Source organism: Pseudomonas canadensis, from assembly GCF_000503215.1.
GTDB classification, from domain to species: domain Bacteria; phylum Pseudomonadota; class Gammaproteobacteria; order Pseudomonadales; family Pseudomonadaceae; genus Aquipseudomonas; species Aquipseudomonas canadensis.
This window is the reverse complement of sequence record NZ_AYTD01000017.1, coordinates 456,951-513,772: the sequence shown is the minus strand read 5'-3', so window position 1 is coordinate 513,772 and position 56,822 is coordinate 456,951. Positions and strand designations below refer to the sequence as shown.

The 56,822-nt window shown below is 62.0% G+C and carries 51 protein-coding genes and 1 pseudogene (2 of these 52 cut by a window edge); 22 read left to right on the top strand and 30 right to left on the bottom strand.

The annotated features are described in order from the left end of the window. From tssH to tssA, 8 genes are all read right to left on the bottom strand, one after another. Positions 1-2,152: the 5' portion of a type VI secretion system ATPase TssH gene (gene tssH, locus U367_RS0121145; RefSeq protein ID WP_028618499.1), read on the bottom strand. The gene continues 506 nt to the left of window position 1, outside the view; 2,152 of the gene's 2,658 nt are visible here — the first part of the coding sequence; it begins with the start codon at positions 2,150-2,152; its stop codon lies beyond the left edge, outside the window. Further along, positions 2,145-3,188 (bottom strand): type VI secretion system baseplate subunit TssG, encoded by a 1,044-nt coding sequence (gene tssG, locus U367_RS0121140; RefSeq protein ID WP_028618498.1) that lies wholly within the window; start codon positions 3,186-3,188, stop codon positions 2,145-2,147. The genes tssH and tssG overlap by 8 nt, the downstream gene beginning before the upstream one ends. After that, positions 3,152-5,011 carry a type VI secretion system baseplate subunit TssF gene (gene tssF, locus U367_RS0121135; RefSeq protein ID WP_028618497.1) on the bottom strand — a complete coding sequence of 620 codons (1,860 nt, stop codon included), beginning with the start codon at positions 5,009-5,011 and terminating at the stop codon, positions 3,152-3,154. The genes tssG and tssF overlap by 37 nt, the downstream gene beginning before the upstream one ends. After that, on the bottom strand, positions 5,008-5,523 hold the full coding sequence (gene tssE, locus U367_RS0121130; RefSeq protein ID WP_005792513.1) for a type VI secretion system baseplate subunit TssE: 516 nt from the start codon (positions 5,521-5,523) through the stop codon (positions 5,008-5,010). Before tssE ends, tssF begins: the two co-directional genes overlap by 4 nt. Before the next feature lie 78 nt (positions 5,524-5,601). Continuing rightward, positions 5,602-6,090 (bottom strand): Hcp family type VI secretion system effector, encoded by a 489-nt coding sequence (locus U367_RS0121125; RefSeq protein ID WP_005792512.1) that lies wholly within the window; start codon positions 6,088-6,090, stop codon positions 5,602-5,604. Positions 6,091-6,260: 170 nt separating this feature from the next. Further along, positions 6,261-7,760, bottom strand: a complete 1,500-nt coding sequence (gene tssC, locus U367_RS0121120; RefSeq protein ID WP_028618496.1) for a type VI secretion system contractile sheath large subunit — start codon at positions 7,758-7,760, stop codon at positions 6,261-6,263. Positions 7,761-7,762: 2 nt separating this feature from the next. After that, complete coding sequence (gene tssB / locus U367_RS0121115) at positions 7,763-8,269, bottom strand: type VI secretion system contractile sheath small subunit (protein ID WP_010207547.1); 507 nt, start codon at positions 8,267-8,269, stop codon at positions 7,763-7,765. A 54-nt stretch (positions 8,270-8,323) separates the two neighbouring features. After that, entirely contained in the window at positions 8,324-9,343 is a 1,020-nt protein-coding gene (gene tssA, locus U367_RS0121110) for a type VI secretion system protein TssA (protein WP_028618495.1), read from the bottom strand. A gap of 394 nt (positions 9,344-9,737) precedes the next feature. Between tssA and tagH the strand changes: the two genes are divergently transcribed. The 13 genes from tagH to U367_RS0121045 all read left to right on the top strand — a co-directional run bounded on the left by tagH (position 9,738) and on the right by U367_RS0121045 (position 27,170). Then, on the top strand, positions 9,738-11,033 hold the full coding sequence (gene tagH / locus U367_RS0121105; protein ID WP_028618494.1) for a type VI secretion system-associated FHA domain protein TagH: 1,296 nt from the start codon (positions 9,738-9,740) through the stop codon (positions 11,031-11,033). Positions 11,034-11,090: 57 nt separating this feature from the next. Continuing rightward, a complete protein-coding gene (gene tssJ, locus U367_RS0121100; RefSeq protein WP_028618493.1) occupies positions 11,091-11,600 on the top strand; it encodes a type VI secretion system lipoprotein TssJ in 510 nt (169 codons plus the stop codon). An 18-nt stretch (positions 11,601-11,618) separates the two neighbouring features. Further along, entirely contained in the window at positions 11,619-12,953 is a 1,335-nt protein-coding gene (tssK, locus tag U367_RS0121095; protein WP_028618492.1) for a type VI secretion system baseplate subunit TssK, read from the top strand. 6 nt (positions 12,954-12,959) lie between these two features. After that, complete coding sequence (locus U367_RS0121090) at positions 12,960-14,249, top strand: DotU family type VI secretion system protein (RefSeq protein ID WP_028618491.1); 1,290 nt, start codon at positions 12,960-12,962, stop codon at positions 14,247-14,249. Continuing rightward, positions 14,246-17,746, top strand: coding sequence for a type VI secretion system membrane subunit TssM (tssM, locus tag U367_RS0121085; protein WP_028618490.1), 3,501 nt, complete (start codon positions 14,246-14,248; stop codon positions 17,744-17,746). Before U367_RS0121090 ends, tssM begins: the two co-directional genes overlap by 4 nt. Next, positions 17,743-18,396 (top strand): type VI secretion system-associated protein TagF, encoded by a 654-nt coding sequence (tagF, locus tag U367_RS0121080; RefSeq protein WP_028618489.1) that lies wholly within the window; start codon positions 17,743-17,745, stop codon positions 18,394-18,396. Before tssM ends, tagF begins: the two co-directional genes overlap by 4 nt. Then, complete coding sequence (locus U367_RS0121075) at positions 18,397-19,116, top strand: PP2C family protein-serine/threonine phosphatase (protein ID WP_028618488.1); 720 nt, start codon at positions 18,397-18,399, stop codon at positions 19,114-19,116. It abuts the gene before it with no gap. Beyond that, positions 19,113-22,070 (top strand): serine/threonine-protein kinase, encoded by a 2,958-nt coding sequence (locus tag U367_RS0121070; protein WP_028618487.1) that lies wholly within the window; start codon positions 19,113-19,115, stop codon positions 22,068-22,070. Before U367_RS0121075 ends, U367_RS0121070 begins: the two co-directional genes overlap by 4 nt. Then, positions 22,070-22,774, top strand: coding sequence for an ABC transporter ATP-binding protein (locus tag U367_RS0121065; RefSeq protein ID WP_028618486.1), 705 nt, complete (start codon positions 22,070-22,072; stop codon positions 22,772-22,774). Before U367_RS0121070 ends, U367_RS0121065 begins: the two co-directional genes overlap by 1 nt. Next, positions 22,774-23,958, top strand: a complete 1,185-nt coding sequence (locus U367_RS0121060) for an ABC transporter permease family protein (RefSeq protein WP_028618485.1) — start codon at positions 22,774-22,776, stop codon at positions 23,956-23,958. The genes U367_RS0121065 and U367_RS0121060 overlap by 1 nt, the downstream gene beginning before the upstream one ends. Further along, positions 23,951-25,660 carry a formylglycine-generating enzyme family protein gene (locus U367_RS0121055; protein WP_028618484.1) on the top strand — a complete coding sequence of 570 codons (1,710 nt, stop codon included), beginning with the start codon at positions 23,951-23,953 and terminating at the stop codon, positions 25,658-25,660. Before U367_RS0121060 ends, U367_RS0121055 begins: the two co-directional genes overlap by 8 nt. An 84-nt stretch (positions 25,661-25,744) precedes the next feature. Continuing rightward, positions 25,745-26,668 (top strand): type VI secretion system-associated lipoprotein TagQ, encoded by a 924-nt coding sequence (gene tagQ, locus U367_RS0121050; protein WP_028618483.1) that lies wholly within the window; start codon positions 25,745-25,747, stop codon positions 26,666-26,668. A gap of 124 nt (positions 26,669-26,792) precedes the next feature. Continuing rightward, positions 26,793-27,170: a hypothetical protein gene (locus U367_RS0121045; RefSeq protein WP_028618482.1), complete on the top strand. Its 378-nt coding sequence runs from the start codon at positions 26,793-26,795 to the stop codon at positions 27,168-27,170. Positions 27,171-27,250: 80 nt separating this feature from the next. Here the strand turns inward: U367_RS0121045 and U367_RS0121040 are convergent, their stop codons facing one another. From U367_RS0121040 to exbB, 6 genes are all read right to left on the bottom strand, one after another. Further along, positions 27,251-28,651, bottom strand: a complete 1,401-nt coding sequence (locus U367_RS0121040) for an aminoacyl-tRNA deacylase and HDOD domain-containing protein (protein WP_028618481.1) — start codon at positions 28,649-28,651, stop codon at positions 27,251-27,253. A 210-nt stretch (positions 28,652-28,861) separates the two neighbouring features. Further along, entirely contained in the window at positions 28,862-30,937 is a 2,076-nt protein-coding gene (gene recG / locus U367_RS0121035; protein ID WP_025999713.1) for an ATP-dependent DNA helicase RecG, read from the bottom strand. Between the two features lie 8 nt (positions 30,938-30,945). After that, positions 30,946-31,866 (bottom strand): hydrogen peroxide-inducible genes activator, encoded by a 921-nt coding sequence (locus U367_RS0121030; RefSeq protein WP_016975936.1) that lies wholly within the window; start codon positions 31,864-31,866, stop codon positions 30,946-30,948. Between the two features lie 143 nt (positions 31,867-32,009). Then, positions 32,010-32,759, bottom strand: a complete 750-nt coding sequence (locus tag U367_RS0121025; protein ID WP_016975935.1) for a TonB family protein — start codon at positions 32,757-32,759, stop codon at positions 32,010-32,012. Beyond that, positions 32,756-33,181 carry a TonB system transport protein ExbD gene (gene exbD, locus U367_RS0121020; RefSeq protein WP_003195519.1) on the bottom strand — a complete coding sequence of 142 codons (426 nt, stop codon included), beginning with the start codon at positions 33,179-33,181 and terminating at the stop codon, positions 32,756-32,758. Before exbD ends, U367_RS0121025 begins: the two co-directional genes overlap by 4 nt. A gap of 6 nt (positions 33,182-33,187) precedes the next feature. Next, complete coding sequence (gene exbB / locus U367_RS0121015) at positions 33,188-34,168, bottom strand: tonB-system energizer ExbB (RefSeq protein WP_028618480.1); 981 nt, start codon at positions 34,166-34,168, stop codon at positions 33,188-33,190. Between the two features lie 187 nt (positions 34,169-34,355). On the opposite strand from exbB, the gene U367_RS0121010 reads away from it, so the two are divergent. Next, the gene (locus tag U367_RS0121010; protein WP_028618479.1) at positions 34,356-35,207 is read left to right on the top strand and encodes an SDR family oxidoreductase; all 852 of its coding nucleotides are present in this window, start codon (positions 34,356-34,358) and stop codon (positions 35,205-35,207) included. 123 nt (positions 35,208-35,330) lie between these two features. On the opposite strand, the gene U367_RS0121005 is transcribed toward U367_RS0121010, so the two are convergent. The 6 genes from U367_RS0121005 to U367_RS0120980 all read right to left on the bottom strand — a co-directional run bounded on the left by U367_RS0121005 (position 35,331) and on the right by U367_RS0120980 (position 40,625). Beyond that, a complete protein-coding gene (locus U367_RS0121005) occupies positions 35,331-36,074 on the bottom strand; it encodes a hypothetical protein (RefSeq protein ID WP_028618478.1) in 744 nt (247 codons plus the stop codon). A 56-nt stretch (positions 36,075-36,130) separates the two neighbouring features. Then, positions 36,131-36,511, bottom strand: coding sequence for a RidA family protein (locus tag U367_RS0121000; protein ID WP_003176922.1), 381 nt, complete (start codon positions 36,509-36,511; stop codon positions 36,131-36,133). A 22-nt stretch (positions 36,512-36,533) separates the two neighbouring features. After that, positions 36,534-38,639, bottom strand: coding sequence for a bifunctional GTP diphosphokinase/guanosine-3',5'-bis pyrophosphate 3'-pyrophosphohydrolase (spoT, locus tag U367_RS0120995; RefSeq protein ID WP_016975931.1), 2,106 nt, complete (start codon positions 38,637-38,639; stop codon positions 36,534-36,536). A gap of 60 nt (positions 38,640-38,699) precedes the next feature. Beyond that, positions 38,700-38,963 carry a DNA-directed RNA polymerase subunit omega gene (gene rpoZ, locus U367_RS0120990; RefSeq protein WP_003176920.1) on the bottom strand — a complete coding sequence of 88 codons (264 nt, stop codon included), beginning with the start codon at positions 38,961-38,963 and terminating at the stop codon, positions 38,700-38,702. A gap of 167 nt (positions 38,964-39,130) precedes the next feature. Further along, positions 39,131-39,751: a guanylate kinase gene (gmk, locus tag U367_RS0120985; protein ID WP_016975930.1), complete on the bottom strand. Its 621-nt coding sequence runs from the start codon at positions 39,749-39,751 to the stop codon at positions 39,131-39,133. Between the two features lie 10 nt (positions 39,752-39,761). Continuing rightward, positions 39,762-40,625 carry a YicC/YloC family endoribonuclease gene (locus U367_RS0120980; protein WP_028618477.1) on the bottom strand — a complete coding sequence of 288 codons (864 nt, stop codon included), beginning with the start codon at positions 40,623-40,625 and terminating at the stop codon, positions 39,762-39,764. Between the two features lie 185 nt (positions 40,626-40,810). On the opposite strand from U367_RS0120980, the gene rph reads away from it, so the two are divergent. Together rph and U367_RS0120970 are read left to right on the top strand one after the other, a co-directional pair. Then, positions 40,811-41,533: a ribonuclease PH gene (rph, locus tag U367_RS0120975; RefSeq protein WP_016975928.1), complete on the top strand. Its 723-nt coding sequence runs from the start codon at positions 40,811-40,813 to the stop codon at positions 41,531-41,533. A 22-nt stretch (positions 41,534-41,555) separates the two neighbouring features. After that, a complete protein-coding gene (locus U367_RS0120970) occupies positions 41,556-41,927 on the top strand; it encodes a DUF4870 domain-containing protein (protein WP_025856354.1) in 372 nt (123 codons plus the stop codon). Positions 41,928-41,985: 58 nt separating this feature from the next. On the opposite strand, the gene U367_RS0120965 is transcribed toward U367_RS0120970, so the two are convergent. Further along, complete coding sequence (locus tag U367_RS0120965; protein ID WP_003195493.1) at positions 41,986-42,765, bottom strand: exodeoxyribonuclease III; 780 nt, start codon at positions 42,763-42,765, stop codon at positions 41,986-41,988. Positions 42,766-42,847: 82 nt separating this feature from the next. Here U367_RS0120965 and pyrE point away from each other — a divergent pair, with 82 nt between their 5' ends. Further along, the gene (pyrE, locus tag U367_RS0120960; protein ID WP_028618476.1) at positions 42,848-43,492 is read left to right on the top strand and encodes an orotate phosphoribosyltransferase; all 645 of its coding nucleotides are present in this window, start codon (positions 42,848-42,850) and stop codon (positions 43,490-43,492) included. Positions 43,493-43,588: 96 nt separating this feature from the next. Here the strand turns inward: pyrE and U367_RS1000000132600 are convergent, their stop codons facing one another. The 6 genes and pseudogenes from U367_RS1000000132600 to coaBC all read right to left on the bottom strand — a co-directional run bounded on the left by U367_RS1000000132600 (position 43,589) and on the right by coaBC (position 48,810). Then, positions 43,589-43,789, bottom strand: a complete 201-nt coding sequence (locus tag U367_RS1000000132600) for a hypothetical protein (RefSeq protein WP_317135399.1) — start codon at positions 43,787-43,789, stop codon at positions 43,589-43,591. 348 nt (positions 43,790-44,137) lie between these two features. Then, positions 44,138-44,350, bottom strand: a complete 213-nt coding sequence (locus U367_RS0120945; protein ID WP_028618475.1) for a hypothetical protein — start codon at positions 44,348-44,350, stop codon at positions 44,138-44,140. A 203-nt stretch (positions 44,351-44,553) separates the two neighbouring features. Beyond that, a complete protein-coding gene (gene argB, locus U367_RS0120940; protein WP_017735763.1) occupies positions 44,554-45,459 on the bottom strand; it encodes an acetylglutamate kinase in 906 nt (301 codons plus the stop codon). Between the two features lie 19 nt (positions 45,460-45,478). Then, a pseudogene (locus tag U367_RS0120935) lies at positions 45,479-46,900 on the bottom strand (phosphomannomutase/phosphoglucomutase); the annotation flags it as partial. A gap of 240 nt (positions 46,901-47,140) precedes the next feature. After that, positions 47,141-47,596: a dUTP diphosphatase gene (gene dut, locus U367_RS0120930; protein WP_028618474.1), complete on the bottom strand. Its 456-nt coding sequence runs from the start codon at positions 47,594-47,596 to the stop codon at positions 47,141-47,143. Between the two features lie 5 nt (positions 47,597-47,601). Beyond that, complete coding sequence (gene coaBC, locus U367_RS0120925; protein ID WP_028618473.1) at positions 47,602-48,810, bottom strand: bifunctional phosphopantothenoylcysteine decarboxylase/phosphopantothenate--cysteine ligase CoaBC; 1,209 nt, start codon at positions 48,808-48,810, stop codon at positions 47,602-47,604. Between the two features lie 157 nt (positions 48,811-48,967). Between coaBC and radC the strand changes: the two genes are divergently transcribed. Next, positions 48,968-49,642 carry a RadC family protein gene (gene radC / locus U367_RS0120920; protein ID WP_028618472.1) on the top strand — a complete coding sequence of 225 codons (675 nt, stop codon included), beginning with the start codon at positions 48,968-48,970 and terminating at the stop codon, positions 49,640-49,642. Positions 49,643-49,725: 83 nt separating this feature from the next. On the opposite strand, the gene U367_RS0120915 is transcribed toward radC, so the two are convergent. Further along, a complete protein-coding gene (locus U367_RS0120915; RefSeq protein WP_028618471.1) occupies positions 49,726-51,315 on the bottom strand; it encodes an ABC transporter substrate-binding protein in 1,590 nt (529 codons plus the stop codon). 458 nt (positions 51,316-51,773) lie between these two features. Here U367_RS0120915 and rpmB point away from each other — a divergent pair, with 458 nt between their 5' ends. Beyond that, the gene (gene rpmB, locus U367_RS0120910) at positions 51,774-52,007 is read left to right on the top strand and encodes a 50S ribosomal protein L28 (protein WP_010207494.1); all 234 of its coding nucleotides are present in this window, start codon (positions 51,774-51,776) and stop codon (positions 52,005-52,007) included. 11 nt (positions 52,008-52,018) lie between these two features. Further along, a complete protein-coding gene (rpmG, locus tag U367_RS0120905) occupies positions 52,019-52,174 on the top strand; it encodes a 50S ribosomal protein L33 (RefSeq protein WP_003176906.1) in 156 nt (51 codons plus the stop codon). Positions 52,175-52,245: 71 nt separating this feature from the next. Here rpmG and U367_RS0120900 read toward each other — a convergent pair whose 3' ends face one another. Continuing rightward, on the bottom strand, positions 52,246-52,608 hold the full coding sequence (locus tag U367_RS0120900; RefSeq protein WP_028618470.1) for a cupin domain-containing protein: 363 nt from the start codon (positions 52,606-52,608) through the stop codon (positions 52,246-52,248). 229 nt (positions 52,609-52,837) lie between these two features. On the opposite strand from U367_RS0120900, the gene U367_RS0120895 reads away from it, so the two are divergent. Next, positions 52,838-54,331, top strand: coding sequence for an aldehyde dehydrogenase (locus tag U367_RS0120895; RefSeq protein WP_028618469.1), 1,494 nt, complete (start codon positions 52,838-52,840; stop codon positions 54,329-54,331). A 160-nt stretch (positions 54,332-54,491) separates the two neighbouring features. Beyond that, positions 54,492-55,637, top strand: a complete 1,146-nt coding sequence (locus tag U367_RS0120890; RefSeq protein WP_028618468.1) for an MFS transporter — start codon at positions 54,492-54,494, stop codon at positions 55,635-55,637. An 18-nt stretch (positions 55,638-55,655) separates the two neighbouring features. On the opposite strand, the gene U367_RS0120885 is transcribed toward U367_RS0120890, so the two are convergent. Then, on the bottom strand, positions 55,656-56,822 hold the 3' portion of the coding sequence (locus U367_RS0120885) for a phospholipase D family protein (protein ID WP_028618467.1). 402 nt of this gene lie beyond the right edge of the window; 1,167 of the gene's 1,569 nt are visible here — the last part of the coding sequence; its start codon lies off the right edge, out of view — the gene reads right to left on this strand; the stop codon is at positions 55,656-55,658.

Genomic DNA, 56,822 nt, shown 5'->3' with positions numbered 1-56,822 from the left:
CGCCCTTGTCGAACACCTGGAAGAAGATCTCATGCACGTCCGGGTGGGCTTTTTCCACCTCGTCCAGCAGCACCACACTGTAGGGTTTGCGTCGTACGGCTTCGGTCAGCACGCCGCCTTCGCCGTAGCCGATATAACCCGGTGGCGCGCCCTTGAGGGTCGACACCGTGTGGGCTTCCTGGAATTCGCTCATGTTGATGGTGATGACGTTTTGCTCACCGCCGTACATGGCTTCGGCCAGGGCCAGGGCAGTTTCGGTCTTGCCCACGCCGGAGGTGCCGGCCAGCATGAACACGCCAATCGGCTTGCTCGGGTTGTCGAGGCCGGCGCGGGAGGTCTGGATGCGCTTGGCGATCATCTGCAGGGCATGGTCCTGGCCGATGATGCGTTTTTTCAGGTGCTGGTCGAGGTTGAGCACCGTCTCCAATTCATTGCGCGCCATGCGGCCCACCGGGATGCCGGTCCAGTCGGCGACCACCGAGGCCACGGCCTGGTAATCCACGGTGGGCAGGATCAGCGGGGTTTCGCCTTGCAGGGCGGTGAGGCGCTGTTGCAGGTCGACCAGTTGGGCGCGCAGCTCATCGTTGCCACTGTCCACCACGCCCGCCTTTTCACGCAGCGTTGCACGGGTGGCTAGCAACTCGTCCACCAAGGTTTTCTCTTCAGCCCAGCGGCTTTCCAAGGTCGCCAGACGCTCACGCTCAGCGCTCAACAGCGCCTCGGTGTTGGTTTGGCGCGCACCAATCGCAATGCCGATGGCATGCTCACGGGCGATGATTTGCAACTCGGTTTCCAGCGCCTCGATGCGACGACGACTGTCGTCCACCTCCGCCGGCACCGCGTGCAGGCTGATGGCGACGCGAGCGCAGGCGGTGTCCAGCAGGCTCACGGACTTGTCCGGCAGCTGGCGCGCCGGGATGTAGCGGTGGGACAGTTTCACCGAGGCTTCCAGCGCTTCGTCGAGAATCTGCACCTGGTGATGCTTTTCCATGGTCGACGCCACGCCACGCATCATCAGCAGCGCTTTGTCTTCCGACGGCTCGGCGACTTGCACCACCTGGAAGCGACGGGTCAGGGCCGGGTCTTTCTCAATGTGCTTCTTGTACTCGGCCCAGGTGGTGGCGGCCACGGTACGCAAGGTGCCGCGGGCCAAGGCCGGCTTGAGCAGGTTGGCTGCGTCACCGGTGCCGGCGGCGCCGCCGGCACCCACCAGTGTGTGGGCTTCGTCGATAAACAGAATGATCGGCTTGGGCGAGGCCTGCACGTCTTCGATAACCTGACGCAGGCGCTGTTCGAACTCGCCTTTCATGCTCGCGCCAGCTTGCAGCAGGCCCACGTCGAGGCTGCGCAGTTCCACGTCTTTCAAGGCTGGCGGCACGTCGCCGGCGACGATACGCAGGGCGAAACCTTCGACCACGGCGGTCTTGCCCACCCCGGCTTCGCCAGTGAGGATTGGGTTGTTTTGGCGCCGACGCATGAGGATGTCGACCAGTTGGCGGATCTCTTCGTCACGGCCAACAATCGGGTCGAGCTTGCCGCTGCGGGCCTGTTCGGTCAGGTCGACCGTGAAGCGCTTGAGGGCTTCCTGCTTGCCCATCGCGCTCGGTGCCATGGCACCGCTGGCTTCACCGGGCACGGCACCGGCATTGAAACCATCACTGGCGCTCAGCGCGTTCTCCGGCGAATCACCGACGTACTCGTCGAAACGCTCGCTCAGGGCCTCGGCCTTGATCTTGTCGAACTCGGCAGACAAGCCCAACAGCGCATGGCGCAGGCTTGGCGTCTTCAGGATACCGAGCACCAGGTAGCCGGTACGCACCTGGCTTTCACCAAACATCAGGCTGCCGTAGACCCAACCGCGTTCCACGGCTTCTTCCACATGGGAGGAAAGGTCGGTGATCGACGTCGAGCCACGCGGCAAACGGTCCAGCGCTTCGGTCAGGTCCCGGGCCAGGCGCGCCGGCTCCACGTTGAACTGACGGATGATGCGGTGCAGGTCCGAGTCCTGCAATTGCAGCAACTGGTGGAACCAGTGGGCCAGTTCCACATACGGGTTGCCCCGCAGTTTGCAGAACACGGTGGCGGCTTCGATGGCCTTGTAGGCCACGCTGTTGAGTTTGCCGAACAGTGCGGCGCGACTGATTTCACCCATGCTCTGGATTCCTTGAGGTGGTGGCGTGATCGGCGTAATGCCGGGCCAGGATTAGGTCGTTGGCGTCATGCTCGGGCTTGCCGAGCCAGGTGTTGAAGCCCAGGCGGAACTGACCATTGAGTTGCAGCGCCGGCACTTCGGGTTGTTGCAAAACCAGGTTGAGGTCCCAGTCCAGTTCATGGCCCAGGTACTCGGCCACCCACGCCACCAACTCGTTGAACGGCTGGTGGCCAGGCAGCATGCCCATGTAGTCATCCAGCGTGAGCGGCCCCAGGCGGATGCGGAATTTGTGTTGGCGGTCCCACACGAAACTGCCCAGGCAAAAGTCCACGCCCAGGCGGTTGGCGCTCACGCTGACGCGGCTGCGCTCGGGCAGCTCCAGCCATTGGCCGACGTACTCTTCAATCTCCACCGGCAGGCCGAAGTACTCGCTGAGAATGGCTTTCAGGCCGTCTGGATAGCGGGTTTGCGCCGACAGGTGGCCGCTGTAATGCAGCTTCGCGGTGTCCGGGATGAGCCCCTGATTCAGCAGGCTTGGCATGCCCCGTCCACTCAGGGCGGCGAGGCGCGCGGACCAGTAATCATCGTCAGGACGGTCGTGGCTGACTGTCGGCCGCGCCTCGGCCCAGGCCCGGTAAAACAGGCTGAGCAGGCGATGGTGGAACACATCGAGGAACTGTTTGCTGGTGCTGTCGGCGTTGTTGCGCTGACGCTCGCGCACGTACTCGGTGATGTGCAGCGGCAGCGGGCCATTGGGGCCGCCAAGGCCGAAGAAGAATTGCTCCAGCCGCGCCGGCTTGCCGTCGCCACCGGGGTCGACCGACGCCAGCGTGGCCGGGGCGAAGGTGCAATCCGCCTGCTGACCCAGGCGCAACGGGTCATCCGCCAGGCGCAGGGAATGGCCCAGCCGCGGCAGGTCTGGCGATTCGCACTCGATACGGCGCAGTGCCTGGAAGAAATCGTATTCCCAGGGCTCCTGATGCATCGCATCCAGGGTACTCACAGGGTCGGACGACGTCCGGGCTTGGCTTTCCATCGCATGATCTCGCCGCGTTCGGTGGTACGGATCACCGTCTCGGTAAAACTGTTGATCGACACGTAGCGTGCCAGGAAGCGTTCCAGCACCGCACCGAGCAGGAACACGCCGGTGCCGCGAAACGCGTTTTCATCGAATTCCAAGGTGATTTCCAGGCCACGGCCAAACACGATCGGGCCGGGCATCGGCAAACGTCGGGTCACGGCTTTGCTGCTGACCTCGCGCAGGCCTTCGATCTGCAACTGCAGGGCGGCGTCGTTGCTGTCGCCGTACAGGCGCAGCAGTTCGCGCAAGGCCGCGGCGCCTTGGCCCTGTTCGCTCAGGGACAGGTAGTTGAGCGACAACTGGCTGATCAAGCGCCAGGCCTTGGCGTCATGGGCATGGCTGGCGCGTGGGCGGCTCGGGCCTGCCACACAACGCACGGACAGCACCGGGGCGCTGTCGGCCAGGGTGAAGTCGGTCTTGCCGTTGCCGATGCTCATGAACAGGGGCAAGTCGCGGTTAGTGCACAGCGCAGTCACGCCGAGTTGGCGCAAGTCATGGCCGTAGGGCGATTGGCGACTGTCCACCAGGCTGACAAAGGTCTCACTGCCCACATAGGTGGAGCGTGGGCCGTTGCGGCGCTGGTCGCTGGATAAGACGCGGGGCTCCCGGCGTACGGTGTAATACGCCTGGTCGCGGCCGTAGCGTGATGGATCACGCACGGCATAGAACGGCAAAAAAGGCTGCTCCGGCCCGGTACCGTGACCGGTGATGCCGCTCAACGAGTGAATCTCGAAGTCCATCGGCCGCGTGCGGTCGGCGATCACATGGTGTTCGTTGACCCGATCGGACAAGTGGATACGGTCTACGCGCTTCGGGAACAGGTTGATCGCCGGGGTGCAGAACGGCAGGAACTGCGCCGCGCCAACGCTGCCTTCCAGGCTCGGTTCGTGGCGATCGAACAGCACAATCAGTTCCAGCTCCTGGCCGTCGCAGCGTTTGACTGCGCGACTCAGCTCGGCGAACTCGACGAACAGGTAGCGGTGGGGCAGGGCGAAGTATTCCTGCAACAGGCGATAGCCCTGGAACGCGCGTGCGACCACCGGCATGGCGGCGTCGGCATCGTCAAAACCACGGGAGCGCAGTGCATCCTGCGGCAGGCGCTCGACCCAATCGCCACCCGGCTTGCGTGCAAACACCGCGCAGGCATTGCCCAGCAGTTGTTCGTAGAGGCGGAATGGTTGCTCGTCGGCACCGCTGAGGTAGAGCGGCAGGTTATCCAGGTCAAGGCTGTTGAACGGCAATTCGGCGCCGGTGCGCAGGGTCAGGCGCAGGCCGGCCTTGGCTTTAGGCTCACTGGCGGCCAGGCGACCCAACACGGCGGCAGGGTTGCCGAAGTATTCGGCATTGCTCACCTGCAACGGCCACAGCATCACCGGGTGCGCGGTGCGGTACTCGCAGCAGGTCTGGGTTTCGCGGCCCAGCGCAGCGCGCAATACGGTGTCGCGAGGCAGCGGGAAACCACTGGCCAGCGAACCTTCATCCGGGTCGGTCTGCAATTGCACCACGGTCATCGACGGCGTGGGTGCCAGGTAATGCGGGTAGGCGATTTCCAGCAGGTTGTGGGTGAAGGTCGGGTACTCGGCGTCGAGCTTGAGCTGCACGCGGGCCGTGAGGTAGGCAAAGCCTTCGAGCAAACGTTCGACGTACGGGTCGGCGCAGTCCATACCGGACAGGGTCAGCCGACTGGCGATCTTCGGATATTCCTTGGCGAACTCGGCGGCGCTTTCGCGCACGTGGTGCAGTTCCTGGTTGTACAGCTCCAGCAGGCGCGGGTTCATGGGCGCCTCCGCTGGTCAGCGTTGACCACGCGTACATGGCCGGATTCCAGGTCCAGGTCGGTTTGCAGCAGCAGGCGCAACGGCACGGGCTGTGCCCACAGGTCGCCTTCGATCTCGAAACTCAGCGCGTTATGGTTCATCTCGCCATGGCCGACGCGGGCTTTTACGCGCAGGGTGTGGCGCAGAATGCGTGGCTCAAAGGTAGCGATGGCCTGGTAGATCAACGCTTCCAAGGCCTTGATATCCACGCTTGAAACACTGTTGCCCGCCAGCGCCGGCAGGCCGTAGTTGACCACCGAAGTACCGGCCGGGGTGTGCAGCGTGGCATCGGCATCGAGCAACGACGTGGTGTTGAGCAGCCACGCCAGGTCGCGCAGCACCGAGGCTTTCAATTGGGTCAGGGACAGCACGCGTTTGTCGGCGCTTTCCTTGGGGTTGGTTGGATCGTCGTCAGTCAACCGGTCCAACAGGGACGGTTGCAGACGGTCGCGGGAAGCGATTTCAGTGACCACCAAAGCGGCTCCACGGACGGGTTGTGAGAGGGACAAGTGGGTTGTGGCCGTGGCGCGAAGCCACGGCCTCAAGGGCTATCAGCGCTTGGTGTTGGAACGGATGTTCCAGCCAAACTTGATCGCGCCGCCATCTTTGGTGCCGTCGGCTTTCTGTGGCTGGTAATCGACCATCACTTGGGCGAAGTTCAGGGTGACGTTCTCGGTCAGGCGGTCATCGGTGCCCGAACCGCCGGTGCTCAGGGAAGTGACCAGCACTTCTTCCAGGTTGATCACCATGTACTCGACCTGGCTTTCGCCACCGGCCTTGCGCACGGTCAGCTTGACCTTGTCGATGTGCTTGCCGCTGGCACAGTGCATCATCAGGTTCGGCGAGGCCTTGTCGACGTATTTGGTTAGCGACAGGTCCTGGATATTCACCTTGCCCGCGCCGCCGCCGCCACCTACGTGCATGTTGCCGGACTGGGCCATGCCCCAGCTCCAGTTCAGCACGTCGATTTCGTCCTTGTGGGCCTTGTCCATGGACTCGCCCTTGATGTCGCCGATCTTGATGAAAATATCAACAGCCATGTTTTCTCCCTGTGTGGACTCAGCCACGATATTTGTTTAAGCCCAATGGGCAATGCTGTTCTGTGGGAGCTGGCTTGCCCGCGATTGCTTCGCCGCGGTCTGACTGGCAGACCGCGTCGCGTGCATCGTGGGCAAGCCCGGCTCCCACAGAAGAGCCGGCTCATTCGTGGTTATGCGCTTTTCGCCGAAGGCAGCTTCGATACCAGGCGCAGCGACACGGTCAGCCCTTCGAGCTGGTAGTGCGGGCGCAGGTAGAACTTGGAGTTGTAGTAACCCGGGTTGCCTTCCACTTCTTCCACGATCACTTCGGCGGCAGCCAATGGGTGCTGGGCCTTGGTGGTTTCGGTGGAGTGCGCAGGGTCACCGTCCACGTAGTTGAGGATCCAGTCCTGCAACCAGCGCTGCATTTCGTCCTTCTCTTTGAAGGAACCGATCTTGTCGCGCACGATGCACTTCAAGTAGTGGGCGAAACGGCAGGTGGCGAACAGGTACGGCAGGCGTGCGGCCAGGTTGGCGTTGGCGGTGGCGTCCGGGTCATCGTATTCGGCCGGTTTCTGCAACGACTGGGCGCCAATGAACGCGGCGAAGTCGGTGTTTTTCTTGTGCAGCAGCGGCATGAAACCGTTCTTCGCCAGTTCCGCTTCACGGCGGTCGCTGATGGCGATTTCGGTCGGGCATTTCATGTCCACGCCACCGTCATCGGTAGGGAACGTGTGCGCCGGCAGGTTTTCCACTTCTCCGCCGGACTCGATGCCACGGATGCGCGAGCACCAGCCGTAGTGCTTGAACGAACGGTTGATGTTCACCGCCATCGCGTACGCGGCGTTGGCCCAGGTGTATTTGGAGCTGTCGGCACCGTCGGTGTTTTCTTCGAAGGCAAAGGCTTCCACCGGGTCGGTCTTGGCGCCGTACGGCAGGCGTGCCAGGAAACGCGGCATGGTCAGGCCGATGTAGCGCGAGTCTTCCGATTCACGCAGCGAGCGCCAGCCGGCGTATTCCGGCGTGGTGAAGATCTTGGTCAGGTCGCGCGGGTTCGACAGCTCTTGCCACGAGCCCATGCCCATCACGGTCGGCGACGCCGCAGCGATGAACGGAGAGTGCATCGCTGCGCAGACTTTCGACAGCTCGCCCAGCAGTTCCACGTCCGGTGGCGACTGGTCGAAGTAGTAGTCGCCCACCAGGCAGCCGTAAGGCTCGCCGCCAAACTGGCCGTATTCTTCTTCGTACATCTTCTTGAAGATCGGGCTCTGGTCCCACGCGGTGCCCTTGAATTTCTTCAGGGTCTTGTGCAGGTCCGGCTTGGAGATGTTGAGCACACGGATCTTCAGCTGCTCATCGCTCTCGGTGTTGTTGACCAAGTAGTGCAGGCCACGCCAGGCGCTTTCCAGCTGCTGGAAATCCTGGTGATGGATGATCTGGTTGACCTGGGCGGTCAGCTTGGCGTCGATGGCAGCGATGATTGATTCGATCGACTTGATCGCGTCATTGGACACCAGATCGGTTTGCGCCAGAGCCTGTTCGGCCAAGGTGCGCACGGCGGTTTCCACGGCTTCGCGGGCACGCTCGGTCTTGGGCTTGAATTCCTGCAGCAGCAGGTTGGCGAACTCGCTGGCTTCTTCGGTCTGGGTACCCAGGATCTGGCTGCCTTCGCGGGCGGTATTGTCGGTCATGATTACTGATCCCCTGCAGGCTTCGGCGCGCTGGCAAGTGCCTGGAGCAATGCCGGGTCCTTGATCGCCTTCATGATGATTTCTTCAGCGCCGGTCTTGCCGTCCATGTAGGTCAGCAGGTTGGCCAGTTGGGTGCGGGCTTCGAGCAGTTGGTTCAGCGAGTCGACCTTGCGGGCCACGGCGGCCGGGCTGAAGTCGTCCATGCTTTCGAAGGTGATGTCCAGGCTCAGGTTGCCTTCGCCGGTCAGTTCGTTGGGCACGTGGAACGCCACGCGCGGCTGCATGGCCTTGAGGCGTGAGTCGAAATTGTCGACGTCCACTTCAAGGAACTTGCGGTCTGCCACCGGCGCCAGAGGCTCGGCGGGCTTGCCAGCGAGGTCGGCCATCACGCCCATTACGAAGGGCAGCTGGACCTTTTTCTCGGCGCCGTAAAGCTCGACGTCGTACTCGATCTGCACTCGAGGCGCGCGGTTGCGCGCGATGAATTTCTGAGAACTTTGCTTCGCCACGTTGCTGCTCCTGGTCGCTTGAGCGACGGTGTTGTTACTGCACAGTCGGGCGGTTTATTCGCCGTCCGGGCCGCGCAGGTTTTCAAATTGGGACATGCCGTCGGGAATCAGATTGCGCACGATGGCCGCGAAGTCGGCGTGCACCAGATGCTTCGCCCGGTTCAACAGCACCGGCAGCGGGCTCGAAGGCTCGTACCGGGTGTAATACGCAAGGATCTTGTCGAGGCTGCGCAGCACATCGTCGCGGCTGGCGATGTCGCCAACTGGGCGCGGTGCTGCGGGCGCAGCGGCGAAGTCGGCCGAGGGGGCATTGTCGTCACTGACGGCCTCGGGTTCGCTGCTGCTGTCGGTGCCGGGCACCGCTTGATTAAGGATCTGCAACGCCTGCTTGAGGGGTTGCTTCAAGGCACTGAGGTCCACGCCCTGGGCGGAACCGACCTGATCGTTGACCTGCCGTTCGATGGCTTCGCACGCCGCACGCGCCGCAATCAGCGCGTTACGGGTGGCTTGCAGGTGCTCGGGGTCGCTGTCGAGGAACGCGGCGTTGAGCTGCTGGGCGCCGAGTTGCTCGTCGGGGAAGCTCAACAGGCCACTGGCGTTGAGCGCCGCGCGCAGGCTCACGGGCCCGAAAGTGCGCGAGCGTGTCAGGATGCTTTCGCGCAGCAAGCGAATATTGGTGTCGCAGGTCAGGCCAGTGAGGGCGTTGATGCGTACGGTGGGGTCGTTGTCATCGTCGGCATCCAGGCGCGGGTGCAGGTCGGCCCAGTAATCGCGCAGCAACGCGTCGATCAGCGTCAGTGCTTCTGCAAGGCCCGCCACACCCTGGAGGGCGAGGGCGCTTTGCAGCAGGAAATGGGTGATGCGCAGGTCTTTGCTGCGCCCGAGCAAGTCGAGGCTTTGCTGCTGGATGCTGCGCCATTCCGGCGGTTCAGCGGGCAGGATGGAGTCGCCCATGCTGCGCTCGGGTTGGCCCTTGGCATCACGCTCCAATTGCAGAAATTGCGCGTCATATTCCATGTCTTCGCCACAGGGCGAAGTCGCGGAAACGGCGGTGAGCAGCAACGGCACATCCACTGAATTTGATCTCCCTATCAGCCCGTTAGACGGCGGGCAATTCATGCATTAGTTGCGCGAGGAACTTTGCATGTTTTCTTGGTCATATAAGCAAGATGCCACTAATGTGCCATCACTGGTATTCAAGAAGTTGTGCATTTTTGGTGTAGTACTTAGGGCTTGTCAAGGTAAGCTATTCGCCCTCTGTGACAGATGTGCGGTGCTTAACAACCTGCGCGACTGGTGGGTCGAACGACGCACCGGGACAGGATTTTTGTCATAGAGCCCAGTTAAGATCAGCGATCATGCTGGCATTGGCAGGTTTTAGACGGTCGATCGCTCGACCTGATGGCGATATCCCGGGAGGCGCTGTCCTGGGAGTCGACCGCGCGCGAAGTATCAGCAAGGAGGCAAGATGTCGCTGTGTTTGACTATCACTAGTTATCACAAGATTACCCCTGGGCAGTGCTCCGAAAAGTCCATGAATCAGGGCTCGATGGCTATTGGCCGCAGTTCCGATAATGACTGGGTACTGCCTGATCCAGAGCGCTTGGTCTCCTCGCAACATTGCGTTATTCAATACAAAGAGGGTCGTTATTATTTAACCGATAACAGCACTAATGGTGTGGAGTTGGTTAAAGCCGGTATCCGTATGCGTCGGGGTAACAGCGAACCGTTGCAAGACGGTGAGTTGATCCGCATCGGTGATTACGAGATCCAGGCGCGCATCGACTTCAACGTGCAGGCCGTCGACAGCCAGCCGTTTGCCGGCGATTCGCCGAACAGCTTTGAAGCCCTGATGGGTGCCGTGGCAAACAAGCCCGCGCCTGTGCCCGTGATCGCACCGCAGTTCCAGGGTGCGTCTTCGATGGACACGCTGCCGGACCTGTTCGACTTCCTCAGCCCCACCGCCGTGCCGCCGCCGACCGTGCCGGACCATGTGCCGTCCGAGCAGCATGACTTCCGTCCGCCGACGCCCGTTGCGCTCGAGAAACCCGTGGTTTCGGGCTCGGTGATTCCCGAAGATTGGGACCTGTTTGGCGATGCACCTGCGCCCGTTGCGCCACCGCCCGCACCGGTCATTCAGCCGCCACCTGCGGTCGAGCCTGTGGCAAACACTCAGCAACCCGACCTCCTGCAAGCCTTTCTGCGCGGCGCTGGCCTCGATCAACTGCGCCTGGACAAAGCCCAGGCCGAGGCCCAGATGGAAAACATCGGCCGCAGCTACCGACTGATGGTCGAAGGCCTGATCGACGTGTTGCGTGCCCGCGCCAGCCTCAAGGGCGAGTTCCGCATGCAGCAGACCATGATCCAGCCCGCTGAAAACAATCCGTTGAAATTCGCCCCGAATGCTGACGAAGCGTTACTGCTTTTGCTTCGCCACGGCAATCAGGCGTTTATGGCACCGGACCTCGCCGTACGCGACAGTTTCAACGACCTGCGTGCCCACCAACTGGCGGTGATGGCCGGCGTGGAAGCGGCGATCAAACACCTGCTCACGCGCTTTGAACCGGCGCAATTGGAAGAGCGCATGGGCAAGCCCGGCGGGCTCTCAAGTATTTTCAACGGCTCACGCCAGGCTCAGTACTGGCAGCAATTCACCGAGCTCTACAGCAATATTTCCCGCGAGGCCCAGGAAGATTTCCAGGACCTGTTCGGCCGCGAATTCAGCCGGGCCTACGAAGAGCACAGCGCACGACAGCGTCGGTAAAACCGCGCCGCAACACATGGATCAACGGATAGCTAAATACGTCATTGAGGACGCAGGATGATTCCCAGGTTTTTACTCGCAGTCGCCACACTGCTTCTGCTGACGGCGTGTGCCAAAGACGCCGCCAAACCCGAAACAGCCGCCGAGGCCGAAGCGGAGACGGCCGCCGTCGAGTTGCACTTTCATGCGATCAACGGGCTCAACCCCGGCGCCAACGGCCAGGCTGCGCCGGTGCGGGTGCGCATCTTCGAACTGAAAAACGCCGCCACCTTTGCCCGCTCCGATTACTTCGCCCTGGCTGACCGGGCGCAATCGACCCTGGGCCTGGACCTGCTGGACCAGGACGAAGTGATGGTGCAGCCCGGCGAGCAACTGAGCATCCAGCGCGACCTCGACCCGTCCACGCGCCAGATCGGTTTGCTGGTGGGCTATCGCGAGTTGGACCGCGCGCAATGGCGCACGGTGATCAACGTGCCCGCGCGCCAATACACCGAATACCAGATCAGCCTCGATGTGCGTGCCGTGCGCGCCGACGTCGTGGTCACCCCATCCAGCCCTGCCCAATAAGAAGCAATCGGAGCCCCCATGTCCTGGAACAATCGCGTGGTCTGGTCGGAAGGCATGTTCATCGGAACGCAGCACTTCCAGCAGCATGACCGTTACCTGGAAAACCTGATCGACGCCCGCAGCCGCCCTTTGTCGGCCGGGGCCTGGGGTTTTTCCGAGCTGCTGATCGACCAGGGTCTGCTGGCCCAGGGCAAGCTGGCGATCGTCTCGGCGCGTGGCCTGTTGCCCGACGGCACGCCGTTCAACATTCCCCAGGACGATCTGGCGCCGAGCCCGCTGAACATCGACGACAACCTGCGCGATGGCCTGGTGTACCTGGCGCTGCCGCTCAAGCGTGCCGGTGCCCGCGATACCGTGGAGGAAGGCGAAGCCTTGGAGGCGGCGCGTTACGTGAGCCAGGTCCGCGAAGTGCGTGACGACAACGCACCCTTCGAAAACCGCGCACCGGTGGCCTTGGGCTCACGGGCTCTGCGCCTGCTGACCGCCCAGGATGGCATTAGCGATTACGCCGCCATCGGCCTGGTGCGCATCAAGGAAAAGCGCGCCGACCGTGCGCTGGTGCTCGACGACACCTACATCCCGCCGGTCCTGGACGTCGCCGCGAGCAAGCCGCTGACCGCATTCCGCAGCGAACTGCTCGGCTTGCTGCACCAACGCGGCGAAGCCCTGGCGGGGCGCGTGGTCGCTTCGGGCGCCGGTGGCGCGTCGGAGATTGCCGATTTCATGCTGCTGCAACTGGTCAACCGCGCCCAACCGCTGATCCAGCATTTGAGCCAGTTGAGCCCGCTGCACCCGGAGCGCTTTTTCAGCGAACTGGTCAGCCTGGCGGGAGAGTTCTCCACCTTCTCGACCTCAGGCCGCCGTCCCCAGGAATACCCGCAGTACCAGCACGACGACCTGGCGCTGAGCTTTGCTCCGGTGATGGCCGCCTTGCGTGAAGCGCTGTCGATGTTGATCGACAGCAAGGCCACGCCGATCCCGATTGTCGAGAAAGCCTACGGCGTCCACGTGGCGATGCTGGCCGACAAAACCCTGCTCGACAACGCCAGCTTCATCCTGGTGGTGCGTGCCGATGTCCCCGGCGAAACCCTGCGCGCGCGCTTCGGCCAGCAGAGCAAGGTTGGTTCGGTGGAGCACATCCGCGACCTGGTCAACCTGCAACTGCCGGGCATCACCCTGTTGCCTCTGCCCGTGGCGCCGCGCCAATTGCCGTACCACGCAGGTTCCACCTATTACGAGCTGGATCGCGGCAGCGAGGCCTGGCAACAGCTGGGCAATTCCGGCGGCTTTGCCTTCCATATCGCCGGGCAGTTCCCGGGCTTGAACCTGGCCTTTTGGGCGATCCGAGGATAATCCGCGATGCATCCCAATGATGATGACCGCACCCAGTTCATGCCGCGTCCGGGTGGTCGGGCGCCGGAACCTGCGCGTGCCGAACCGTCGCCGCTGGCCATGCCGGCCGCGCCGATGCTCACCGGCAAAAGCCAGGGCCTCAACCCGCTGGAAAGCGCCGCCGGCCCGTTGTTGGCACTGCTGACGCGCCTGCGCAACACCATCGCCCACCCGGCGCCGGCCAGCCTGCGCGCGCAGTTGCTGGCGTATCTGCGCCAGTTCGAAGAACGCGCCGAAGCGGCCGGTATCGCCCGCAACGAAGTACTGCTGGCCCGTTATGCGCTGTGCACCGCGCTGGATGAAGCGGTGTTGAGTACGCCATGGGGCAGCACCAGTGACTGGGGCAAACAGAGCCTGCTGATCACGGTGCATAACGAAGCTTGGGGCGGTGAGAAAGTCTTTCAGTTGCTCGACCATTGCCTGCAAAGTCCACGGGAACGCCTGTACCTGCTGGAGCTGCTGTACCTGTGCATGTGCCTGGGTTTTGAAGGCCGTTATCGCGTAATGAACGACGGCCGCAGTCAGTTGGAAACCCTGCGTGAACGCACGGCTGCCGCCATTCGCAGCGCCCGTGGCGAACACGAACGTGAACTGTCGCCACACTGGCGCGGCGTGACCGTGGCGCGGGATCGCCTGGCGCAATTCATGCCGCCATGGATCGCCGTGGCTATCGGCGTGGCGCTGTTGCTGGCGCTGCTGTTTGGTTTGCGCATGAAGCTGGCGTCGGATGCCGAACCGGTGTTCAAGAATATTCACGCGTTGGGCGAAATCCCGGTGCAGGCCATCGACCGCCCGGTGGCACAACCCAAAGTCATCGAGCGCCCACGCCTGGCCGGTTTCCTGGTGGAAGACATCAAGGCCGGGCGCGTTGCCGTGGAAGATGCGGTCGACCGTTCAGTGGTGACCATCCGTGGCGACGAGCTGTTTGCGTCCGCCAGTTCCAGCATTGTCGATGACTACCAACCGCTGATGCTGCGCATCGCCGATGCCATCCGCAAAGTGAAAGGCCAGGTACGCGTGACCGGGCACAGCGACAACCGCCCGATTGCCACGCTGCGCTTCCCGTCCAACTGGGCGCTGTCGGAAGCACGGGCCAAGTCTGTGCTGGAAATCCTCGCGGCCAAGACTGGCCAGGCGGAGCGCTTCAGCGCCGAGGGCCGAAGCGACACCGAGCCGGTGGCGACCAACGCCACCGCAGAAGGCCGCGCCCGCAATCGTCGGGTTGAAATCACCGTATTGGCGGAGGGCGTCGAGTGAAGGCGTTTTTCAGTTTCATGATTCGCTGGGTGATTCCCGTGCTGGGCCTGATCGCCCTGAGCCTGATCATCTGGTTTGTCGGGCCGTTGCTCGACGTGCTGGTGCCGGAAGGGCGCCGCTGGGCGCTGATCATCCTGGTGTTCGCGGTGTGGATTGCCTACCGCGTGTTCCGCATTATCCAGGCCCGTCGCCAGGCCGCCGAAGTGATGCGCAGCCTGGCCGCCGAAACCCCGGCAGACCCCAATAGCGTCGCCACCGCCGAAGAACTCAGCACCCTGCGCCAGCGCATGGACGAGGCCCTGGCGCTGCTGAAGAAGGCCAAGCTGGGTGGCGATGAACGCCGCAACCTCTACGAGCTGCCGTGGTACGTGATCATCGGCCCGCCGGGTTCGGGCAAGACCACGGCGCTGGTCAACTCCGGCCTGCACTTCCCGCTGGCGGCACAGTTGGGCGCCGGTGCCGTGCGCGGCGTCGGCGGTACGCGCAACTGCGACTGGTGGTTTACCGATCAGGCTGTGTTGCTCGACACCGCCGGCCGCTACACCACCCAGGACAGCAACTCCACGGTGGATAAAGCCGCGTGGCTGGGTTTCCTCGACCTGCTGAAAAAACAGCGCTCGCGCCGGCCTATCGATGGTGCCTTCATCGCCATCAGCCTGTCGGACCTGTTGCTCGGCACCGACGCCGAGCGCGCCGCCCATGCCGCCGCCATCCGCCTGCGCATCCAGGAGTTGTACACCCAGCTGGGCGTGCGCTTTCCGATCTACCTGATGCTGACCAAGCTCGACCTGGTGCCGGGCTTCATGGAGTTCTTCGACAACCTGAGCAAGGAAGAGCGCGCCCAGGTGTGGGGCATGACCTTTGCCCTGGACGACGGCAAGAACAGCGACAGCCCGCTGGCACACCTGCAAAGCGAGTTCGCTGGCCTGGAACAGCGCCTCAACGAACGTCTGGTCGAACGCCTGCAACAGGAACGCGACCCGGCGCGCCGCGACCTGATCTACGGCTTCCCGCAGCAGTTCGGTGCGTTGAAGGATTGCCTGCAAAGCTTCCTCGAAGGCGTGTTCAAGCCCAATGCCTTTGAAGAGCGCGTGTTGCTGCGCGGTGTGTATTTCACCAGCGGCACCCAGGAAGGCAGCCCGATCGACCGTCTGATCGGCGCGATGGCCCAGAGCATGAACCTGGACCGCCAGCACCTGGCGCGCCAGAGCGGCACCGGACGCAGTTATTTCATCGAGAAACTCTTCACTGCGGTGGCGTTTGCCGAGCGTGGCTTGGTGGGGGTGAACCCGAAGGTCGAGCGTCGGCGCAAGTGGATTGCACGCGGGGTGCTGGCCGCCACCGTGGCACTGGTCGTGGTGGTCAGCGGCCTGTGGTGGGTGAGTTACCGCGCCAACCAGGCCTATATCGCCCAGGTCGACCAGAAGGTCGCACCGCTGGGCCAGTCCGTGCAGAACCTGAGCCCCGCGCAGCGTGACATCCTCGCGGTGCTGCCATTGCTCAACGCCGTGAAGAACCTGGCCGGCGACTCGCCAAGCTGGTCCGAAGGCCTGGGGCTGTACCAGGGCGACATGCTTGAAGCCGAGTCCGCCAGTGTCTACCGCAAGCTGTTGATCGCCGTGTTCGCGCCACGCCTGGTGACGCGCATCGAAGAGCAACTGCACGGCGGCGGCAATTCCGACTTCCTCTACGAAGGCCTCAAGGCCTACCTGATGCTCGCCGATTCCGAGCATTACGACCCGGACTTCATCAAGGCCTGGATCGCCCTCGACTGGGACCGCAACCTGCCGCGCGACTTGCCGGCCGATCAGCGCCAGGCATTGGCCGGGCACTTGCAGGCGCTGTTTGAACGCCATCCACCGAGTGCTCGCCTCGACCCACGCCTGATCGATGACCTGCGTCGTCAGTTGCAACAACTGCCGGTAGCCCAGCGTGTGTATGACCGGGTCAAACGCCAGAAACTGCCCGAAGGCATCCCGGACTTTCGCATCAACGAAGCCGCCGGTCGTGATGCGGCGCTGGTGTTCAGCCGCAAAAGTGGCAAACCACTTGGCGAGCCGTTGAGTGGGTTCTTCACCGCCAAGGGCTATCGCCAGGCGTTTTTGTTGAGCAGCCTGAACCAGACCGGCACCCTGGCTGAAGAGCAGTGGGTGTTGGGGCACGAACAGGCCGACCAGCAGAACGTGGTGAGCCTCGCCGCCGACGTACGCCGCCTGTATTTCCAGGATTACCAGCGTCAGTGGGATGCGTTGCTGGCGGACATCGACTTTGTGCCGATCACCAGCGTGGCCCAGGCGGCCGACGTATTGCGGGTGATTTCCGGTCCGACTTCTCCGCTGAAAAAACTGCTGGTGGCGGTGGCCAAGGAAACCGATCTGCAAGCCGAAGAGCGCCAATTGGCCGCTAAAGGCGTACCGGTGGAAGGGGGCGTCGACAAGCTCAAGGAGCGCCTGGGCAGCCTGCTTGGCCAGGAACAACCGACCGCCAATGCACCTGCTGCTGCGGATGATCCGGTGACCGCACACTTTGCCGAACTCAACAGCATCGTCAGCAAGAATGAAGGCGAGCCAGCGGCCATCGATGGCCTGCTCACCGACATGAATGCGCTGTATGTGCAGGTCAGCGCCATGGTCGGCGCCAGCGGTGATGCCTTGCTCGGTGAGGCGAAGAACCAGGCGGCCGCTGCGGCCACGCGGGTCAGCCTGAATGCCGAACGCCAGCCACCGTTGGTGCAGGGCATGGTCAAGTCGGTGGTCAATTCCACCACCAACAGCATGATGGGCGGGGTGCGCAATCAACTGAACGCGGCCTGGGTCAGCGAAGTGGTCAACGTGTATCGCCAGTCCCTGGCCGGCCGCTACCCGATGTCGCCGGGCAGCGCACGGGACGCGACCCTGGATGACTTCGGGCAGTTCTTCGGCGTGGGCGGGGTGATGGACAATTACTTCCGCAAATACCTGCAACCTTACGTGGACACCTCGGCGCAGACCTGGCGCTGGCAGCCGGGCGCGGCGCAGAAGCTCGGCATTGCTCCGGGCGTGCTGCAAACCTTCCAGCGCGCGGCGACGATCCGCGATGCGTTCTTCCGCGCTGGCGGCACCCAGCCGATTGTGCGGTTCGAACTCAAGCCGGTGTCGATGGACCCGACCATCACTCAGTTCCTGCTTGACCTCGACGGCCAGCAATTGAGCTACGACCACGGCCCCAGCCGCCCAGTGGCGATGCAATGGCCAAACCCCGGCAGCATTGGCGTGGTGCGTATCTCCATCATGCCGCCGTCGGCCAGTGGCCGTTCCGGCGTGACCCTGGACGGACCGTGGGCCTGGTTCCGCCTGCTGGAGCAATCGGACCTTACGGCTGGTAATTCCCCGGACCGCTTCAACCTGCGCCTGCGCGTCGACGGTGCGAGCATCGCCTACGAACTGCGCGCCAACAGCGCCTTCAACCCGTTCAAGAGCCGCGTGCTCAGTGGCTTCAGCCTGCCGGAGCGGCTATGACGACGCTGGGTTTCTACGGCAAGTTGGCCAGTCGTGGTGACTTTGTCAGCCGCGCGCTACCCCAGAGTTTTATCGGCCCGTGGGACAGCTGGTTGGCGGCGGGTCTGCTCGCCAGCCAGAGCAGCCTGGGCGGCGACTGGCTCAACACCTACCTGGTCAGCCCGTTGTGGCGCTTTGTGCTGGCGCCGGGTGTATGCGGACCGGACGCGGCGGCGGGTGTGGTGATGCCGAGCATCGACCGGGTCGGGCGCTACTTCCCTCTGGCGGTGGTGACCTTGCTCGATCACGACACCAATCCCGCGTCCCTGGTCGGCGGGCCGGACACCTGGTTCGAGCAGGCCGAAGCGTTGCTGCTCAGCACCCTGGATGCCGGTGCTACCTTCGAAGGCTTCAATGAAGGCCTCGATGGCCTGGGTTTCCCGGCGAGCGAACCGCGTACCGTGGGCAGCCGTTTCGCCGGCCTGCAACGGGTGGCTACCACCGTGCCTCAGGGGCGTCTGACCGCCCTGGCCGAACAGGCCTGCGAAGGCGCGAGCCTGTGGTGGGGCCGTGGCTCGCAGACGATTTCCCCTGGTTTGTTGCGGTGTCAGGGCCTGCCTGCCGCCGACGATTTTGCGCAGTTTTTGCTCGGACAAGAAGGTGTGGTGTAGATGGGGTCGACGTACAAATCCGCGAGCAAAAGCCATGTGGGCATGGTCCGCCAGGTCAATGAAGACGCCTGCCTGGACCTGCCGGAAAACCGCCTGTGGGTGGTGGCCGACGGCATGGGCGGGCACGCGGCGGGGGATTACGTGAGCAGCCTGATCGTCGACAGCTTGCGCAGCGTGCCGGTGGGGCGCTCGCTGGATGAATACACGGCGGCGCTGCGCAACGACCTGCTGCGCATCAACGCCGCCGTGCGCGAAGAAACCGCCCATCGTGGCGTGACCATGATGGGCAGCACCGTGGTGTTGTTGGCCGCCCGTGGCCTGCGCGGCGTTTGCCTGTGGGCTGGCGACAGCCGCTTGTACCGCCTGCGCGACGGCGTGCTGGAAGGTATCTCCCGCGACCACAGCTACGTGCAAGACCTGCAAGACAGCGGCCTGCTCAGCGAAGCCGACGCCCGCACGCATCCACGCGCCAATATCGTCACCCGTGCGATTGGCGTGGAAGCGCACCTGGAACTGGCGGTGGTCGACCTGCTGATCGCTCCCGGTGACAGCTATTTGCTGTGCAGCGATGGCCTGAACAAGACCGTCGAAGACCATGAGATCCGCGAAGTCCTCGGCCACGACACGCCGGATGAAATCGTGCGCAGCCTGGTGCACCTGGGACTCAACCGGGGTGCGCCGGACAACATCACCGCCATCGTTGTGAAGGTATCGGCATGAACATCCTGATTCCGGGTTATGACATCGAAGGCGAGATCGGCGAAGGCGCCATGGCCAGCGTGTACCTGGCGACCCAGCGTTCCCTGGAGCGCAAGGTGGCGTTGAAGGTGATGGCGGCGGCATTGGCGGCTGACCCGAGCTTCTGCGAACGCTTCCTGCGTGAGGGCAAGACCCTGGCGCGCTTGTCGCATCCGCACACGGTGACCATCCATGACATCGGCAACGTCGGTGAGCTGTATTACATGGCCATGGAATACCTGCCCAACGGCACGCTCAAGGAGCGCATCGCCGCCGGGATGACGCCGGAGCAGGGCGTGACGCTGATTCGCCAGATCGCCTCGGCGCTGGGCTATGCCCACGCCCAGGGCTTGGTGCACCGCGATGTGAAACCGGCGAACATTCTGTTCCGTGCCGATGGTACGGCGGTGCTGTCGGACTTCGGTATCGCCAAGTCGCTGGATGATCGCACTCAGTTCACCCAGGCCGGGTTTGCCGTAGGCACGCCGAGTTACATGAGCCCAGAGCAGGCGCGGGGACAAGAAATTGATGGTCGCGCCGACTTGTACGCGCTGGGCGTGGTGCTGTACGAGATTCTCGTCGGCAAGCTGCCATACACTGGCACCGATGCGCTCTCCACGGCGCTCGCGCACCTGACTGAACCGCTGCCCGAATTGCCGGTGCACCACGGTCGTTATCAGGAGGTGCTGCGCAAGCTGTTGGCCAAGGATCCGGCGGAGCGCTTCGCGGATGCGGCGGCGTTGTTGCGGGCGTTGGATAACCTGCCGTCGGAATCGCCAGAGGCTACCTTGGTGCGGCCGTTGCCGATCCCCATGAGTTTTGATCTGGCCGGCATCACCCCGGAATCCATCGAGATCCCCACCGAGAAACCCCAGCCGGTGCGCCAACCGGTGGTGCCGCCGACCCAGCACAGCGAGCAGCGCCGTGGGCCGGTGTTGGCACTCGCCGCTGTTGCAGTGGCGGTTGCGTTGGCCATTGGTGGTGCGAGTTATTGGTGGTTGAGCGGCAGCGATGAGCCCGTGGCCAAGCCCCCGGCTGCGGTGGTTGCGCCCCCTGTGGCGCCGCCTGTGGCAGAAGTGGATGGCGGTCAGCGTCCGTTGCTGATGGCGGGTAAGAAAACCCTGTTCCAACGCGTCCTCAGCAAACCCGGCGCCAAGCTTTCAACGGACGCCGGCAGTGCGCCGGGCAAGGCTTTGCCGGCGTTTTCCGTGCTTTACGTCTACCAACGCAAGGACGTTGACGGCAACCCATGGGTACGCGTCGGCGCCGCCACCGATGGCCGCAGCGACGGCTGGTTGCCCGCGTCCCTGGTCAGCGACTGGAAGCAGAGCCTGGTGCTCAAGTTCACCGAGCGTTCAGGCCGCGCGCCGGTAATGTTCCTGCGCCAATCCGCTGAAGTGGAAAGGTTGCTGGCTGACCCGGCCGCCGCCAAAGGCGTACTGGCCAAGGCGCAGAAAAACAGTGAGGACAACAGCCAGATCCTGGCCCTGGAACCGACCGCCAGCGCTGTGCCGCAAAACCAGTTCTACCTGCTGCCGATCTTCGACGCCAAAGAGAGCTTCGACGAAAACGGCCAGCCGGTGCAGTTGCTCAATGTGGCCTCCATCGACCCAGGCACCAGCGCCGCTAAACCGGCCACGCCGGTGATCAACGCCAATGCTGACGCCTTCCGCACGGCTGTTGTGCTAGTGGTGGATACCACCGTTTCCATGCAGCCCTACATCGACCAGATCCGCGACGTGGTGCACGAACTGCAAACGCGCATCGGCGAACGCGGCGAGTTGGACAGCGTGAGCTTCGGCATGGTCGGCTTTCGCAGCAGCATCAAGAAAACCCCTGGCCTGGAATACGTCGCCAAGACCTTGATCACCCTCGATCAGGGCCGCGACCCGCAACGTTTCCTCGACATGGCGCGCCAGGTCAAGGCGTCCACTGTGTCCAGCCATTCGTTCAACGAAGATGCGTTCGCCGGCGTGATGCAGGCAGTGGATGGCATGGATTGGTCCGGCTATGGCGGACGCATCATCCTGCTGGTCACCGATGCCGGTGCGCTGCGCAAGAACGATCCGTTCGCCGCCACCCAGATGAACGAAGCCGAGGTACGCCAGGCCGCGCTGGGCAAACAGATCAAGATCTACGCCCTGCACCTGCGTACCGACGCCGGCAAGAAAACCCATGCCGGCGCCGAGAGCCAGTACCGCATCCTCACCGCCGACGCCAACCCTCAGATCGGCGACCTCTACACGGCGGTGCCCGGTGGTGATGTGCGCAAGCTCGGAGAGCGTGTGGATGAGATCGGTACGGTGTTCGCCAATCTTGTGCATCAAGTGCGCAGCAACACGCCACAGCCGGTGCCGTTGTTGAACAGCGCGCCGAGTCTGGCGGATAAGTCCGCCGCCGTCGGTTATGCCATGCACATGGATTTCCTCGGCCGTAAAGCTGCGAGTCAGGCACCGCAACTGGTCAGCGCCTGGACTGCCGACCGCGACCTGACCAACCCGGCACTGCCGGCGTTCCAGGTGTGTGTGATGCTGACCAAGTTGCAGCTCAATGACCTGCAGCAGTCGCTGAAATTGATCGTCGACGCGGCACGCAAGACCCAGACTTCACCCAAGGACTTCTTCCAGGAAATCGCCAGCGCCTCCGCCTATATGAGCCGCGACCCACAGGCCCTGCGCAAGGGCGGCAACCTGGCCGACGGCGGCATCTTGGGTGAATACCTGGAAGGCCTGCCGTACCGCAGCAAGTCGCTGAACATGACCCAGGACCTGTGGTTGTCGTTGAGCGTGGCCGAGCAGGAAGACTTTATCGACGAGCTGGATTCGAAGATCCGCCTCTACGAAACCTTCCACAATGATGTGGCCAACTGGGTCCGTTTCGGCGATGCCGAGCCGGGTGACGCGTTGTACCGCGTGCCGTTGTCGACGTTGCCGTGATGCTGAACCTGAACGCGGTGCACAAGAGCCGGGGCGTCGGCAGCCAGCGCTACAGCCTGGTGATTCCGGCGCTGACGCTGCGTGAGGGTGAGCAATTGGCGATTGTCGGGCCCAGCGGTTGTGGCAAAAGCACCTTGCTGGATTTGCTGGCGTTGGTATTGGCGCCGGATCAGGTCGGGCAGTTTGAATTTCATCAGCAGGACATTGCCGGATTGTGGCGCGGTGATCAGCAATCCATGCTGGCCGCGCTGCGTAGCCAGCATCTGGGCTATGTGCTGCAAACCGGCGGCTTGCTGGGGTTTCTCGATGTGCGTGGCAATATCGCCTTGTCACGGCAACTGTTGGGCTTGAAGGACGACGGCAGCGTGGCGCGCCTGGCCGAGCAGTTGGAGATCAGCGACCAGTTGGCCAAGAAACCGGCGGCGCTCTCGGTGGGCCAGCGCCAGCGCGTCAGCTGTGCCCGCGCCCTGGCTCATGCGCCGCAACTGGTGTTGGCGGATGAACCGACGGCGTCCCTCGACCCCTTGAATGCCGAGCGCGTGATGCAGGCGCTGCTGGCCCAGGCGCGCGAACACCGTGCCGCCTGTGTGATTGCCACCCATGACGAACCCCTGGCCCGCGCCAGTGGCTTGCAGGTGCGGCGTATCAGTTGCCGTCGCGACACCGACGGCGGCGTCACCGCGACCCTCGGGGAGGTGTGCTGATGCGCCTCGGTCTGGTGGCGTCGCTGGCCTGGCAGGACTATCGCAACGATGCCTGGCTGTCGGTTTGTTCGGTATTGGCGCTGGTCGCCGTCATTGCACCGTTGCTAGTGTTATTCGGCCTGAAATTTGGACTGGTTAGCAGTTTGACCGAACGTTTGCAGACCGACCCCGCCACCCGTGAAATTATTCCGTTGGGCGGTGGTCGATTCAGCAGCGCCTTTATCGAGCAACTCGGCCAGCGCAGCGATGTGGCGTTTGCACTCCCGCGCACGCGACAAATTGCGGCGACCGCGCAGGTGGGCGCCTTGGCCCTGGAAATGCTGCCGACCGCATCGGGTGATCCCTTGCTGGCGGGTCTTCCGGTGCCGAGGGGCCTGGACCAGATCGTGCTGAGTCACACCGCCGCCGAGAAGCTGGCAGCGCGGCCAGGGGATTGGCTGGAGACCAGCTTTGCACGGCAAGTGGCAGGACGCTTCGAGGCCCAGCGCACGCGTTTGCAGGTGCTGGCGGTATTGCCGCTGGAAGCCTTCGCCCGTGATGGGCTGTTTGCCGATTTGAAATTGCTGGAAGCAGCAGAAGATTACCGCGATGGTCGTGCGGTGCCGGCCTTGGGCTGGGAGGGTGAAGCGGTCGGTGTGAGTGAACAGCGCGTGTACCCGGCATTCCGCCTGTATGCGCAGAACCTCACCGATGTGGAACCGCTGCGGGTGTTTTTCGCCGGGCAGAACCTGCTGGTGTCGACCCAGGCGCAGACCATCGCGCAGGTGCAGTCGTTGAGCCGCAACCTGTCGATCGTTTTCTGGGTGATCTGCGGGTTGGCGTTGGCGGGGGCGTTTGCGGCGATATTTGCTGGAGCGTTGGCCGCCGTGGTGCGTAAGCGTCGGGAATTGTCGGTGTTGCGCCTGTTGGGGTTTTCCACCGGTGGGCTGTTGTTGTTTGTGGTGGTGCAGGCGCTGTACAGCGCAGGTTTCGCCGCCGTGCTCAGTGCCGGCCTGTATGGCTTGGCCGAGGCGGCTTTGAACACGTTATTTGTGCAGGTGCCGGGCGAACACGCCAGCCACCTGTTGGCACGTCATTACGGCCTGGCCCTGGCTGCAGTCATGGGCGTCAGCGCCGTGGCTGCGGCCTGTGGTGGCTGGCGAGTGGCGCGGATCCAGGCTTCTGAAGGAATCAGAGATGTATAAGTTACTGGGCGCCTGTGTGGCGCTGACCCTGGCCTCTATGGCCTGGGCCGATGAGGCGAGTGAAAAACTCGATAACCCCAAGCCGTTGGAGGGCGACGTCAGCCTGCCGCTGCCGTGCGAAGGCAACATGGTGTTTCGTTACGCCTACGTGTTGGCCCAAGGCACCCTGGATGACCGCGAGATCAGCCTCGGCTACCCCTTTGCCGAAGGCGAGGCGGGCTATCAGCAGTCATTCATTTCCGGCTACCGTCGCGACTTCATCAACGGCCAGTTCACCCTCAAGGACCTGCCCAAAGACTGGAACAAAATCATCGCACCCTTGATGCCGAAGACCGACGCCAAGACCCCGCTCAAGCCCATGCTCTACTTCATCGGCAAGTACGAAGTGACCGCACGCCAGTACGCCCAGGTGATGTCCCAGGCGCAATCGTTGGCCAGTGGTGAACCCGCGCCTGCGTGCGACGCACCCACCGGCATGGCCGGACGCTTGCCCAAGGTCAAACTGTCGCGCTTTGAGGCCGAGCGTTTTTCGGCGGTGTACAGCGCCTGGCTGATGAAATATCACCGCGAATTGCTGCCGGTGAGCGGACGCGGCTCTTCGGCGGACGACGGCGGTTTGGGTTTTGTGCGCCTGCCCACCGAAGTGGAGTGGGAATTCGCCGCGCGTGGCGGTCATGCCGTCAGCCGCCAGGACTTGGAAGCGCGGCTGTTCCCGCGCCGTACTGAAGGCAGTGACAGCGACGGCCCGCTCGGCGATTACGCCGTGTTCAACCAGGTCGCCGGCGGTACCGGCCAGGCCGCGCGCCTGATGCCTATCGGCACCAAGTTGCCCAACCCGATCGGTCTGTTCGATGTGATCGGCAACGCGGCGGAAATGGTCCAGGAATCCTTCCAACTGGTGCACGCCGGGCGTCGCCAGGGCACCTACGGCGGCTTTGTGGTCAAGGGTGGCAACTACCTGGAAGGCGAGGGCACGCTGTTCACCGGCATGCGCCGCGAGTACCCGCTGTTCGCCGCCGACGGCACCGAGCAAAGCAACGAGACCACCGGGTTCCGCGTGGCGATTGGTGCCTTGTCGGCGCCGCGTTCACGTTACAAGGAGTTGTTCGCCCAATGGCAGAAAGAAGGTCGCCTGGCTTCGCTGACCGACGCCATCGACGATGCCCAGGACCCGACCAAGCGCCTGGACAGCATCATTGCCGCCAGCGCCGACTCCAAGCTGCAAGCCGAGCTGGGGCTGGTCAACGAAGAGCTCAAGCGCAACGTCTCGCTGATCGCCCAGCAACGCGAAGAGGCGGCGGGCAACCTGATCCAGTCGGCCGCATTGGTGGCCGAAACCATCGCCAACTACAACATCCGCCTGGCCAACCTGCAGAAGAGCCGCCAACAGTCCCTGGACAACAAGGACGAGGCCAGCGCGCAGCTGTTCGACATGGCGATTGCCAATGGTCGTAGCGCGCTCGATGGCGCGGTGGCGATCTATATCGACAACCTGGCCACTGGCACGCGTTACACCGATGCGGTGATCCAGGCGCAGTTTCAACGGATCAAGGAAGAGTTGGATCGCAAGCCGGTGCTCGGTAAGAGCCTGGTGACGCGCGCAACACTGTTCGTTCGCCATGTCGGCAACTACCGCAAGCAACAGCGGGCCGACCCGGCAACGATCTTGAAGGAATTGCTCGCAGCGAGCGGTCAGCGATGAGCGCTGGCTGTATGGCGAGCTTGGAAGGGACTCAGGCGGCGGTGGGCCGTGCTGGGCAAGTCAAACTTAAACGAGAACACACCTATGCTTTTTTCCCGTAAGGCGGTTTCCAAGCGTCACTTGCTGCTGATCGCGGCCGGTTTCAGCACTGTGTTGACCGGTTGTGCCACGTCGCCGGCCTCTAAGGTCGCGTCGAGCACCAAGGTCGAGTACTACCCGAACTGCTACGAGCCGGTGCAGCACCTGCGTGCGACTGACTCGGACATGACCAAGTCGGTCGTCACCGGCGCAGCCATCGGCGCGGCCGGCGGTGCACTGCTGGGCGCCCTGACCGGCGACTCCGACAAGCGCGGCCGTAACGCCGCCATCGGTGCAGCGGGCGGCGCCCTGGCCGGCGGCGCGGCGGGTTACTACACCGAGCGCCAGAAGCAGATCAGCGATGACAACCAGCGCATTGCGTCCTACTCCACCGACTTCAACAAAAGCGCGTCCGACATCGACCGCAGCACCGCGTACGCCAAAGCGTCGCAACAGTGCTACCAGAGCGCGTTCACCAAGCTGGTGGCCGACCGCAAGGCCAAAACCGTCAACGACACCGAAGGCCGCAAGCGCCTGGCGGAAATCGTGGCAGGCCTGAAGGAATCCAATGACCTGATCGTTGCGGTCAACGGCAAGGCCAGCGAAGACCTGAACAACTACACCCAGGCCTACGAGAAAGACCTGCAGCAAGTGGGCGTGCAGCGTAACGACGTGGTGACCGTGGCGACCGCCGACACCGCTCCTGTGGTCGCTCCGGCCAAGGGCAAGAAGCCGGTCAAGGTTGCGAAAAAGCAGGCTCTGCCAGTCGTGCCGAAAGAAGCTGTCACCACCGAGAAGAGCATTCAGACCGTGCAGGCCAAGCAAGCTGAAAGCAAGCAGGTCGCCAGTGCCGGCAAGGCCCAGCTCGAAGGCAGCTGCCGTGATCCGAACCTGGCCGACTGGGCACCGGTACCTTGCCCTAACGTTTAAGTAACATGCTGCTATAAGCGTCAAACGCCAGCCGATCTTCCGCTAATGCGCTAGATCGGTGGCGTTCTTTTAGCAAATCGTTAAACTGCTGCGGCCACTCAATAATTACACCGAGGCCGTGTGCATGAAATTTCGTCTTCTCCTGTGGGTGCTGGGCCTGATGATGGGCAAAGCCAGCCGCACCAATCCCGCCTTCCAGCAGCAACTGGGTGACAAAGACCTGGCCTTCCAGCTGCAGACCCTCGACGGCAAGGTTGCCCGTCACTTCATCGTCAAAGACCAGCGCATCACCAGCCGTTCGGGTGTTCACCCTTCGCCGGCGTTCGCCATCGCCTTTAAAGATGCGGCCTACGGCTTCGCCACGATGCAGGCGAAGAACAAGCAATTGGCGTTCATGACGGGGATTCAGGACAAGTCGATCCAGATCAAGGGCAACCCGGCGCTGGTGATCTGGTTCCAGGGGTTGACCAAGTATTTGAAGCCGAAGAAAAAGAAGGGTTGAATTCATCGCCGGCAAGCCGGCTCCTACACAAAATCTGTAGGAGTCGGCTTGCCGGCGATGGCGATGTAACAGGTGGTGGGTTAGCCCTGGCTGAACTGGGACGCCAACTCGCGCAACAGCACCTCGGCATCCAGCACTTTGCCCACCACTTCCTCAGCCTTGTCACGGCTCAAGCCCAGACGCTCAAGCAGCGCATCCGGAATCGCCTCATCCGGCCCGGAGCCAATCCCACGGCTGCGCAACAAGCGTACCGCCAGACACACCAGGTTCGGGTATTCAGCGTACTGACCATCGTAGGTCGGATCGTGCTGGAAGCGCAGGGCAGTGGACAGTTCATCCGGCATGTCCCAGTAGCGCATCAGCCACGCACCGATTTGCTCGCGGCTGATGCCCAGCAGGTGTTGCTCGACATAGCTGTGGCACAGGTGCGGGTTGACCTCTAGGTGACGGCAGATCAGCGAAAAGTGCGGCGGGAACACGTGAGCCAGCAGCAGGTAACCGAAGTTGTGCAGCAAGCCCGCGAGGTAGGTCAGGCCGGCTTCCGGGCGCTGGGCGCGGGGCATAGCGCGGGTCAGGCCTTCGATCACGGCGGCGGTGTAGATTGACTGGTGCCAGTAGGGTGTGGACTGGTGCGGGTGATCCTTGGGCAGGCTCAGGGTCTTGCCCAATGCCAGGCCCAGCGCCAGGTTGATCACCAGGTCAAAACCCAGCACGCGCACGATGGCGTCTTCCACGGAGCGGATCTTGCCCGGCGACGCGTAGTAGGGCGACGCGGCCCAGCTCACGACTTGCGCAGCCAAAGCGGGGTCGGTTTCGACCACGCCGGTAATGTCATCAATGGTGGCATTCGGGTCGACACGCAGCTTGATGATCTTCTGCGCCGTGTCGGCCAGCGGTGGAATCTCGATGGTCGCTTCCAGGCGTTGCTGGATGCGGCGGGCGGTGAATGCCTGCATCGCCTGGGTAATTTCCTCGCGGTCATCATTCGGGCGGTCAAGGTTGGGGCGGATGTTGCTCAGCGGCTCGCCGAAGTGGCCGGCGCTGGCCTTGGTCAGCATCGTCTTGAACGTGTCGGTCGGTATTTCCAGTAGCACCCCGGCTTCGCCCGAATGCACCAGCAGGCTCGGCTCGTTGAGCAGGCTGCCTTCGTACAGGCACGGCGAACTGGTGAGCGGCGGCAGGCCTGGCAACAGGGTCAGTTCGTGCTTGCCCAGCATGCGTTCGACGCGATCCGGCGATACTGCCGTGAGGCGGCGACCGGTGAGTTCGGCGAGGCGGTTGAGATCGAGCAATTGGTTCTGCGGGAACAGCACCATCAGTGCGCCCACCGCGTCTTCCAGCAACACGGCCTGGACCTTTCGCGCAGGATTCAGGCCCGGTAGGTCGGTGACTTCCGTGTAGGGGATGGCGAGTTTTGCGAGCAGAGCCCGAATGACCGGCGGGGCGGTCAGTGGGGCTGTGGCGAGGGCAACTTCTGACATGGCCTGATCCAATTTCTTACAGTCCACGAAGTATAACCAGCTTGATACAAGTGTTGGTCGGTTAACTGTTGTTTGTGACGCGGTTGGCGCTGAACCTCTGTGGGAGCGAGCTTGCTCGCGAAGATATCCCAGGTCACCGCGTTCATTCCCCGGTGTCCGCGTCATCGTTAACGCGCTTCGCGAGCAAGCTCGCTCCTACAAAGTCAGGCGTCACACTTGGCCGTATTGCTGCCCATGGCGTAGCCAGCGGTCCAGCAATGGGCTGACATGATCCGGCCAACGTTCGAGCAGCGCTTGCGCCGCATCGCGCACGGCCGGCAGCAGGTCAGCGTCGCGCATCAGGTCGGCGACCTTGAATTGCAGCAGGCCGGTCTGGCGGGTGCCGAGCATTTCACCGGGGCCGCGCAGCTCGAGGTCTTTTTCGGCAATGATAAAACCGTCGTTGGTTTCACGCATGATGCCCAGGCGCTGGCGACCAATCTGTGACAGCGGCGGGTGGTAGAGCAGCACGCAATGGCTGGCGGCGCTGCCCCGGCCGACCCGGCCGCGCAACTGGTGCAGTTGCGCCAGGCCAAGGCGCTCGGGGTTCTCGATAATCATCAAGCTGGCGTTGGGTACGTCCACACCGACCTCGATCACCGTGGTAGCCACCAACAGTTGCAGGTTACCGGCCTTGAATTCGGCCATCACGGCGGCTTTTTCTGCGGGCTTCATGCGGCCATGGATCAGGCCGACCTTGAGCTCGCCCAAGGCGCTGGTGAGGTCTTCAAAGGTGGTCTCGGCAGCCTGGCAGGTCAGCTCCTCGGACTCTTCGATCAGCGTGCACACCCAGTACGCCTGGCGCCCTTCGGCACAGGCGCCGCGCACGCGCTCGATCACTTCGACACGTCGGGTGTCGGTGACCAATACGGTGTTGACCGGCGTCCGGCCGGGCGGCAGTTCGTCGAGGATCGAGGTGTCGAGGTCGGCGTAGGCGCTCATCGCCAGGGTGCGCGGGATCGGCGTGGCGGTCATGATCAACTGGTGCGGGTTCATGCGCCCGCCCACGCCTTTCTGGCGCAGGGCCAGGCGTTGCTGCACGCCGAATCGATGCTGTTCGTCGATGATCACCAGCGCCAGATTCTTGAATTGCACTTCATCCTGAAACAGCGCGTGGGTGCCCACCACCATGGGTGCACCACCGGCAATCTGCTCCAGAGCCGCTGCGCGTACCTTGCCCTTGAGCTTGCCGGCCAGCCACGCCACTTCCAGGCCCAGAGGCTCGAGCCAGCGCTTGAAGGTGATGAAGTGCTGCTCGGCAAGAATTTCGGTGGGCGCCATCAACGCCACTTGGTAACCAGCTTCCAGCGCTTGCAAGGCGGCGAGAGCGGCGACCACGGTCTTGCCTGCGCCCACATCGCCCTGGATCAGGCGCAGCATGGGTTCCTGCTGGCTTAAGTCGTAGGCGATTTCATTACCGACGCGTTGTTGGGCGCCGGTCGGCGCAAAGCCCAGGTTGGCCAGGTATTGCGCGGGCAAACGCGTGGCCTTGGGCATCGCCGGCGCACGCAGGGAACGCATGCTTTCGCGCAGGCGCTGCTGGGAGAGTTGGTGAGTCAGCAGTTCTTCAAACGCCAGGCGGTGCTGGGCCCAGTGATGACCCAGCGCCAGCTCGTCGACATCGGCATCGGCAGGCGGGTGATGCAAGTAGCGAATCGCATCGTCCAGCGACGCCAGTTGATAGTCGCGGGCCAGCTCCAGCGGCAGCCAGTCGGGCAGGCTTTTCGGGCCGAGCATCGTCAGCGTCTGCATGCACAGCTGGCGCAGGCGTTGCTGGGTCAGGCCTTCGGTGAGCGGGTAGATCGGTGTGAGCGTGGTGTCGACTGGCGGCGGTTCATCGCCGGTAATGGCGCGGTATTCCGGGTGATAGATTTCCAGGCCCGATGCACCAGGCCGCGCTTCGCCGTAGCAGCGTACGCGGGTGCCGCGTTTTAGGCCTTCTTTCTGCGCGTTGCTGAAATGGTAGAAGCGCAGGCTCAGGCCACCGGTGCCATCCTGCAGACGCACCACCAGGCTGCGACGCTTGCCCATCACCACGTCGGCGCCGCTGACCGTGCCTTCGACCACCGCGTCCTGCCCAGGGCGCAACTGGCCGATGGGCACCACGCGGGTGCGGTCCTGATAGCGCAGGGGCAGGTGGAACAACACGTCCTGGAGGTTTTCCAGGCCGACCTTGGCCAACTTCTCGGCCATGGCTTCACCGACACCCTTGAGTGCCGTCACCGACACCTGCGACAGCTCAGTCATACCGTTGCTTAGCTCGCAGCCGTCGGCTTGGCCACCGAGCACAGGCGGATCGAATCGGCGAGGATCTCAATCGCTTTCGGTCGTGGGAAGCTGGCGCGCCAGGCGATCGCCACGGTACGGAACGGTACTGGCGGCGTCAGTGGGCGCACTTCGATCACGCCGGGGGCGTAGTGGTGGCTGTCCACCGCCGACAGCGGCAGGATCGAAATGCCCAGGCCGGAGGCGACCATGTGCCGGATGGTTTCCAGGGAGCTGGATTCCACGGTGGTGTGCTTGGCGCCGTCGTTGCCCTTGGTCAGGGTCGGGCAGGCTTCCAATACCTGGTCACGGAAGCAGTGGCCTTCGCCCAGCAGCAGCAGGCTCTTGTCGTTGAGCAGGCCGGCGTCGATGGTGTCCTTTTGCGTCCACGGGTGGGAAGCGGGCATCAAGACGTAGAACGGCTCGTCGTAGAGCGGCAGGGTCAACACGTCCGCTTCGTTGAACGGCAGGGCGATGATGATCGCGTCCAGCTCGCCGTTGCGCAGTTTGTCGCGCAGCACGTGGGTGAAGTTTTCTTCGATATATAACGGCATCTGCGGCGCGACGCGGTGCAGTTGCGGGATCAGGTGCGGGAACAGGTACGGGCCGACGGTGTAGATGGCGCCGACTTTCAGCGGTGCGGTCAGCTGGTTCTTGCCGGCCTGGGCCAGTTCGCGAATGCTCTGCGCCTGCTCCAGCACCTTCTGGGCCTGGGCCACAATGCCTTCGCCCACAGGCGTTAGGCGCACGGCGCTCTTGCTGCGCTCGAAAATCAGCACACCGAGTTCGTCTTCAAGCTTTTTCACGCCCACCGACAGCGTCGGCTGGCTGACATGGCAACGCTCGGCCGCGTGGCCGAAGTGCTGCTCTTGGGCGAGGGTAACGATGTAGCGTAATTCTGTAAGAGTCATAGCGGGCGTCCATGAGGTTGCGGGCCAAGCATACCGGCTGCAATCGATAGACGCACGTTATCAGAACTTTGCTGGGGATTGAGCGGGGAGTTACGCAGATTTTGCTGAAGGTGGTAAGGGTTGCCCCTCACCACCTTCATTTTTCAGCGACGACGCTTCTCGATGTTGTACACGAACGGTGCAACGATCTCGATGCTGCCACCTTTGAGCATGTCTGCCGGTGGCTTGGGCAGTGGCTGGGCGCGACGGATCATGTCCAGCGTGGCGCGGTCCAGGTCGGCGTTGCCGGAGCGGCCCACCAACTCGTAGGACAGCACGTTGCCTTCGGCATCCACCACGAACTTCAGGCGGTTCAGGCCTTCCTTGCCACGGGCCTGCGCGCCTGGCGGGTACTTTTTGTACTTCTGCAAGTGAGCCAGCAGCGTGCCTTCCCAGGAAGCCTTCGCTGCGATTTGCTGCGGAGAAGGGCCTGGTACAGGTTGGGCCGATTTCTCAGCCGGTGCTTGGGTCGGCGGAGCGTCGCTCGGCGGATCCTCGGAGGGTTTCTCCTTGGGCGGCTCGATCTTCTTCTCCACAGGCTTCGGCGGCTGCGGTTTAGGCTTGGGCTTGACCGGCTTGGGCACCTGGATCGTTGGCTTGGGTGCCTCGGCCAGTTTCGGCAGGGGCAGCTCTTCCACCGGTGCAGGCGGTTGCGGCGGCGTTACCACCTTGGGCGGCGCTGGCGGCGGCGGGGCTGGCATCGGTGCCAGGTCGATGACCATGGCAGCCGGCGGCAACTGCACCGTGCGCGGCGCGGACCAATGAAGCGCGATAGCGATCGCGACGGCATGCACGCCCAGTACGACGGCGAGGCTGGTGCCATAACGCGTCAGTTTGTGGCGCGTCGTGATCATTTCTTGGCTGCCGTCTCAAGTCCGACCAGGCCGACCTTGAGGTAGCCGGCTGCCCGCAGGGCATCCATCACGCTCATCAGGTCGCCGTAGTCCACGCCCTTGTCAGCCTGGAAGAAGATCGTCGTGTCTTTCTTGCCTTGGGTCTTGGCGTCGAGCACCGGGCCCAGGGTTTCAGCTTTGACTTCTTCTTCGCCCAGGAACAGGCGTTGGTCCGCCTTGACGCTGAGGAAGATCGGTTTCTCTGGCCGTGGCGCAGGTTTGGCGCTGGATGCGGGCAGGTCGACCTTAATGTCCACGGTCGCCAACGGTGCCGCCACCATGAAGATGATCAGCAGCACCAGCATCACGTCGATAAACGGCGTGACGTTGATTTCGTGGTTCTCGACGAGTTCGTCGTCGCCTTGATTCAAATGCAGGCCCATGGCCGATTACCCCACTTTCACCATGTGCGGTTGCGAGCTGCGCTCGGTAGGCAGGTGATCGAGGTCGCGGCTGACCAGCAGCAGGACTTCTGCCGACGCGTCCGATACCTGGGCTTTGTAGCCGGCAATCGAACGGGCGAAGACGTTGTAGATCACCACCGCAGGAATCGCGGCAACCAGGCCCAGGGCGGTCGCCAGCAGGGCTTCGGCGATGCCAGGGGCAACGACGGCAAGGTTGGTGGTCTGGGTTTTGGCGATGCCGATGAAGCTGTTCATGATGCCCCACACGGTACCGAACAAGCCGACGAACGGCGCGGTAGAACCGATGGTTGCGAGCACGCCGGTGCCGCTGCTCATGTTACGACCGCAGGCTGCCACCAGGCGCTCCAGGCGGAAGGCCACACGTTCCTTGATGCCTTCTTTTTCGCGGGTGTTGGCCGACAGGCGCATTTCTTCCAGCGCGTCGTGCACCAGAGTGTTGGCCAGGGTGCCCTTCTTGGTCGCGCTTTCGCTGGCTTCCTTGAGGGTGGTAGCCTTTTTCAGGTGGACGATTTCAGTGCGCAGACGACGTTTGGCGCCCAGCAGCTCGAAGCCTTTGGCGATCCAGATGGTCCAGGTGATGATCGAGGCAATGGCTAGGCCGATCATCACGGCTTTCACCACCACGTCAGCGTTCTGGTACATGCCCCACGGCGACAGGTCATGGGCCATGCCCAGGGTGTTGTCTTCTTCCAGCACCACACCGGTGTCTTCGGCGGAGGCTGGGTCAGCCGCCAGGGCCGGGTCGGTGGCGGCCGGCGCAGCCACTGGAGCTGCCGGTGCCGCGGCATTTTGCTCGGCGGCAGCCGGGGTGGCGGGTGCGGCGGCGTCAGCGAAGGCGGCGGTCGGTGCCAGCAGTACGCTGAACAGCAGCGCAGCACTCGCACGCCAGGCGCGGGATGGGCTGTGAAGCTTGGTTGGCGAAGCGGGGGTTGTATTACGTGTCATGCTGGCCGGACCTGAGAGAAAAAATGAGTGATCGTCCTTCCAGACCCAAGGGGTCGAGGACAAATGGGCGGTTATTATTGCAAGTAATTCTTGTTAACAGAAGTAATACAGTTACTTTATTTGCCCTTTTTCTGGCCGTCGGTCACTCGCGAGGGCTAACCTAGACCTTTCAGTACGGAGTTTTGTGATGTCTGCGCCTTCTGTTGTGATTGCCGGCTGTGGCGATGTAGGGAGCCGGCTGGCCAGCCAGTTGCTCGACTCGGAGTGGGAGGTTCATGGCCTGCGCCGCGATATTTCGCGGCTGCCCGAGGGCGTGATCGGTATTGCCGGTGACCTGTTCAACAAGGATTGCCCTGACACCTGGCCGATCGGCGGGGTGGATTATCTGGTGTACTGCGCTGCCGCGACGGACCATGACGAAGCCGGCTATCGCGCTGCTTATGTTGAAGGGCTGAAACATGTGCTGGAGTGGCTGGGCGACTACGGGCAGGAGCCTAAGCACCTGCTGTTTGTATCCAGCAGCAGCGTCTACGGGCAGCAAAATGGCGAGTGGGTCGACGAAACGTCGAAGACTCAGGCGAAGGGTTATTCCGGGCAAGTAATGTTGGAGGCTGAGCAAGTTGCGCTCGACAGTGGCATCCCCGCCAGCATTGTGCGGCTGACTGGTATCTATGGACCGGGCCGCGAATGGCTGTTGACCCAGGTTCGCCAAGGGTACCGCGTGGCAATCGACCCACCTTTATATGGCAACCGCATTCACGCAGATGACGCAGCGGGTTTGCTGGCGTTTTTGTTGCATCATGTGGAAAAGGGCGGCTCGCTGGAGAAGGTCTACATCGGCGTCGATGATGCGCCTGCGCCGCTGGCCGAGGTGGTGGATTGGTTGCGTGAGTATCTGGGTGTGACCGAATGGGCTGATGACGCGAGTGTGCGGCGTGCTGGCAGCAAGCAATGCAGCAATGCGCGTATCAAGGCGTTGGGTTGGGTGCCGACGTACCCGACTTACCGCGAGGGCTACGCGGCGATCCTGAAAGGCTGAAATGCGGTGAAAATGTGGGAGCGGGCTTGCTCGCGAAAGCGCTGTGTCAGTCACTGAATGTGCTTCTGATAAACCGCTTTCGCGCGCAAGCCCGCTCCCACATTTGGATACGCGTTCGGCTGCTTATTGCTTTTCAAGCAACCACTGGCGAGGCCCTGGCGTAAACGAAGGCACCTCATCCGCCTGTGCGGTATTGATCGCCTGGAAGATCTCCAGTTGCTTGCCTTTGCGCACAAAAATCCACGGGTTGCCCTGGCCGTTCAACTGCAGCCAGATACTGTCGTAGCCACCGCTCATGGACGCGCAATCGCCCGCCAGGCACAGCGAGTACTGATCGACATTCGGCAGGCCAGCGACCTTGCCGTTGGCCTGGAATTGCACGATGGCGCCGCTTCCGAAACCGTCGAGGATCTTCCAGTCACCCCCCATATAAGCGGCGTACAGCGCACGCTCGAAGTTTGCGCCCAGTGGCGCGCCTTCCGGTGCGGGCTCTTTGGGGCGAGCGAACAGCTGTTCCGGCTCGTTGTCGTTGGCCACTTGCAGCAGCTGTTTGCCTTTGCGCTTGAGTTCGGTGGCGGAGCTGCCGTAGAAGTCCACACTCCACGCGCCGGACTTTTCACCCAGCAATTTGCCTTCCGCTACTTCAAAACCGTTGTAGTAGCGTGCCTGCGAGGCCTTGGTATTGACCTCCCATTCGAGGTTCGGGCCAAAGCTCTGCAGGGCTTCACGCAAAGGGCCGCCTTTGGCCGCCGCATCGACGGCGACCTGGTTGATCCAGGTGCCGCTCACATCCCGGTCGGCAGGGTTGCTGGCGCAGCCGCCGAGCAACAGGGCGAGCAGTGATGAGGCTACAAGCGCTTTGCGCATCATGAAATCCTTTTAAAACGAAGTCGGCGCAGCCTATGGGGGCTGCGCCGGGTGTTTTACTCGATGACCAGAATCGCGTCCATCTCAACCTGTGCACCCTTTGGCAGGGCGGCAACGCCGATGGCGGCGCGGGCTGGGTAAGGCTGTTCGAAGTACTTGCCCATGATCTCGTTGACCTTGGCGAAGTGGCTCAGGTCGGTGAGAAAGATGTTCAGCTTGACGATGTCTTTGAACGAACCGCCGGCAGCCTCGGCCACCGACTTGAGGTTTTCGAAGACCTGCACGGTCTGTGCTTCGAAGCCTTCAACCAGTTCCATGGTCTTTGGGTCCAGTGGAATCTGGCCGGACATGTAGACGGTGTTGCCTGCCTTGATCGCCTGGGAGTAGGTGCCGATGGCGGCCGGGGCTTTATCGCTGGTGATAACAGTCTTGGTCATGAATGACTCCTTGTAATGTGGCTTAGGCGCGCATGCGAGTGATGCGGATCACACCCGTCAAGGCACGCAGTTTCTTGATTACGCGGGCCAGGTGCACGCGGTCGTGAACGCTGACCACCAACTGGACCACGCTGATGCGACCATCGCGTTCGTCCATGCTGATCTTCTCGATATTGCCGTCGGCTGCGTTGACGCTGCTGGCGAGCAGGGCGATCAGGCCGCGCTGGTGTTCCAGCTCCACCCGCAACTCGACGTTGAATTCGCCGGTGACATCCTTGGCCCACGAGAGCTGGATGCATTTTTCCGGGTTGTGGCGGATTTCGGTGATGTTGCGGCAGTTGTCCAGGTGCACCACCATGCCTTTGCCCGCCGACAAATGGCCGACAATCGGGTCGCCCGGGATCGGCGTGCAGCACTTGGCGTAGCTGAGCACCAGGCCCTCGGTGCCACGAATCGCCAGCGGACCTTCGGGGCTTGGCAATTGTTCGCCTTCGCCGAGCAGGCGGCGGGCGACCACGTAGGCCATGCGGTTGCCCAAGCCGATATCTTCCAGCAGGTCTTCGATGGTTTCCTGGCGATACTCGTGGAGCATCGCTTGCACGCGCTCTGTAGGAATCTTGTCCAGGGCGCTGTCGAAACCGTTGAGCACCTTGTTCAGCAGGCGTTCGCCCAGGCTGATGGACTCGGAGCGGCGCTGCAGTTTCAAGGCGTGGCGGATGTGCGTGCGCGCCTTGCCGGTGACCACAAAGTTGAGCCATGCCGGATTCGGGCGTGCGCCCGGTGCGCTGACGATCTCGACCGTGGAGCCGCTTTGCAGCGGTTCGGACAGCGGCGCGAGACGACGGTTGATCCGACAGGCGATGCAGCTGTTGCCCACATCGGTGTGCACGGCGTAGGCAAAGTCGACCGCCGTGGAGCCTTTGGGCAGCTCCATGATCCGGCCTTTGGGCGTGAACACGTAGACCTCGTCCGGAAACAGGTCGATCTTCACGCTTTCGATAAATTCGAGGGAGTTGCCGGCACGTTGCTGCATTTCCAGCACGCCCTTGACCCACTGGCGGGCACGGGCATGGGTGCCTTTTGGCTGCTCGTCGCCGCTGGATTTGTACAGCCAATGGGCGGCGATGCCGTTGTTGGCCATCTCTTCCATTTCGCGGGTGCGGATCTGGATCTCGATCGGCACCCCGTGCATACCAAACAGCGTGGTATGCAGCGACTGGTAGCCGTTGGCCTTGGGAATCGCGATGTAATCCTTGAAGCGCCCCGGCAGCGGTTTGTACAAATTATGTACAGCGCCCAGCACGCGGTAGCAGGTGTCGACCTTGTCGACGATGATCCGGAACGCATACACGTCCATGATCTCGTTGAAGGCCCGACGCTTGCCGCGCATCTTCTTGTAGATGCCGTAGATGTGTTTCTGCCGGCCGCTGACCTCGCCTTCGATCTCGTCGATCGCCAGGCAATGGCTCAGGGACTCTTCGATCTTGTTGACGATTTCCTTGCGGTTGCCCCGGGCGCGCTTGACCGCCTGGTAGATGCGCGCCGAACGCATCGGGTGCATGGCTTTGAAACCGAGGTCTTCGAATTCGATACGAATGGCGTGCATGCCCAGCCGGTTGGCGATGGGCGCGTAGATTTCCAGGGTTTCCTTGGCGATGCGCCGGCGTTTTTCGCCGGACAGCACCTCCAGCGTGCGCATGTTGTGCAGCCGGTCGGCCAGCTTGACCAGAATCACCCGGATATCGCGGGCCATGGCCATGGCCATCTTCTGGAAGTTTTCCGCCTGGGCTTCAGCCTTGGTCTCGAAGTTCATCTGGGTCAGTTTGCTGACCCCGTCGACCAGTTCGGCCACGGTTTCGCCAAATTGTGCGCTGAGCGCTTCCTTGGCGATGCCGGTGTCTTCGATCACGTCATGCAGCATCGCGGCCATCAGGCTCTGATGGTCCATGTGCATGTCGGCAAGAATATTTGCCACCGCAAGAGGATGGGTGACATACGCCTCACCGCTACGCCGGCGTTGGCCGTCGTGGGCTTGTTCGGCGTAGAAATACGCTCGGCGGACCAGGTTGACCTGGTCTGGGCCGAGGTAGGCCGATAAGCGATCGGCGAGGGCGTCTATGCTCGGCAAAGTGTGAACTCCTGCCGTTGGCTGTGACCCCGCGCCGTGCTACGTCGACCAGGCATAGGCTTAGACGGCCTCGTTGGACTCGTCCTCGAACGCTGCAAACAGCGGTTCGTCTTCAACGATTTCAGCGTTGGCGATGAACTCGTAGCTCATCAGGCCTTCAGCGATTTCACGCAGGGCTACAACGGTAGGCTTGTCGTTTTCCCACTGGACCAGGGGCTCTTTGCCGCCAGTGGCCAGTTGACGGGCACGCTTGGTAGAGAGCATGACCAGCTCAAAGCGGTTATCCACGTGTTCTAGGCAGTCTTCAACGGTTACGCGGGCCATGGTATTCCTCGGAGCGAATGCAAGATGCGCGCTGCCCGGTTGGGCGAGCGGACTAAACAGTTTAAAAAATCACCAGCGTTTAGGGAAGCGCTGATTTTTCGCAGGCCCTCGCAAAACCGCTACAAGTGCCAATGTAAAGCCCTTGCAGCGGTTTTGGGAAGAGCCAATCAACCGAGCAGTTCGGCCAGTAATTTGCCGAAACGCTGTTGCTGGCGCTTTTGCTGGAGCTGATTGGTGCGGAAAATCGCCTTCAAATCGTCCAGTGCGTGGGCAAAATCGTCGTTGATGATCAGGTAGTCGTAGTCGACGTAGTGGCTCATTTCGCTGACGGCTTCACGCATACGACCTTCGATGATCTCGTCACTGTCCTGGCCACGGTTGGTCAGGCGTTGGTGCAAGGCTTCCAGCGAAGGCGGCAGGATGAAGATCGAGCGCGCCTGGGGCATCAGCTTGCGCACTTGCTCGGCGCCCTGCCAGTCGATTTCCAGGATCAGGTCGTGGCCTTCATCCAGAGTCTGCTGCAGGTGGCTTTGCGAGGTGCCGTAGAGGTTGCCGAACACTTCGGCACGCTCCAGGAAGTCGCCGTGTTCGATCATCTTGACGAACTCGGTGCGCTCGACGAAGTGATAGTGCACGCCGTTTACCTCACCCGGACGCATGGCGCGGGTGGTGTGGGAAACCGAAATGCGGATCTGCTCGTCAGCGTCGGTCAGGGCCTTGACCAGACTGCTCTTGCCCGCGCCCGAAGGGGCGGAAATGATGTACAGGGTGCCGGTGCTGTGGGTCATGGAGGTTGCCTTACTCAATATTCTGTACTTGTTCGCGCATCTGCTCGATCAACACTTTGAGGTTGACCGCCGCCGTGGTGCTGCGCGGGTCGAACGCCTTGGAGCCCAGTGTATTGGCTTCGCGGTTGAGTTCCTGCATCAGGAAGTCCAGGCGCCGACCGGCGGCACCGCCGGACTTGAGCACGCGGCGCACTTCGAGGATGTGGGTGCTCAGGCGATCGAGCTCTTCGGCAACGTCGCTCTTCTGCGCCAACAGGACCATTTCCTGCTCCAGGCGCGTGGGGTCGAGGTCGGCCTTCATGTCGGTGAAGCGGTCGAGCACCTTCTGGCGCTGGCTGGCGAGCATCTGCGGCACCAGTTCACGCAGGGTGACAACGTCTGCTTCAATGGCGGTCAGGCGCTCGCTGATCAAGCGCGCCAGCTCGGCGCCTTCGCGCTCGCGGCCGGCTTTCAGCTCCTTGAGGCCTTGGTTGAACAGGGCGAGCGCTTCGGCGTTAAGGGCTTGCGGGTCGGTGGCGTCGGCCACCAGTACACCGGGCCAGGCCAGCACTTCCAGTGGGTTGAGCGCGGCCGGCTGCTTGATCAGGCCGGCGATGGTTTCGGCTGCGGCGACCAGTTGCGCGGCGCGGTCGCGGTCAATCTGCAAGGCCTTGCCGGTGGTTTCTTCGGTAAAACGCAGGGTGCATTCCAGCTTGCCGCGGGAAATACCCTGGCGCAGTGCTTCACGCACGGCGCCTTCGAGATCGCGGAACGACTCCGGCAGGCGCAGGTGCGGCTCCAGGTAACGGCTGTTGACCGAGCGCAGTTCCCAGCTCAGGGTGCCTTGGACGCCGGCTTTTTCGACGCGGGCGAAGGCGGTCATGCTGTGCACCATGGAGGTACCTCGCGTTGCAGCCCGCAAACACGGGCTGATGATTAAGAAGGCGCAGGATTGTAGCGCAGTGGGGCGGACACGCCCAAACCCGAGCATTCGTAACCGAATTTTTTAGCAGTGCCCCGAAACGGCTCGCGGCTCTATAATGCTCGGCAGTTTTTCGTCCTCAGTACAGGTGTCTCCCTATGAAACGTCCAAGTGGTCGCGCTGCCGATCAGCTCCGCTCGATCCGCATCACCCGCAACTACACCAAACACGCCGAGGGTTCTGTACTGGTCGAGTTTGGCGATACCAAGGTCATCTGCACCGTCAGCGTCGAAAACGGCGTGCCGCGTTTCCTCAAAGGCCAGGGCCAGGGTTGGTTGACCGCCGAGTACGGCATGCTGCCGCGCGCCACCGGTGAGCGTAACCAGCGTGAAGCCAGCCGTGGCAAGCAGGGCGGCCGTACACTGGAAATCCAGCGTCTTATCGGCCGCTCCCTGCGCGCAGCCCTGGACATGTCCAAGCTGGGCGACGTGACCCTGTATGTCGACTGCGACGTGATCCAGGCCGACGGCGGCACCCGTACTGCGTCCATCACCGGCGCCATGGTGGCCCTGGTTGATGCACTCAAAGTGATCAAGAAGCGTGGCGGCCTGAAAGGCGGTGACCCGCTCAAGCAGATGATTGCTGCGGTATCGGTAGGCATGTATCAGGGTGAGCCTGTGCTGGACCTGGACTACCTGGAAGACTCGGCTGCCGAGACCGACCTGAACGTGGTCATGACCAGCACCGGTGGTTTCATCGAAGTACAGGGCACCGCCGAGGGCGCGCCATTCCAGCCGGCCGAGCTGAACGCCATGCTGGCCCTGGCCCAGAAAGGCATGACCGAAATCTTCGAGCTGCAGAACGCCGCCCTGGCTGACTGAGCCCGTTTCAAGGAGAAACGCCATGAATGACAACAGCCAAATGCCGGTGCCTACGCCTTCCTACGAAGTGCGCCAGGGGGCAATGTTGTGCCATCTCGCGGCGTTTCTGGGCTTCGTGTTCCCCTTCGGTAGCGTCGTGGGGCCACTGATCCTGTGGCAGATGAAGAAAGAAGTGGACCCGTTCATTGATGATCAGGGCAAGGAAGCGCTGAACTTCCAGATCACCGTGGCCATCGCCTGGATCGCTTGCATCGTGCTGGCTTTTGCAGTGATTGGCTTTTTCCTGATGGTTGCCCTGGCGATCGCCACAGTGGTGCTGACTATCATTGGCAGCATCAAGGCCAACAAGGGGATTGTTTATCGCTACCCCTTGACCTGGCGCCTGATCAAATAATGAGCACCCACAAAAAAACCGACAGCGATGTCGGTTTTTTTGTGCCTGGAAAAAGACCTTAGATGGTCAATGTCCAGTCGTAGTCCACGATCAGCGGCGCGTGCTGCGAGAAGCGTGGCTGGCGCGGCAGGCGTGCGCTGCGCACGAACCGGCGCAGACCTGGGGTGAGCAACTGGTAGTCGAAACGCCAGCCCAGGTTAAGCATCTCAGCTTGTTCGTTGTCTGGCCACCAGCTGTACTGGTCGCCTTCGCGGCTGACTTCGCGCAGGGCATCCACATAGCCCATGTTGCCGACAATCTCGTCCATCCAGGCACGTTCCGGCGCCAGGAAACCCGGGGATTGCTGGCTGTCGCGCCAGTTCTTGATATCCAGCTTCTGTTGCGCCACGTACAGCGAGCCACAATAAATGTACTCGCGACGCTTGCGTCGCTGTTTATCCAGGTAACGGGCGAAATCGTCCATTAGCTTGAACTTCTGGTTCAAGTCTTCATCGCCGTTCTGCCCCGAAGGGAGCAGCAAGGTCGCGATGCTGACCTTATCGAAATCGGCTTGCAGGTAGCGCCCGTAGCGGTCGGCTGTCTCGAAGCCGAGGCCGCTGATGACCGCCTTGGGTTGCAACCGCGAATACAAAGCCACGCCACCTTGGGTGGGCACTTCGGCATCGCAGGCATAAAGGAAGTAGCCATCCAGTTGGAAGGCTGGGTCGTCCAGTTCAAAGGCGGAGGCGCGGGTATCCTGCAGGCAGATGACGTCGGCATTCTGGGCTTGCAGCCAACTGAGCAAACCACGCTCGACTGCAGCCTGAATACCATTAACGTTCACACTGATGATCCGCATAAATGGCCCCAAAAATCGCGTGCGTGTATGATACACGCCGTCCACCTAATTAGCTAAATCCGTGGTATCTGAGGCTTTTTTCATGCAGGCGTATCAACGCGATTTCATTCGTTTTGCCATCGATCGCGGCGTTTTGCGCTTCGGTGAGTTCACTTTGAAGTCCGGGCGCACCAGCCCGTACTTCTTCAATGCAGGCTTGTTCAACTCGGGTTCGGCCCTGGCCCAGCTGGGTCGTTTCTACGCGGCAGCCATCGTTGAAAGCGGTATTTCCTTCGACGTGCTGTTCGGCCCAGCCTACAAGGGTATCCCCCTGGCGGCGGCAACGGCCGTGGCTTTGGCTGAGCATCACGGGCAGGATCTGCCATGGTGTTTCAACCGCAAAGAGGCCAAGGCCCACGGCGAAGGCGGTAGCCTGGTCGGGGCTCCACTCAAGGGCGACGTGCTGATCATCGACGACGTGATCACCGCCGGTACTGCGATCCGCGAAGTCATGCAGATCATCGCCTCCCAGGATGGCGCCAAGGCTGCCGGCGTGCTGATCGCGCTGAACCGCCAGGAACGTGGCAACGGTGAATTGTCGGCCATCCAGGAAGTGGAGCGCGATTTCGGCATTCCGGTGGTGAGCATTGTGTCGTTGAACCAAGTGTTGCAGTTCCTGGAAGACGACCCACAGCTTAAGCAGCATCTACCGGCCGTGCGGGCGTACCGCGAGCAGTTCGGCGTCTAAATAAAAGGCCCTGTGAAAACAGGGCCTTTTTTTGGAATAAGGGTCAGGGTTGCTATGGCGCTCATGAGCGTTGAAACACGGCAGCCCGACTGGCGGTTAACCCAATTTCCGCCATTTATCGATCAGTCGCACGACGAGCCAGGCATTGAACAGCGCAAACACCCGCAATGCCAGGACCACTAGCACGTACGGCGTGCGATCCACGTCGAAGTTCCACAAGTCCAGTGTGCTGCTGTTCATGACACGGACCGCGGTGGGCAGGTTTACGTAAAACAGCGCCATGAAAGTACTGGTCATGGGCAGTGCGCAGGCAAGCAAAATATTGATGACTTTCGTCCTGCTACGTTTCCTGGCCTGCGCGCCTGATTAGTTCTCATCCATCGCTAATGCATCATGTACCTTGGGCCACGCCAAGTTGAACATGAAGGTGGTCAGGGTCAGCAGCAGGCCGCTGACCGCGACGATTTCACCCAACGGCATTCAGGCCCAGCGTCTGGCATAACAGTGCTTTGGCGATGCGTTATAGCGCGCATGCAATCTCGCTGTCGGAAATTTTTAGGGTTTTATTGACCGGCTCCCGCTGTTCCTGCTGGAAAGTATGGGCATCAATAGTGAATGCGATCTGCATGGTTCAGTCTCCCACCGTTATTGGGAAGGCTGGTTCGGGTACGGATCTTCGACAGCGTCACCCTGGCCGGTGAGGATATTCCAGCCTTTCAGCAGGTGCGGGCTTGCTTTGAAGTTTGGGCAGGGTGGAAGGGAAGTCTTCGACTGATTGCTGTAGTGGCGTCCGCAGTCGGCACACTCATAGGTGCCTGCCGATACGTCGCTGCCGTAGGGGGTGTAGGTTTTTTGCATGGGGAAGATCTCCTGTGGATTTAAGGAAGATCCTAAGCAGATGTATGCCGGCAAGATGTCGGATGCTTCGATCATTGCGGTAGGGCATTTCCCTCTCTCATAAAAAAGACCGCAGATTTCGTCGATTCTTTCGGAGGTTTCGTACATAGGTACGTGTCGCCGAAAGAGCCGTCGAAAACTACGGTCTATTCAAGATTTTTACATCATGGACGCTTGCGGTTGCTGATCAGCGTACCCACACCGGTATCGGTGAAGATTTCCAGCAGGATCGCGTTCGGCACGCGACCATCCAGGATCAGCGAGCTTCCCACGCCGCCTTGCACCGCTTCCAGCGCGCAACGGATCTTCGGCAGCATGCCACCGTAGATGGTGCCGTCAGCGATCAACTCGTCCACTTGTTGCGTGGTCAAGCCAGTCAGCACCTTGCCTTCCTTGTCCATCAAGCCGGCGATGTTGGTCAACAGCATCAGCTTTTCAGCCTTCAATGCTTCGGCCACCTTGCCGGCCACCAGGTCGGCGTTGATGTTGTAGGACTCACCGTTGGCGCCCACGCCGATGGGCGCGATCACCGGGATGAAGTCACCTTTGACCAGCAGGTTCAGCAGGTCGGTGTTGATGCCGATCACTTCACCCACCTGGCCGATGTCGATGATTTCCGGCTGGGTCATTTCCGGCGTCTGACGGGTCACGGTCAGTTTTTTCGCGCGGATCAGTTCCGCGTCCTTGCCGGTCAGGCCAATGGCGCTGCCGCCGTGACGGTTGATCAGGTTGACGATGTCTTTGTTGACCTGGCCGCCGAGGACCATCTCCACCACGTCCATGGTCTGCGCGTCAGTGACACGCATGCCATCGATGAAGTGACTCTCGATCGACAAGCGCTTGAGCAGGTCGCCGATTTGCGGGCCGCCGCCGTGCACTACCACCGGGTTGATCCCCACGGCTTTCATCAACACGATGTCGCGGGCAAAGCCGGTTTTCAGCTCTTCGCTTTCCATGGCATTGCCGCCGTACTTGATCACCAGCGTCTTGCCGACATAGCGTCGAATGTAAGGCAACGCTTCGGACAGGACCTTGGCAGTGTTGGCAGCGGCTTCGCGTTCGAGGGTCATTCAGGGCTCCGGTAAAAAATCAGAACGGTAATTGGAGATCAGGGGCAACACGTTTCAACTGGGCGTGGAACACGTCCTTGATGCGCTGCAACTCAGCCTCGGTATCCGCCTCGAAACGCAGGACCAGCACCGGTGTGGTGTTGGACGCGCGAACCAGGCCCCAGCCTTTGGCGTAATCGACTCGCACACCATCAATGGTGGTCAGGTTGGCACCTTCGCCCCATTGCGCATCGTGCAGTGCGTCAATGATGCTGAATTTGCTCTCCTCGGTCACATGGATATTGATCTCTGGCGTAGAAATATCGTTCGGGAAGGTCTGGAATAGCTCTTCGGCGGTGGATTTTTCCTTGCTGAGGATCTCCAGCAGGCGCGCAGCGCTGTAAATACCGTCGTCAAAGCCGAACCAGCGCTCTTTGAAGAACACGTGGCCGCTCATTTCGCCGGCCAATAGCGCGCCGGTTTCCTTCATTTTCTTTTTGATCAACGAGTGGCCGGTCTTCCACATTAGCGGGCGACCGCCATATTCCTTGATCAGCGGGGTGAGGCGGCGGGTGCACTTCACGTCGAAGATGATCTCGGCGTTGGCATTGCGCGCCACCACGTCACGGGCAAACAGCATCAACAGGCGATCCGGGAACACGATTTCTCCGGTCTCGGTCACCACACCCACGCGGTCGCCGTCGCCGTCGAAGGCCAGGCCCACATCCGCGCCGGTTTCCTTGACCTTGGCGATCAGGTCCACCAGGTTCTCAGGCTTGCCCGGGTCCGGATGGTGGTTGGGGAAGTTGCCGTCGACCTCGCAGAACAACGGAATCACTTCGCAGTTCAAGGCTTCGAGCAACTGCGGGGCGATCACGCCGGCCGCGCCGTTACCGCAGTCCACCACCACTTTGAGGCGGCGTGCGAGTTTGACGTCACGGGTGATTTCATCAGAGTAGCGTTGCAGGATGTCGACTTTGGTGATGGTGCCCTTGCCGCTGGTCAGATCGTTGTTTTTCAGGCGGTCGTGCAGGGCCTGGATCTGTTCGTTGGCCAGGGTGTCGCCAGCGATGACGATCTTGAAACCGTTGTAGTCCGACGGGTTGTGGCTACCGGTGAGCATCACCCCGGACTTGCCGGCCAGTACGTTGGCGGCGTAGTACAGCGCGGGCGTTGGCACCAGGCCCACGTCGCTGACATGGCAACCACTGTCGGCCAGGCCCTGGATCAGTTGTTCCACCAGCTCCGGGCCTGACAGGCGACCGTCACGGCCGACCGAAACGTTGGGTTCATCCTGGGCCAGGCTCTGGGAGCCGATGGCGCGGCCAATCCAGTAGGCGGTTTCGGCCGTCAGGGTCTTGGGCACCACGCCACGGATGTCATAGGCGCGAAAGATACTGTCGGGGAATGCTGGGGCTACGCGGGCTGCGGTACTCATCGCGGGGGGAAACTCCATCTGAAGGGGGCAAGGCTGGCCTTAATGTGGCTGGCCGGCAGGCGCAAACTGAAGGGTATGACGGTGTTTTCGGCAGAGAGTTCGTGGTGCAAAAATGCCATCGGAGCGCTGGCTCCGTGTTTATGTCTGCGTAATGCTTTGATTTCTATGGGGAAATCTCGCTGATAAAATCCGCGCATTCTTCGTCCTGAAAAGCCTTGCGGTGGCGTCGGGCCGGGCAACAGCGCCCGGCCAGAATTAGCTTAGTCAGTGACTGCCGGAATGCCCAAAACCGCCTGCGCCGCGTTGGGTTTCATCAAACTCCTGTACCAGTTCGAAGTGCGCCTGCACCACCGGCACCAGTACCAACTGGGCAATGCGTTCGCCGACAGCGATGTTGAACGCGGTCTGGCCACGGTTCCAGCATGACACCATCAGTTCGCCCTGGTAGTCCGAATCGATCAGGCCGACCAGGTTGCCCAACACGATGCCGTGTTTATGGCCCAGGCCAGAGCGCGGCAGGATCAGGGCTGCCAGGCCAGGATCGCCTACGTAGATCGACAAGCCGGTCGGAATAAGAATGGTCTGGCCCGGCTCAAGGACAGTGTCTTCCTTGAGCATGGCGCGCAGATCGAGGCCGGCGGAGCCTGGGGTGGCGTAGGCCGGCAGTGGGAATTCGCTGCCGATGCGTGGGTCGAGGATCTTGGTTTGCAAAGCGTGCATGGAAATTAAACCTGGTTCAGCCGTTGGGCGATAAAAGAGATCAGTTGGCGGGCAATCTTGCCCTTGCTGGTCTGGGCGAAAAGGGTGGCATGCAGGTCGCGGTCAATCACGCTGCAGGCATTTTCCTCGCTGTTGAAGCCGATGCTCGGGTTGGCGACATCATTGGCAACGATCAGGTCGAGGTTTTTGTCTTTCAATTTGCGTGCGGCGTAGTCCAGCAAATGCTCGGTCTCGGCGGCGAAGCCGACACTGAACGGACGGTCCGCGCGGGTGGCAATGGTGGCCAGGATGTCTGGGTTGCGCACCATTTGCAGGAGCAGGCCGTCGCCGCTTGTAGGGTCCTTCTTGAGCTTTTGCGGGGCGACCACTTCCGGGCGGTAGTCTGCAACTGCTGCCGAGGCGATGAACAGGTCGCACGGAATGGCCGCCTCACAGGCCGCCAGCATGTCGCGGGCGCTGACTACGTCGATTCGTGTGACCCGATCCGGGGTCGGCAAATGCACCGGGCCGGTGATCAGGGTGACGCGCGCGCCTGCCTCGACCGCCGCTTCAGCCAAAGCGAAGCCCATTTTTCCTGAGCTATGGTTGGTGATGTAGCGCACCGGGTCGATGTTTTCCTGGGTCGGGCCAGCGGTGATCAGCACATGCTTGCCGGTCAGGGCCAGGTGCTGGAAGCACTCGGCCGCACACAGCGCCAGGTCGGTGGCTTCGAGCATGCGGCCCATGCCAACGTCGCCGCAGGCCTGGCTGCCGGACGCCGGGCCGAACACCTTGAGGCCACGGCTTTGCAGGAGTTGGGTGTTGGCCTGGGTGGCTGGGTCGCGCCACATGGCTTGGTTCATGGCCGGGGCGATGGCGACGGTGGCGTCTGTGGCCAGTACGAGGGTGGTCAGCAGGTCATCGGCGATGCCTTGGGCCAGACGGGCGATCAGGTCGGCGGTGGCCGGGGCGATCAGCACCAGGTCGGCCCATTTGGCCAGTTCGATATGGCCCATGGCGGCTTCGGCGGCCGGGTCCAGCAGGTCCAGGTGAACCGGGTGGCCGGACAGCGCTTGCATGGTCAGTGGGGTGATGAACTCACTGCCACCGCGGGTCATGACCACGCGCACTTCGGCGCCTTGGTCCAGGAGCCTGCGAACCAGTTCTGCGCTCTTGTAGGCGGCAATGCCGCCGCCAACGCCGAGAACGATGCGTTTCCGATACAGACGCTGCATTGGTTTGCCTTTCCAGTTCAGTGATGCCAGTTCAGTGACGCCTGCGATGCCCCCTCCCCAGGGGAAATCGCCTGCAAAAAAGAGGGCCTACGATAACACAGCGTCCGCTAGGCAACAGCGGCGCACATGCCACGGCGCGTATGGAGAGGGAGGTGAGATGAGTATTCGTGATTGGCCGGTGGCGGAGCGGCCCCGGGAAAAGCTTTTGGAAGGGGGCGCGGCGAGCCTGTCGGATGCGGAGCTGCTGGCGATCTTCCTGCGTACCGGGGTTTCCGGTCGGAGCGCGGTGGACCTGGCGCGCCATCTGTTGGCGCAATTTGGCGGCTTGCGCCCCTTGCTGGAGGCCAGCCAGGCGCTGTTCAGCCAGCAATTGGGGTTGGGACCGGCGAAGTTTGCCCAGTTGCAGGCGGTGCTGGAAATGGCCCGGCGCCACATGGCCGAACGCTTGCGCCAGGACTCGGTGCTGGAAAGCCCTGTGGCCGTGCGGGATTACCTCAAGGCGTTGTTGCGGCACGAGCCTCATGAGACCTTCGGTTGCCTGTTTCTCGACTCAAAACACCGGGTGCTGGGTTTCGAGGCGTTGTCCCAGGGCACTATCGATGCGGCGATGGTCTATCCCCGGCAAGTGGTCAAGCGCGCCCTGGCGTACAACGCGGCGGCGTTGATCCTGTGCCACAACCATCCTTCCGGCAGCCTTGAGCCGAGTGCGGCTGATCGAAAATTGACCAGGTTGCTGCAAAAAGCCTTGGAAGTGGTGGATGTGCGGGTGCTCGATCACATCATCGTGGGGGATGGCGACCCGTTGTCGATGGCGGAGTATGGGTGGATGTAGGAGCCGACTTGCCGGCGATCAGGTCCGCAAGATCGCGATGGACTTCGCTGACGCCATCGCTGGCAAGCCAGCTCCTACAAGGGTTATTTGACGCTGACTTTGGAGAAGTCCTGGCGTCCGAATGGGCTCACCTGGTAGCCCTCGACATTCTTGCGGGCCAGGGCAAACGCGGTCGGGTGCGCGAGCGGCAACCACAGCGCCTGTTGCTGGATCTGCGCCTGGGCCTGCTGGTAGAGCTTGGTGCGTACGCCTTGCTCGCTGGTGGTCTTGCCAGCGCTGATCAGCTTGTCCAGCGCGGGGTCGCAATAGCGGGCGAAGTTGGTGCCGGATTTCACCGCTGCGCAGGAGAACTGCGGGGTCAGGAAGTTATCCGGGTCGCCGTTGTCGCCGGCCCAGCCCATGAACAGCAGGTCGTGTTCGCCGGCCTTGGCGCGGCGGATCAGCTCGCCCCATTCGATCACGCGGATCTCGGCCTGGATGCCGACCTTGGCCAGGTCAGCCTGTAACAGCTGTGCACCAAGGTTCGGGTTAGGGTTCAGCAGGCTGCCGGTGGGGCGTGTCCAGATAGTGGTCTTGAAACCATCCTTGAGTCCGGCGCGGTCCAGCAGCGCCTTGGCCTTGGTGAGGTCCTGTGGATAACCCGGCAGCTCCTTGGCGTAACTCCAGGTGTTGGGCGGGAAAGGTCCGTTGGCAGCTTCGGCGGTGCCTTCAAACACGGCCTTGAGGTAGCTGCCTTTGTCGAACGCCAAGTTGATTGCCTGGCGCACTTCGGGCTTGTCCAGAGGCGGGTGCTGGCTGTTGATGGCCACGAAGGCGGTCATGAATGCGGCGGTTTTTTCCACCTTGAGCGCCGGGTCCTTTTCGGCTTCGCCCACATCCAGCGGTTTGGGGGAGAGGGCGATCTGGCATTCGTCGCGATGCAATTTTTGCAGGCGCACGTTGGCGTCCGGGGTGATGGCGAAGATCAAGTTATCCACAGACGGTTTGCCGGCGAAGTAGTCCGGGTTGGCCTTGTAGCGCACCACGGCATCTTTCTGGAACCGGCTGAAGATGAACGGCCCGGTGCCGATTGGCTGGCTGTTGAGCTTCTCCGGCGTGCCCGCCTTGAGCAGTTTGTCGGCGTATTCCGCCGGGTAGATCGAGGCAAAACCCATGCTCAGGGCGGCGAGAAAGGTAGAGTCGGCGTGATCCAGGGTGAAACGCACGGTCAGCGGGTCAAGGGCGTCGATTTTCTTGACCAGCGTCGGCAGTTGCAGCGACTGCGCATGGGGGAAGCCGCTCTGGGCGATCTTGTGCCAGGGGTTGGCCGGGTCGAGCATGCGCTCGAAGCTGAAGCGCACGTCTTCGGCGGTCAGGGTACGGCTAGGGGTGAAGTATTCGGTGCGGTGGAATTTCACATCCGGGTGCAGCTTGAAGGTATAGGTCAGGCCATCCGGCGAGACTTCCCAACTGTCCGCCAGGCTGGGCACCAGTTTGCCGCTGGCCGCGTCGTAGTCCACCAGGCGGTTCATCAGCACATCGGCCGAGGCGTTGGTGGTGGTCAACGAGTTGTATTGCACCACATCGAACCCTTCGGGGCTGGCCTCGGTGCAGACGCTCAAGTTGCTGGCGGCAGAGGCCAGCGGCGCGATAAAGAGAGGGGCGAGCAATAGCGGTAGGGCAGCGAGGCGCATGTTCGGTTTCCTTTGCAGATCGAAGGCCCATCTGCGAGTGCAGTCTGGAAAAGTCCTACCGTAGAGGTCTGATTGGTAAATGACTAGCCCATTTTTGCCTGTGCTTTTGCCCCAAATGCTGTTTTGATGGCACCTCAGCGCATTTTGCCGAGCACTTAATGGTGCGCGCGGGCGCTGTAAATCATTCTGTGCGACGAGCGGTCGGCTGTGACAGCGGCCCCTCCTGGCAACGGTTCAGGCGTCTGCCGCCAAGATTTACGCCAGTAAAAACATTCGGGCTGTTGTTGCACCTGGGTCTTTCTGGTATAAAGCAGCGCTCTTTTCTAGGGGCCCGGTTCCTTCGCTTGTAGGTGTAGCCGGTAAGACCCTAAAGAAACGCGGCGCCTGGCGCCAAATGACTGAGAGATTAAGCGGCCAACCCATGCCGGGTTGGGCATGTGGTTTTAGAGGGCTGAGGCATGTCGAGAGTCTGTCAAGTTACCGGTAAGGGTCCGGTGACTGGGAATAACATTTCCCACGCAAATAACAAAACCCGTCGTCGTTTCCTGCCGAACCTGCAGCATCACCGCTTCTGGGTTGAAGAAGAGAAACGTTTCGTCCGTCTGCGCGTATCTGCTAAAGGCATGCGCATCATCGACAAGCGTGGCATCACTGTCGTGCTGGCTGAATTGCGCCGCGCTGGCACAATCTAAGGAGCTATATCATGCGTGAATTGATTCGAATGATCTCTAGCGCCGGTACTGGTCACTTCTACACTACCGACAAGAACAAGCGTACTACCCCGGACAAGCTCGAAAAGAAAATGTTCGACCCGCGCGTTCGCAAGCACGTGATCTACAAAGAAGGCAAAATCAAGTAATTGATTTTCCTCCTTGTGAAAAAAAGCCCGTATCTCACGATTCGGGCTTTTTTTTGCCTGCGATTTACCGGTCAGGCTTTCTGTTCGAACACCACGTAGATCTTGCGGCACGGCTCCAGCACTTCCCAGGTGCCGCTGAACCCGGCCGGGATCACGAAACGGTCGCCGGCGCGCAGGGTCTTGGCGTTGCCATCGGCATCTCGTAGCACCGACACGCCCTGCACAATCTCGCAGTATTCGTGTTCGGTGTAGCTAACCTTCCAGTGCCCGACTTCACCTTCCCACACGCCCGCGCTCATCTGGCCGCAGGGGCTGTTGTAGTGGTTGTAGATCGTCTGTTCGGGATCGCCCTTGAGGATTTTTTCGGCGGCAGGGCGGTAGCGCTCGGCGGCGGTCTTGGCTTGGCTGAAGTCGACGATGTCCTGGATGCTCATGTGCGTGTCCCGTCTGGCCTGCGGTTGGAGAGCCCAAAGTCTATGTTTATTAAAATGAACATCGCAAGGGCGTTTACTGGCGTTATGTCAAATATATTGAAACACCCCCAGCCGCTGGTTTAGGGTGGCAGCTGCCTTGCGCCGAACCATTGGCTGGCGGGCAAGAATTCTTTGAGGCTGCCGTGGGACATCCCCTGGCTCTCGTATTCAATAAGAGGAGGACACTCGCATGACCACCCTGACCCGTGCCGACTGGGAACAACGCGCCAAGGATCTGAAGATCGAAGGCCGCGCTTACATCAATGGCGAGTACACCGCCGCCGCTTCCGGTGACACCTTCGAATGCATCAGCCCGGTCGACGGCCGCCTGCTGGCCACCGTTGCCAGCTGTGACGTGGCCGACGCCCAGCGCGCCGTTGAAAACGCCCGCGCCACTTTCAATTCCGGTGTGTGGTCGCGCCTGGCGCCCGCCAAACGCAAATCCGCCATGCTGCGTTTCGCAGCCTTGCTCAAGGCCAATGCCGAAGAGCTGGCGCTGCTCGAAACCCTGGACATGGGCAAGCCAATCAGCGACTCCCTGAACATCGACGTACCCGGCGCGGCGAATGCCCTGAGCTGGAGCGGCGAGGCCATCGACAAGATCTACGACGAAGTTGCCGCCACCCCGCACGACCAGTTGGGCCTGGTGACCCGCGAACCGGTTGGCGTGGTTGGCGCGATCGTGCCGTGGAACTTCCCACTGATGATGGCCTGCTGGAAGCTCGGCCCGGCGCTGTCCACCGGTAACTCGGTGATCCTCAAGCCGTCCGAAAAATCCCCGCTGACTGCCATCCGCATCGCGGCCCTGGCCGTTGAAGCCGGTATTCCAAAAGGTGTGTTCAACGTGCTGCCAGGTTATGGCCACACGGTCGGCAACGCGCTGGCGCTGCACATGGACGTCGACACCCTGGTGTTCACCGGCTCCACCAAGATCGCCAAGCAGCTGTTGATCCGCTCCGGCGAATCGAACATGAAGCGCGTGTGGCTGGAAGCGGGCGGCAAGAGCCCGAACATCGTGTTTGCCGATGCACCGGACCTGCAAGCTGCTGCCGAATCCGCCGCTGGCGCTATCGCGTTCAACCAGGGCGAGGTCTGCACCGCCGGTTCGCGTCTGCTGGTCGAGCGATCCATCAAGGACACATTCCTGCCGCTGGTGATCGAAGCCCTCAAGGGCTGGAAGCCCGGCAACCCTCTGGACCCGGCCACCAACGTCGGCGCACTGGTGGACACCCAGCAAATGAACACCGTGCTGTCCTATATCGAAGCCGGTCATGCCGATGGCGCCAAGTTGGTCGCCGGTGGCAAGCGCACGCTGGAAGAAACGGGTGGTACTTACGTCGAACCGACGATTTTCGATGGCGTGACCAATGCCATGAAGATCGCCAAGGAAGAGATCTTTGGCCCGGTCCTGTCGGTGATCACCTTCGACAGCGCCGAAGAAGCGGTCGCCATTGCCAACGACACCATCTACGGCCTGGCCGCAGCGGTGTGGACGGCGGATATCTCCAAGGCCCACCTGACTGCCAAGGCCCTGCGCGCCGGTAGCGTATGGGTGAACCAGTACGACGGCGGCGACATGACCGCGCCGTTTGGTGGCTTCAAGCAGTCGGGCAACGGTCGCGACAAGTCGCTGCATGCGTTCGACAAGTACACCGAACTGAAGGCGACCTGGATCAAGCTCTAAGCAACACCGCTGATTCCTGTAGGAGCGAGCTTGCTCGCGAAGAACTAGAAGGCGCCGCGTTTATCCAGGATAGGCGCGTCATCGTTAACGTTTTTCGCGAGCAAGCTCGCTCCTACAGTTCGTTTTGCACTCCCTGAAAATTATCCACAGGAGCGTGGAAATGCGTTGGGCGACTTATTTCGCCGTCCTGGCTTCGGTGCTCAGCGTCGGTTTGGCCCTGGGCGTCAGTATGCCGCTGGTGTCCCTGCGCCTCGAAAGCTGGGGCTACGGCAGTTTCGCTATCGGCGTGATGGCAGCCATGCCGGCCTTTGGCGTACTGCTCGGCGCGAAAATCTCCAGCCGCATGGCCTCATGGCTCGGCACCGCCAACCTCATGCGCCTGTGCCTGTGGGCGGGTGCGGTGTCCATCGGCTTGCTGGCGATCCTGCCCAGCTACCCGGTCTGGTTGGTGCTGCGCCTGATGATCGGCGTGATTCTGACCATCGTGTTTATCCTCGGCGAAAGCTGGATCAACCAGTTGGTGGTGGAGCAGTGGCGCGGCCGGCTGGTGGCGCTGTATGGCTGCAGTTATGCCTTGAGCCAACTGTCAGGCCCGTTGCTGCTGGGCTTGATCGGCACCGACCATGATTATGGCTTCTGGGTAGGCGTGGGCTTGTTGGTGGTGGCGCCATTCCTGTTGCTGGGCCGCTCCGGCGCGCCAAGCGCCGAGTCCTTCAGCGTGACCTTCGCGCAACTGTGGCGCTTCTGCCTGAGCCTGCCGGCGATTGCCTGGGCAGTGGCGTTATTCGCCGCTTTCGAGGCGATGATTCTGACGTTGTTGCCGGTGTATTGCCTGCAACAAGGCTTCACTGCTGAGATTGCCTTGGCGATGGTCAGCACCGTAGTGGTCGGCGACGCGCTGCTGCAGCTGCCCATCGGCGCACTGGCCGATTACCTGCCACGGCGCACGTTGTTCCTGGCGTGTGCAGTGCTGTTGCTGGCGTCGAGCCTGGCCATTCCGTTGTTGATGCATACCACGCTGGTCTGGCCGGTATGGGTCGTGTTCGGTGCGAGTGCGGGTGGCTTGTTCACGCTGTCGCTGATCCTGATCGGCGAGCGTTACCGCGACGATGCGCTGGTGCGTGCCAATGCGCATGTGGCGCAGTTGTGGGGGATCGGTTGCCTGGTCGGCCCACTGGTGGCGGGTGCCGGGAGCCAGTGGATCAGCGGGCATGCATTGCCGTTGCTGATGGCCGCGGGGGCGCTGGGCCTGGTGCTGCTGTTGCTGCGCCAAGGTGCATTCGGTGCAACACAGCCTGCCCTGTAGGAGCTGGCAAGCCGGTTCCTACAACATGCGTTCCAAGCCTACTGAGGTGGCGAACCAGGCATTGAACCGTCGCCACCAACTGCCTGGCTCACGGGTCAGGGTGTGCAGTTGACCGTTGTCTTCGGTCACCCACACTACTTGGCCGTCCTGCAGTTTCGCCTCATAGCTCAAGGGTGGCGCCATGCCTTGCAGCGCCAGGTTGCGCACGTGCTCTGCCAGCTCCGGGCTGTCGACCAGTACACCCACTTCGGTATTCCACAGCACCGAGCGCGGGTCGAAGTTGAATGAACCGATAAACGACTTCTCCCGATCAAAGATCATCGCCTTGCTGTGCAGGCTCGAATCCGAGCCCCGGAAGGTGCCGCGACGAAACAGGTGTGGGCCGCTGCCGCCACTGGGGTCGCCCGGTTGGCGGCGCAACTCGTAGAGTTTCACGCCGTGCTCCAGCAGCGCCTTGCGATAGGGCGCATAACCGCCGTGCACGGCAGGCACGTCGGTAGCTTCCAGGGAGTTGGTCAGCAGGCTCACCGACACACCGGCATCGGCGCGCCCGGTCAGGTACACCAGCCCAGGTTGCCCTGGCACGAAGTACGCCGAGATCATCATCAGTTCATGGTTGACGCCTTCCAGCTCCGGCGCCAGTTGCGTGGTGAGCAACAACCGAGGGTCCGGATCGGCCTTGGCCAGCACCTTGCTTGGCGCGTCCCACAGCGCCTGGTTCCAGGCCCAGATCAGCTCGCGGCGCCAGGTGTCCATGCGCGGTTGGGTCTGATAGGTGCGCAAGCGGTTGTACAGCGCGTGGTTCTGTTGTCGCGACTCGGCCAGGGACGCTTCCAGGCGCACGCGCGCGGCGGTCAGGTCGCCTTTGGAGGGCGTATTGGAGACGAAGTCGTCAATCGGCTTGCTCAGCGCGCTGTTCCAGTACTGGTCGAAACTGTGACCCAGCTGTTCGGCCACCGGGCCCACGCTGAGCATGTCGATGTCGGTGAAGTTCAGGTTGGGCTCAGCGTCGAAATACTCATCCCCCAGGTTGCGCCCGCCGACGATGGCCACACTGTTGTCCGCCAGCCACAACTTGTTGTGCATGCGCCGATGTTGCAGCGACAGGTTGAACAACCGGCCCATGGCTCGCGTAACGCCTGTGCTGCGCCCCAGATGCAGGGGATTGAACAGGCGGATCTCGAT

Coding starts and splice junctions, on each gene's coding strand:
- coaBC (WP_028618473.1), bottom strand. CDS start 48,810: ATGCAGCGTCTGTATCGGAAACGCATCGTTCTCGGCGTTGGCGGCGGC.
- U367_RS0121075 (WP_028618488.1), top strand. CDS start 18,397: ATGGGGTCGACGTACAAATCCGCGAGCAAAAGCCATGTGGGCATGGTC.
- U367_RS0121070 (WP_028618487.1), top strand. CDS start 19,113: ATGAACATCCTGATTCCGGGTTATGACATCGAAGGCGAGATCGGCGAA.
- U367_RS0120970 (WP_025856354.1), top strand. CDS start 41,556: ATGAATGACAACAGCCAAATGCCGGTGCCTACGCCTTCCTACGAAGTG.
- rpmB (WP_010207494.1), top strand. CDS start 51,774: ATGTCGAGAGTCTGTCAAGTTACCGGTAAGGGTCCGGTGACTGGGAAT.
- rpmG (WP_003176906.1), top strand. CDS start 52,019: ATGCGTGAATTGATTCGAATGATCTCTAGCGCCGGTACTGGTCACTTC.
- tssK (WP_028618492.1), top strand. CDS start 11,619: ATGTCCTGGAACAATCGCGTGGTCTGGTCGGAAGGCATGTTCATCGGA.
- U367_RS0120890 (WP_028618468.1), top strand. CDS start 54,492: ATGCGTTGGGCGACTTATTTCGCCGTCCTGGCTTCGGTGCTCAGCGTC.
- U367_RS0120915 (WP_028618471.1), bottom strand. CDS start 51,315: ATGCGCCTCGCTGCCCTACCGCTATTGCTCGCCCCTCTCTTTATCGCG.
- U367_RS0121010 (WP_028618479.1), top strand. CDS start 34,356: ATGTCTGCGCCTTCTGTTGTGATTGCCGGCTGTGGCGATGTAGGGAGC.
- U367_RS0121040 (WP_028618481.1), bottom strand. CDS start 28,651: ATGTCAGAAGTTGCCCTCGCCACAGCCCCACTGACCGCCCCGCCGGTC.
- tagH (WP_028618494.1), top strand. CDS start 9,738: ATGTCGCTGTGTTTGACTATCACTAGTTATCACAAGATTACCCCTGGG.
- recG (WP_025999713.1), bottom strand. CDS start 30,937: ATGACTGAGCTGTCGCAGGTGTCGGTGACGGCACTCAAGGGTGTCGGT.
- dut (WP_028618474.1), bottom strand. CDS start 47,596: ATGCACGCTTTGCAAACCAAGATCCTCGACCCACGCATCGGCAGCGAA.
- tssC (WP_028618496.1), bottom strand. CDS start 7,760: ATGACCGACAATACCGCCCGCGAAGGCAGCCAGATCCTGGGTACCCAG.
- U367_RS0121065 (WP_028618486.1), top strand. CDS start 22,070: ATGCTGAACCTGAACGCGGTGCACAAGAGCCGGGGCGTCGGCAGCCAG.
- U367_RS0120980 (WP_028618477.1), bottom strand. CDS start 40,625: ATGGTGCACAGCATGACCGCCTTCGCCCGCGTCGAAAAAGCCGGCGTC.
- argB (WP_017735763.1), bottom strand. CDS start 45,459: ATGACCCTCGAACGCGAAGCCGCTGCCAACACTGCCAAGGTCCTGTCC.
- U367_RS0121090 (WP_028618491.1), top strand. CDS start 12,960: ATGCATCCCAATGATGATGACCGCACCCAGTTCATGCCGCGTCCGGGT.
- U367_RS0121030 (WP_016975936.1), bottom strand. CDS start 31,866: ATGACTCTTACAGAATTACGCTACATCGTTACCCTCGCCCAAGAGCAG.
- tssG (WP_028618498.1), bottom strand. CDS start 3,188: ATGGAAAGCCAAGCCCGGACGTCGTCCGACCCTGTGAGTACCCTGGAT.
- radC (WP_028618472.1), top strand. CDS start 48,968: ATGAGTATTCGTGATTGGCCGGTGGCGGAGCGGCCCCGGGAAAAGCTT.
- U367_RS0121005 (WP_028618478.1), bottom strand. CDS start 36,074: ATGCGCAAAGCGCTTGTAGCCTCATCACTGCTCGCCCTGTTGCTCGGC.
- exbD (WP_003195519.1), bottom strand. CDS start 33,181: ATGGGCCTGCATTTGAATCAAGGCGACGACGAACTCGTCGAGAACCAC.
- U367_RS0120945 (WP_028618475.1), bottom strand. CDS start 44,350: ATGCAAAAAACCTACACCCCCTACGGCAGCGACGTATCGGCAGGCACC.
- tssF (WP_028618497.1), bottom strand. CDS start 5,011: ATGAACCCGCGCCTGCTGGAGCTGTACAACCAGGAACTGCACCACGTG.
- U367_RS0120965 (WP_003195493.1), bottom strand. CDS start 42,765: ATGCGGATCATCAGTGTGAACGTTAATGGTATTCAGGCTGCAGTCGAG.
- tagF (WP_028618489.1), top strand. CDS start 17,743: ATGACGACGCTGGGTTTCTACGGCAAGTTGGCCAGTCGTGGTGACTTT.
- rph (WP_016975928.1), top strand. CDS start 40,811: ATGAAACGTCCAAGTGGTCGCGCTGCCGATCAGCTCCGCTCGATCCGC.
- pyrE (WP_028618476.1), top strand. CDS start 42,848: ATGCAGGCGTATCAACGCGATTTCATTCGTTTTGCCATCGATCGCGGC.
- rpoZ (WP_003176920.1), bottom strand. CDS start 38,963: ATGGCCCGCGTAACCGTTGAAGACTGCCTAGAACACGTGGATAACCGC.
- U367_RS1000000132600 (WP_317135399.1), bottom strand. CDS start 43,789: ATGACCAGTACTTTCATGGCGCTGTTTTACGTAAACCTGCCCACCGCG.
- U367_RS0121045 (WP_028618482.1), top strand. CDS start 26,793: ATGAAATTTCGTCTTCTCCTGTGGGTGCTGGGCCTGATGATGGGCAAA.
- tssJ (WP_028618493.1), top strand. CDS start 11,091: ATGATTCCCAGGTTTTTACTCGCAGTCGCCACACTGCTTCTGCTGACG.
- U367_RS0121125 (WP_005792512.1), bottom strand. CDS start 6,090: ATGGCTGTTGATATTTTCATCAAGATCGGCGACATCAAGGGCGAGTCC.
- U367_RS0121000 (WP_003176922.1), bottom strand. CDS start 36,511: ATGACCAAGACTGTTATCACCAGCGATAAAGCCCCGGCCGCCATCGGC.
- U367_RS0120900 (WP_028618470.1), bottom strand. CDS start 52,608: ATGAGCATCCAGGACATCGTCGACTTCAGCCAAGCCAAGACCGCCGCC.
- U367_RS0121055 (WP_028618484.1), top strand. CDS start 23,951: ATGTATAAGTTACTGGGCGCCTGTGTGGCGCTGACCCTGGCCTCTATG.
- U367_RS0121025 (WP_016975935.1), bottom strand. CDS start 32,759: ATGATCACGACGCGCCACAAACTGACGCGTTATGGCACCAGCCTCGCC.
- U367_RS0120895 (WP_028618469.1), top strand. CDS start 52,838: ATGACCACCCTGACCCGTGCCGACTGGGAACAACGCGCCAAGGATCTG.
- exbB (WP_028618480.1), bottom strand. CDS start 34,168: ATGACACGTAATACAACCCCCGCTTCGCCAACCAAGCTTCACAGCCCA.
- tagQ (WP_028618483.1), top strand. CDS start 25,745: ATGCTTTTTTCCCGTAAGGCGGTTTCCAAGCGTCACTTGCTGCTGATC.
- U367_RS0121060 (WP_028618485.1), top strand. CDS start 22,774: ATGCGCCTCGGTCTGGTGGCGTCGCTGGCCTGGCAGGACTATCGCAAC.
- gmk (WP_016975930.1), bottom strand. CDS start 39,751: ATGACCCACAGCACCGGCACCCTGTACATCATTTCCGCCCCTTCGGGC.